Source organism: Blastococcus sp. SYSU D00868 (genome assembly GCF_054050575.1).
Genome location: NZ_JBJGZO010000015.1, coordinates 1 through 56859, shown reverse-complemented (window position 1 = coordinate 56859; position 56859 = coordinate 1). Strand labels below are relative to the sequence as shown.

The following is a 56859-nucleotide window of genomic DNA, read 5'->3' as shown; positions in this document are numbered from 1 at the left end:
ACCGCGGTCGACGTCCGCGACCCGGCGGACGTCGAGCGGGTCGCCGACGAGGCGGTCGCCCGGTTCGGCGGCCTGCACGTCGCGGTGAACAACGCCGGGATCGTCAACCGCGGCCGCTCGTGGGAGCTGCCGCTGGAGGAGTGGCACCGGGTGCTCGACGTGGACCTGTGGGGCGCCGTCCACGGGGTGCGGGCGTTCGTGCCGCGGATCCTCGCCACCGGCGAGGAGGGGCACGTCGTGTTCACCGGCTCGATGGCGACCGTCGCGCCGCTGGCGAAGCTCGGCCCCTACTCGGTGGCCAAGCACGGGCTGCTGGGGCTGGCCGACGTCCTGCGCGCGGAGCTGGAGGGGATCGGCGCGCCGGTGGGCGTCAGCCTGGTGATGCCCGGCGCCATCAGGACGGGGATGAACCCCCACGGCACGGTGACCGCCGAGCAGGTGGCGGCCAACGTGGTCGACGGCATCCGGCGCCGCCGCGCCTACGTCTTCACCGACGACCACTCGACCGACGAGGTGGCCGCCCGGCTGGGGGCGATCGTCGCCGCCCGCGACGACGTCCTCGCCTGACCCGGCCGGCGACGATCGGGGGAACCCCCGGCCGGTCGCTCGACGGCCGCGGAGCCCGGCCACGACGGTCGCTGACCGGCGGCGGACGCGGGTCAGCACGGGAAGGAGCACCGCAGGCGTCCACCGCGATCGACCTGAGCATGCTGCTGATCCGGCTGGCCCTGGGGCCCATGCTGATCGTGCACGGCTGGAACGAGGTGTTCGGGGCCATCCTCGGGCTGGCCGCCGCCGGCCTGCTGCTGCGACGTCCTACCGGCCCGCCACGGAGCCCGCCGACGTCGCGCCCTGAGGCGGCAGGCGTCAGCCCGGGGTGTTGGCCGGGTCGCCGGCGGGGTCCCGCTCGGCGCCGCCCGCCGGCTCCAGCAGCGGGCCCGGGGCGCCCTCGCCGCGGCCGAGCGCGGCGACGAACTGGCGCAGCACGTCGTCGCCGGCGTGCTCTGGCGTCCAGTCCAGCAGGGTGCGGGCGCGGGTGGTGTCCAGCGCCGGCGCGCCCAGGCCGAGGTCCAGCCAGCCGGGCTCGGTGGGCACGAGGTAGGCGGCGTGCGCGGCGGTGAGCGCCGCGCGCAGCACGAAGGCGGGCACCGGGATGCGCCGGGTGCCGAGCGCCGCGGCCAGGCCGTCGGCGTCCAGGGTCGGCTCGGCGGCCAGGTTGAACGGCCCGGACGCCCGCCGGTCGAGCATCCGCACCAGGGCGTCGGCGACGTCGTCGGCGTGCACGAAGCCGACCCGCAGCGCGGGCAGCGGCAGCGGCAGCACCTGCGCCACCGCGCTGGGCAGTGCCCGCGCGGCGCCGTAGAGCAGCGGGCCGAGGAAGTAGCGGCCGATCTCGCTGGCGGCCTGGGGCTGCATCACCAAGGTCGGGCGGACGACGGTCAGCGTGGTGTCGCCGCGGTGGCCGAGCATCTGGCGCACGACCCGCTCGGCGGAGCTCTTGTCCCGGCTGTACTGCGAGCTGGGGATGCCGGTGGTCGGCCAGTCCTCGCTGACCTGCTGGTCGCGGGCGCCGGCGGCGTAGGCGCCGAGCGAGGACATGTGCACGAACTGGGCGACCCCCGCCCGGGCCGCGGCCCGGGCCACCCGGTAGGTGCCGTCGACGTTGACCGCGTGCAGCCGGTCGGGGTGCCGGCCGGGCTGCAGCGCCCACGCCAGGTGCACCACCGCGTCCACGCCCTCGAGCGCCGCGGGCAGGTCGTCCTCGCTGGCCTGCTCGCCGAGGTCGGTCAGGTGCCAGGTGACCCCGGTGTAGGGCGCGACGTCCGGCGGCCGGCGGCGGGCCAGGCCGCGCACCTCGGCGACGCCCGACGCGGGGTCGGCCAGGCGCCGCAGCAGCGCCGTCCCGACGTTGCCGCTGGCGCCGGTGACGGCGACCCGCAGGCCCTGCAGGTGTCCGGGGGAGAGGTCGGCCATGCTCTCGCCGCTACCCGGCCCGGCCGCGGGCCACCCCTACGCTCGACCGGTGATCCTCGGCACGCACGTGATCCTGTACAGCAGCGACGCCGAGGCCGACCGCGCGTTCCTGCGGAACGTGCTCGGGCTCTCCGGCGTGGACGCCGGCGGGGGCTGGCTGGTCTTCCGGCTGCCGCCCGCCGAGGTCGCCGTCCACCCGGCCGAGGCCTCCGGCGCGGCCGAGCTCTACCTGGTGTGCGACGACGTCGAGGCGACGCTCGCCGACCTCACCGGGCGGGGCGTCGCCGTGGAGGGCGGCATCAGCGACCAGGGCTGGGGCCGGCTGATCACCGTGCGGCTGCCCGGCGGCGGCACGGTCGGGGTCTACGAGGCCCGCCACGCCACCGCCTTCGACGCCTGACCCCGCGACGTCAGCTCAGCTCGAGCCCGCGCTCGGCGAGCGCCTCCCGGAGCAGCCGGACGGCCTTGGGCCCCACCCCGTGCAGCGCGAGCAGGTCCCGCTCCGGCAGCCCGGCCAGCTGGTCGAGCCGGGTGTAGCCGGCGTGCAGCAGCGCCCCGGTGGCCGGGCGGCCGATGCCGCGCGGGAGGTCGGTCTCGGTTCCGTCGGGATCGGTCACGCCGGGCACGCTAGGCCGCGGCGCCGGCCACGGGTACCGCCTCGCCGGCGCCGTCGGGGACGTCCGCCGGCCGGGGCAGCCGGAGGGAGAGCACCGCGACGGCGAGCAGCGGGACGGCGGTCAGCGCCAGGCACCACGGCAGGCCGACCACCCCGGCGAGCCGGGGCACCACGAGGTTCCCGGCGATCCCGCCGACCATGAGCGCGACCGACATCGCCGAGACCGTCGTCGACCGGTGCCCCGCGTCGACCCGGGCGTGCAGCAGCCGCTGGCGCAGCGGCCACCCGGCGGCGTTGGCCAGGTAGAAGGCGGCGCAGGCCAGGCCCGCGACGACGACCGTGCTCCCGGCGCCGACGCCGGCCACGGCGGCGGCGCAGACGAGCGCCAGCATCGTGCTCGCCGCCGCCACCGAGCCGCGCGCCAGCCGGCCGACGGCCGGGGCGAGCGCCGCCCCGGCCGCCGCCGCGGCGAAGGACACCGCCATGACCGTGCCGAAGACCGCCGTGCCCGCCTCCGCGTCGCCGGCGAGCGCGCCGAAGTGCAGCGGCCCGATCGACTCCAGCGTCGCGAGGACCACCCCGGTGAGCAGCGTGATGCCGGCCAGCCGCCGCAGGGCGGCGTCCCGCAGTGTGCCGGCCACGGTGTCCCGGACGAGCGCGGGCACCGACCGCACGCCGCCGCTCGGGGAGGCGCCGGTGCCGGCCGGGCGGGGGAGCGGCGCGACGAGCAGCAGGACCGCGACCAGGTAGACGGCGACCAGCCCCGCGGCCAGCACGAAGGGGAGGGCGAGCACGTCGCCGTCGCGCCCCCACCGCTCGGCGGCCGCCGGGGTCAGCCCGCCCAGGACGGCGCCGACGGTCAGGCCGATCGCGTTGGCCGACGACGCCCGCGCCAGGCCCGGCGTCGGGTCGGCCGCGGGATCGGCGCGGGCCACCGTGTCGACGTACCAGGACTCCAGCGGGCCGGAGTCCAGCGCCCGGCCGGCGCCGAGCAGCCCCATGGCGAGCGCGAACCCGGCCACCGACCCGGCCACGGCGAACCCCAGCGCGCCGGCGCCCTGCAGCACCGCCGCGGCGACGAGCACGGGGCGGGTGCCGAGCGCGTCGGCGAGCCCGCCGGTGGGCAGCTCGAGCACCAGCGCGACCACCGAGTAGGCGGCGAAGACCAGGCCGACGTCGGCCGGGGACAGCCCGCGGGAGGCTGCCAGCAGCGCCATCCCCGGCAGCGAGATGCCGGTGGGCAGCCACCGCAGCGCCGTGAGCAGCACGTAGCGGCGGGCGGCCGACGCGGGGGAGGGGGCGGCGGTCACAGCGGGTACTCGTGCAGCGGGAAGACGTCGAGCAGCACGTGCACCACCGGCTCCTCCGGGTCCTCCTCCTCGGCGCGCCACCGGGCGAGGACGCCGTTGAGCTCCTCGGTCAGCTCGCGGGCCCGGGCGGGGGAGAGCCGCAGCGCCCAGTCGTTGAGCGAGACGGTGGCCCGCTCCTCCTCGGAGAGGTCGTCGTGCTCGCCGGCGAGGGCGGCCAGCACGCGGGTCTGCTGGCGCAGGAGGTGCTGGGTCAGCTCGCCGACGACCTCCGCGCCACCGGCGTCGGCCAGCCCCTCCGACGACCAGCGTGTGCTGCGGTGCACCGCGCGCCACCAGCGCTCCCGCCCGTCACCGCCGAGGACCTCCTCGACGAGGCCGAACGCGGCCAGCTGGCGCAGGTGGTAGCTGGTGGCCCCGCTGCTCTCCCCGAGCCGCCGGCCCAGCCGGGTCGCCGTGGACGGCCCCTCGAGGCGCAGCAGCGACAGCAGCCCGGAACGCAGCGGGTGGGACAGCGCCCGCAGCACCCGGGGATCGGAGACGTCGACGGCCGGCTCGGGGGTGGGCACGTCGGGACGGTCGTCGGCCATGCCGCCGACCGTAGACCGCAAAGGCGACTTTGCAAAGATCCCTTTGCAGAGGAGTCTTTGCGGTCAGGCGGTCTCCTCCAGCGTCCGGCCGCGCTGCTCGGGCAGGCCCAGCGCGCCGACCGCGGCGAGCAGGAAGAAGCCGGCGAACACGCCGAACACCAGGCCCTCCCCGCCGGCGCCCAGCAGGGGCGGCACGCACAGCGGCGCCGCGATCGAGGCGATCCGGCCGAAGCCCGCCGCCGCGCCCGCCCCGGTGCCGCGCAGCGCGGTCGGGTAGACCTCCGGCGTCACGGCGTAGACCGCGCCCCAGGCGCCCAGGTTGCAGAACGACAGCGCCATCCCCGAGGCCAGCACGGTGGCGGGCGTGTCCGCGACGGCGAACAGCCCGGCGCTCGCGGCCGAGCCGGCGAGGAACAGCGCCAGCGTGGGCCGGCGTCCCCACACCTCGACGAGCACCGCCGCGACCGCGTACCCCGGCAGCTGCGCCAGGGTGATGACCAGCGTGTAGCCGAAGGACTGCACCAGCGACAGCCCCGAGGCCACGAGCAGGGTCGGCAGCCAGATGAAGGCGCCGTAGTAGGCGAAGTTGATGCCGAACCACACGGTCCACAGGGCGGCGGTGTGGCCGCGGTGGGCGCGGTCCCACAGCCGCGGCCGGCCGGCGGTCCCGGCCGGCGGCGCCGCCGCGGGGGCGGGCTCGGGGGCGGACGCCGTCCCCGGCTCCACCCCGGCCGCCCGCTCGAACCGCCGGACGGCGGCCTCGGCCTCGGCCGTGCGGCCGCGCAGCTCGAGGAACCGCACCGACTCGGGCAGCCCGCGGCGGACCACCACCGCGTAGAGCGCCGGCACCGCGCCGAGCAGCAGCGCCCAGCGCCAGCCGTCGTCCCCGCGCGGGACGACGACGTAGCCGATGACCGCCGCGAGCAGCCAGCCGACCGCCCAGAACGCCTCGAGCGCGACGACGACGCGCCCCCGCAGCCGGGCCGGGGCGTACTCGCTGACCAGGGTCGACGCCACCGGCAGCTCGGCGCCCAGGCCCAGACCGATGAGGAACCGGAAGACCAGCAGTGCCCCCACCGACCAGGACAGCGCGGCCGCGCCGGTGGCCACGCCGAAGACGAGCAGGGTCAGCGCGAACACCTGCCGCCGGCCGAAGCGGTCGGCGAGCAGGCCGCCGAGCGTGGCGCCCAGCGCCATCCCGACGAAGCCGATCGAGCCGATCCAGGACAGCTCGGTGGAGCTCAGCGACCACTGCTCGCGCAGCGCGGCCATCACGAAGGAGATGAGCCCCACGTCCATGGCGTCCAGGGCCCAGCCGATCCCCGAGCCGCCGACGAGCCGGCCGTGCTCCCGGGTGAACGGGAGCCGGTCCAGCCGCTGCGACCGGGTCGGCGTCGTGCTCGGCGCGTGCGTGGTCACGGCGCCCCCCGCACCCCCGTGTCCTGCCGGGGGGTCAGCCGTCCCCGTCCTCGCCGTCCGTGGCGTCCTCGACACCCTGCTCGACGTCGTCGACGCCCTCCTCGACGTCCTGCTGGACGTCGTCGTCGACGACGTCCTCGCCGCACGCGGCGACGGTGAACGCGGAGGCGGCGATGGCGAGGCCGGCCGCGGCGGTGCGCCAGCGGCGGGAGGCGGTATGGGTGCGGGTCACGGAGGTCCTCCGGGGATCGGGCGACGGGACACGACGGACATGCCCGGACACGGCCCGGGGCATGCGCGCGCCACGTCTGGCGCGTGCGGGCTTGTTGACCGGATGTAACGGTCCGGTAACCTCCGGGAGGGCCATTGGTCCCTAGCGTGTGCCCCACGCCGTCCCGCTTCCAGCCCCGGAGCCCCCATGTCACACCGCGTCCCCCCGGTCGCCTCCCCGGCAGCCGCACCGCGCGACGTGGTCGCCATCGACCCGTCCGCCCGCGCGATCGCGATGCTCGGCTTCGGCCCCACCGGGATGCGGGTGGTCCGGCGCTGGATCGAGCAGGTGCCCGCGGGCACGCCCGTGACCTGGGCGGCGGCGCAGCGCGCCGACGCGGTCAGCCTGGCCGAGCTGGAGCGCCTGGTGACGGGCGCGCGGCCGGGCTGGCGGCTGATGCTGGCCGGCCCCGAGGCCGACGTCCGCGCCGCCCGCGAGGTCGCCCTGCGGCTGGGCCTGCTCGGCGACGAGGTCCGGACCGCGCTCACCGGCCGGGAGCCGCGCCGGGTGTGGTGCCCGCACTGCACGGCCACGACGGAGACCGAGGCGCTGCCCGGCGAGTCGGTGCACTGCTGCGGCTGCACCGTGCCGCTCCGGGTCACCGCGGCCGTCTCCCGGTCGCACGGCGCGTCGGTCGGCATCGTCGAGGGGCCGGCCGCCGCCCACCACGTGGCCTGACCCCCCGGGCACCCCGGGGTCGCGCTCAGCGCCGCCAGTCGGTCACGTGCGCCGGGACGTCGATGCCGGCGGCCAGGTCGGGGGCCGGCTGCGGCGCCCCGGGCACCGTGCGCAGCGGCAGCACGCCCGACCAGTGCGGCAGGCCGAGGTCCTCGTCGTCGTCCACCGGCGGACCGGTGCGGACCTTGACCGACACCTCCTCCAGCGGCAGGACCAGCACGGTCGTGGCCGCCAGCTCCCGCCGGTCGGGCGCCCGGCTGCCCGCGGTGCGGCCGGGCACGATGCCGTCGACCAGCGCCGCCAGGGCCGCGGACTTCTCCGCCGGGTCGGTCACGACCGTCGCCGTCCCCAGGGCGACGACCGAGCGGTAGTTGACCGAGTGGTGGAACGCCGACCGGGCGAGCACCAGCCCGTCCACCAGCGTGACGGTCACGCAGACGTCGAGGCCGCCGTCGGCGGCCCGGCGCAGGGCCCGGGCGCCGGTGGACCCGTGCAGGTACAGCCGGTCGCCGACCCGGGCGTGCAGCTGCGGCAGGACGACCGGCCGGTCGTCGACGACGAACCCGACGTGGCACACGACCGCCTCGTCGAGCACGGCGTGGACGGTGGCCCGGTCGTAGCCGACGCGCTCGCGGATGCGGGTGGGCACGGTGCGGGGGCTGGCCGGATAGGTCACGGCGCCGATTCTGTCGGAGTGGCCCAAGCGCGATTCCCGCGCTCGGGCGACTCCGCTCAGCGCTGGGTGCGGACGTGCGCGACGACCAGCTCGCCGGTGCGCTCGGCGGCGAGCTCGGGGATCCAGTGCGTCACGCCCTCGAGGACCTCCAGCCGGTAGGGGCCGGTCACGTACTGCCCGGTGGCCTCGGTGGCCGCGCGCCCCAGGAAGGCGTCCCCGGTGCTCCAGACGTGCAGCGTCGGCACGCCGATCCGGCCGACCGCGTCCCGGACGCCGAACGGCAGCGCCCGGTACCAGTTCAGCGCCGCCGTCAGCGCGCCGGGCTCGCGCATCCGCTGCACGTAGCGGTCGACGGCGTCGCGGGGCAGGCCGCCGTGCCGCAGCATCCGGCGCAGGGCGGCCCCGCCGCCGGAGAGGATGATCCGCTCCGGGACGACGGGCAGCTGGAACAGCGCCACGTAGTACGACCGCAGCGCCTGGTCGCTGACCACCAGCGCCCGGGCCATCGCCGCCGGGTGCGGCACCGACAGGGCGGTCAGCGTCCGGACCCGCTCGGGGTGCCAGCCGGCCATCGCCCAGCCGACGATCCCGCCCCAGTCGTGCCCGACCACGTGCGCCGACCCCAGGCCCGCCGCGTCGAGCAGCGCGAGCACGTCCTGCACCGTCTCCCGCAGCCGGTAGGCGGCGCGCCCCGCGGGGCGGGCGCCGGGGGAGTAGCCGCGCTGGTCGGGGGCGAGCGTGCGCAGCCCGGCGCCGTGCAGCACCGGCGCCAGCCGGTCGAAGGCGGTGCGGTCCTGCGGGAAGCCGTGCAGCAGCACGACCGGCTCGCCGTCCGCCGGGCCGGCGTCCCGGACGTCGAACTCCATGCCCTCGCGACGGAAGCTGTCCATGCCCGAACAGTGCCCGACCGCGGGGGCCCCGGCACGCCGGGCCGTCCTCGGGGATCATGGGCGGCGTGAGCGAGGAGCTGATCGTCCTGGTCGACGACGACGGGGAGGCGATCGGCACGCTGCCCAAGCCGCTGGTGCACCACGGCGAGACGCCGCTGCACCGCGCCTTCTCCGCCTACCTGTTCGCCGACGACGGCCGGCTGCTGGTCACCCGGCGCGCCGCGGACAAGCAGACCTTCCCCGGCATGTGGACCAACACCGTGTGCGGGCACCCGGGCCCGGGGGAGGACGACGCCGCCGCGATCAGTCGGCGCGCCGCCTTCGAGCTCGGGCTGGGGGTGGCCGACCTGCGCCCGGCGGTGCCCGGCTACCGCTACCGCGCGGAGTTCCGCGGCGTCGTCGAGAACGAGGTGTGCCCGGTGTACCTCGGCCGGTTCACCGGCAGCCCGGCACCCGACCCGACCGAGGTCGGCGACTGGGAGCTGCTGGACTGGGCGGCCTTCCGGCGCCGGCAGGAGACCGAGGGCGACGCCTGGTCGCCGTGGTGCCGGGAGCAGGCGCGGCTGATCGAGGCCGCGGGGCTGGCGCCCGCCGCCTGACCCCGACGTCCGGGGCAGAAGGGCACTTCTAGCCGGGGCGAAAGGGCACTCCTGCCCGGGCGGGAGCCCGGGACGGCGGGGCGCCTGGGGCGGGGCGCGTAGCCGTGGGACGACGGCGCGTGGCGGGCACGCGGGCGCCGGGGTGTCGCTGTCCGGGACGCGCGGACACGCCCTCCTAGCGTCCGGCCGCGTGGACCGCCGCCGCTTCGTCGTCCTCCTCGCCGCCGGTGTGCTCGGAGCCGCGGTCGGCCGCGGCACCGCTTCCTTCGTCGAGGAACCCACCGGGCCGACCACGGCCGCCAAGCCCGCGGTGCGGCCGGCCGCCCAGCGGGCCGGCACCCTGCCGCCACCGACCGGCGTGGTCGACCGGCTGCCCGGCGAGAGCAACCGGATCGCGCTCACCATCGACGACGGCACCAGCTCCGACGTCGTGGGCGCGTTCACCGAGCTGGCCGCCGAGACCGGCCTGCGGCTGACGTTCTTCCCCAACGGGTGCTACCGCTCCTGGACCGACCACGCCCGGGCGCTGCGGCCGATGGTGGAGTCCGGGCAGGTGGCGCTCGGCAACCACACCTGGGACCACCCGGACCTGATGACGCTGAGCGACGCCGCGGTCGCCGAGGCGATCACCCGCAACCGGCGCTTCCTCGCCGACACGTTCGGCGCCGGCGAGACGCCGTTCTTCCGGCCGCCCTACGGCAGCCACGACGAGCGGGTCGACCGGATCGCCGCCGACTGCGGGCATCCGACGGTCGCGATGTGGGAGGGGACGCTCGCCGACCACCGGCTGCTGACCGCCGACGAGCTCATGGCCGCCGCCCGGCAGTGGTTCGCCGCCCAGTCGATCGTGATCGGCCACGCCAACCACGACACCGTCACCACCGTCTTCGACGAGCTCGTCGAGCTGATCGAGGAGCGGGAGCTGGAGACGGTGACCCTCGCCGACGTCTGGGCCCACCCCGCCTGACTCGACCTGCGGCCCGGCCCGTCATCGGCGAGGCTGGCGGGGGCGCCGAGATCATCGCGGCGCGCTCGACGAGACGGAGGCGTGGATGGCCGGCAGTGGGTCGTTGGACGGGCGGGTCGCGCTCGTCACCGGGGGAGCCAGCGGGCTGGGGCGGGCCACCTGCCTCGCGCTGGCCGAGGCCGGTGCGCACGTGGCCGTCGCCGACATCGACGCCGCGGGCAGCGAGCGGACGGCGGAGCTGGTCGGCGAGGCCGGCGGCAAGGCCGACGTCGTCGCCCTGGACGTGACCGACGACGCCAGCCGCAGGGCGGTGGTCGCGCAGCTGTTCGAGCAGCACGGCGACGCCTTCGACGTCCTGGCCAACGTCGCCGGCATCGACCGCCCGGGGTACGTCACCGACATCGACCTGGCCGACTACCAGCGGGTGCAGGCGGTCAACTGCGAGGGGCCGATCTTCCTCACCAGCGAGTTCATGAAGCGGGTGCAGCACCTGCCGGAGGGGCGCACGGCCGACGTCGTCCACGTCGTCAGCCTCTCGGCGATCACCTCCGGCAGCGGCGCGATCGCCTACAACGGCTCGAAGGCCGGCTTCCTCAACGCCACCCGGTGCATCCAGCGCGAGCTGCGGGAGAAGGCGACGCGGGCCGAGGACGGCACCGAGCGGCCGTTCCCGTGCCGGGTGCAGGCCGTGATCCCGGCGGCGATGGACACCCCGATGATGGAGCAGTGGGGCATCCCGTCCCACCTGATGATGCCGCCGTCCGCGGTCGCCGAGATGGTCCGCTACCTGGTGACCCTGCACCCGTCGGCGTTCGTGCCGGAGATGCAGATCGTCCCGCGGCTCGAGCCGAACTTCCCCCGCTGAGGAGGCCGTCGTGACCGGACCAGAGACGACGGGGCCCGACCTGCCCGACTCCGGCATGGCCAGCGGGTCCGACGCCGGCGAGCCCGGCGAGCGCCTCGGCGGCGGGGACCTGCGCCCCGACGAGGAGCGGCTGCTCGCCGAGCTGCGGCGCGGCGTCGACGACACCGACCCGCCGGACACCGAGGCCCAGCTGCGCGCCGCCGAGGACGAGGTGCCGCTGCCCGCCGAGGGCGGCGCGCAGCAGGACGGCCTGGAGGCGGAGTTCAGCGAGGGGCAGTGACGGCCGCCAGCCGGACGGCGACCAGCGCGACGTCGTCCTCCGCGCCGTCGGGCACCAGCCGGGCGAGGACGCCGTCGCAGACGGTCTCGACCGGGTGCTCGCGCAGCTCGGCCAGCGCCGCGGTCAGCCGCGTCACGCCGGTGTCGAAGACCTGGTCGCGGCGCTCCACCAGGCCGTCGGTGTAGAGCAGCAGCGTCGACCCGTCGTCGAGCACGACCGTGGCGTCGGTGCGGGGCGTCCCGGGGTGCACGCCGAGCAGCAGCTCGGGCCGGCCGCCGTCCAGCGCCCGGGCGGCGGAGTCGCGGCCGACGACCACCGGCGGCAGGTGGCCGGCGCTGGACCAGCGCACCTCGACCCGCCCGTCGCCGGTGGGGGTCAGCCGGGCCACCAGCACCGTGGCCAGCGCCCCCAGCCCGAGGCCCTCGACGGCGGCGTCCAGCCGGGTCAGCACGGCGGCCGGGCCGTCGGCGTTGTCGTAGGCGATGCCGCGCAGCAGCCCGCGCAGCTGCGCCATGGTCGCGGCGGCGTCGATGTCGTGGCCGGCGACGTCCCCGATCACCAGCACCGTGGAGCCGTCGGGCTGGGTGAAGACGTCGTACCAGTCGCCGCCCACCTGGGCCTCGCGCGTGGCGGGCACGTAGCGGACCGCCACCTGCAGGTCGGGCAGCCGCGGCGGAGCGGTCAGGTGGCTGCGCTGCAGGATCTCGGCGGCGCGCACGATGCTGCGCTGCCGCGCGTAGAGCGCCTCCAGCAGGTGCGTGCGCAGCTCGGTGACCTCGGCGACCTGCTGCGGCGTCCAGGCCTCGGACCGGTCGCGGACGGTCTCCCGCCACCGCTCGAACGACTTGCGCGGGCTCAGCCGCACCTCGTCGCCCTCGCGCTCGGCGATCGCCTTGTTGTGCGGGTCGCCGCCCCAGTCGATGTGCCGGACGGTCTCCGCCCGGTGCCACAGGAGGTACTGGCTCTCCGGCAGCGGGACGACGAGGACGCCGACCACGTCGTCCGGCAGGTCGAGCTCCGGGGCCAGCCGGCGGAGGTTGTCGGTGGCGACGACGTCCTCGCCGCGCTCGGCGGCCCAGGCGGCGATGCGGGCGGCCAGGCCGTCGGGCAGGTCCGCGCCCCGCGTGCCGGCGGTGCGCTGCAGGCACACGCTGACCCCGTCGGCGGGGAGCAGGTCCAGCAGGTCCGGCGCGCCGAGCAGGGTGTCGGTCAGCGCCCGGTCCTCGTCGAGGGTGGCCGCGGTCAGCCAGGCCAGCGTGGAGCGCACCTGCAGGGCGCGGTGCACCTCCTCCTCCGACGCCCGGTCCACCAGGCGCAGCGACAGCGTCGACCCGAGGAACTCCGCGGCCGCGCGGGTGGCGAACGGCGGTGCGTGCGGCCCGCTGTAGTGGTGGCAGGCGATGAGCCCCCACAGCCGGTCGTCGCGCAGCAGCGAGATCGACATGGACGCGCGCACGCCCATGTTCTGCAGGTACTCGACGTGGATGGGGGAGACGCTGCGCAGCGTGGAGTAGGTGAGGTCCAGCGGCTCGCCGGTCTCGGGGTGCGCGACCGGCTCGATCGGCGCCGGCACGTAGCCGACGTCGGAGATCAGCCGGATCCAGTTCTTCTCGTACAGCGCCCGGGCCTGCGCCGGGATGTCCGAGGCCGGGTAGTGCAGCCCCACGAAGGAGTTGGGCACGAGTTCCGATCGCGCCTCGGCCACGACCTCGCCGTTGTAGTCGGCGTCGTAGCGGTAGACCATCACCCGGTCGAAGCCGGTCAGCGAGCGCACCGCCCGGGCGGTGATGTCGTAGAGCTCCTGCAGCGTCGAGGCCCGGTTCAGCTCGCCGACCGTGCCGCGCACGGCCTGGTAGGTGTTGGGGAACGAGAACGGGCGCGGCCCGCGGGCCGGCTCCAGCTCGACGACGAGGGCGGTCGCCGCCGGCAGGTCCCGGCCGGACTCGTCCTCCGCCCGCCGCAGCAGGGCCCGGTGCAGGATCGCGTCGACCGGCACGGGGGCGCCGGCGACGTCCAGGGTCAGCTCCACCGGGTTGCGCTCGCGCAGGTCGCCGAAGGCGCTCGCCGAGCGGGCGACGGCCTCGGCGGCGGGCACGCCGATCACCTCGGACAGCGGCCGGCCCAGGGCGGCGTCCCAGGCGACGCCGATGAGGTCGGCGAGGTTGCGCGAGGCCTGCCGCACGACCTGCCCGGGCTCGTCGACGGTGAGCAGGACGCCGCGGGGCTGGATGCTGCCGGGCACGTGGATGGGCTCGCGCTCGCAGTTGCTCAGGTCGATGGGCGTCCCGGGCGGGAGGAGCTCCACCTCCCCGTTCACGCGCCCACCCGCACCGGCTCGCACCAGTCGGCCAGCACGGTGAACGTCGTCCGCGCGGCGCAGACCACCCGGCCGGCGTCGCCGCCGGCGCCCACGTGGTCGCGGGCCGCCCGCCGGAAGTCCCGCCACATGCGGCCGGTGCCCTCCCCGTAGGGGCTGAAGGCGCGCAGCCGGACCCCGCCGGACAGCTCCGGCAGCGTGGCCAGGTGCCGGTCGATGAAGGTGCCGCCCAGCGTGGAGCCCTCCAGCACGTACAGCCGGCCCAGCGCCTCCCCGGTGCCGCCGACCTCGGGCAGCTCCGGGCGGGCCGGCGCGTCCGCGCGGGAGCCGAGGGTGGCCAGGTCGGCGGCGAACAGGCCGGCGCGGCGGCGCCGGTCCCAGGCGAGCGTGGTCGCGTCGGCCGGCTCGCGGCCGGCCCAGGCGTCCAGGCCCTCCTCGGCGGCCAGCCAGAACCCGTGCATCAGGGTGAGGACGTCGGCCAGCCGCTCCCGCGTCAGTCCCGGGTCCATCAGGCCGAGGGTCTGCTCGACCCGCTCGTGCTCGGCGGCCGTGGCTGACCGCAGCACCGTGAGGACGTCGGCGTCGCCCCCCGTGTCTCGAGGCAACGCCTCTCCTCCCGGACTTCTCGTGCCCCGAGGGTAGGTCACCGGGGGCCGGGGGGCGCGACGGTGGTTGCAGAACCCCACCGGATGCCCGCGCCGGGCCCGGTTGCCCCCCGTGCGCCGGCGGTATTGCATCGAGGCCCGCGTCCCGCCCGCCGGAGGTGCCGTGCTCAGCTCGAGGGCCGTGCTGCTGGCCGCCTCGCGCCGGCCGGCGTTGCGCCGGGCGCTGGTCGGCGTGCCGGCCACCCGCCGCGTGGTCGACCGCTTCGTCGCCGGCGAGACCCTCGACGACGCGCTGGCCGCCGTCCGGCGGCTCACCGGGCAGGGCATCGCGGTCACCCTCGACCACCTCGGCGAGGCCGTCACCGACCCGGGCCTGGCCCGCCGCTCGCAGGAGGCCTACCTGGCCGCGCTGGACGGGCTCGCCCCGCTGGGCCTGGGCCCGGCCGCGGAGGTGTCGGTGAAGCTGTCCGCGTTCGGCGCGGGGCTGCCCGGCGGCGAGGACCTGGCGCTGGAGCTCGTCGCGCCGGTGGCCGCGGCGGCGACGGCGATCGGCACGACCGTCACCCTCGACATGGAGGAGTCGGCGACCGTCGACGCCACCCTGCGGGTCCTCGCCGAGCTGCGCCGCGACCACCCGGACACGGGCGCGGTGCTGCAGGCGGCGCTGTTCCGCACCGCGGACGACGTCGCCGCGCTCGCGGTGCCCGGCTCGCGGGTGCGCCTGGTCAAGGGCGCCTACGACGAGCCGCCGACCGTCGCGCACGTCGACCGGGCCGACGTCGACGCCGCCTACGCCCGCTGCCTCGGCGTCCTCATGCGCGGCGGGGGCTACCCGATGGTCGGCAGCCACGACCCGCGGATGGTGGCCCTGGCCTGCCGGCTGGCCGGCGAGTACGGGCGCGCGCCGGACTCCTGGGAGGTGCAGATGCTCTACGGCATCCGCGGCGCCGAGCAGGCCCGGCTGGCCGCCGGCGGGGTCCGCGTGCGCGCCTACGTCCCCTACGGCGCCGACTGGTACGGCTACCTCGTCCGCCGGCTGGCCGAGCGGCCGGCCAACCTCCGCTTCTTCTTGCGCTCGCTGGTCACCACCCGCTGAAGGAGGCCGCCATGGACGGCACCACCCGCGTTCCCCCACCGCGCAACGAGCCGGTGCTGACCTACGCGCCCGGGTCGGCCGAGCGCGCGGAGCTGGAGAAGCGGCTGGCCGAGCTCGCCGCCGACCCGCTGGAGCTGACCAGCACCCTCGGCGGCGAGCAGCGGATGGCCGGCGGCGAGCGCTTCGACGTCGTCCAGCCGCACCGCCACGCCGCCGTCCTCGGGACGTCGGCGCACGCCACGCACGCCGACGCAGCCGAGGCCGTCCGCTGCGCGACGGAGGCGGCGCCGGCCTGGCGGGAGCTGTCGGCCGACGACCGCGCCGCCGTCTTCCTCAAGGCCGCCGACCTGCTGGCCGGCCCGTGGCGGCAGACGCTCAACGCCGCGACGATGCTCGGCCAGAGCAAGACCGTGCAGCAGGCCGAGATCGACAGCGCGTGCGAGCTGATCGACTTCTGGCGCTACAACGTGCACTTCGCCCGGCAGCTGCTGGCCGAGCAGCCGGAGTCGGCGCCGGGGGCCTGGAACCGGATCGACCACCGGCCGCTGGAGGGGTTCGTCTACGCGGTCACCCCGTTCAACTTCACCGCGATCGCCGGCAACCTGCCGACCGCGCCGGCGCTGATGGGCAACACGGTGGTGTGGAAGCCGGCGCCCACCCAGCAGTTCGCCGCCCACTACGTGATGCGGCTGCTCGAGGCGGCCGGCCTGCCGCCGGGCGTGATCAACCTGGTGACCGGCGACGGGACCGCCGTCTCCGAGGTCGTGCTGGCCGACCCCGGCCTGGCGGGCATCCACTTCACCGGGTCGACGCGGGTGTTCCAGCACCTGTGGCGCACGGTCGGGGAGAACATCGCCGGCTACCGCGGCTACCCGCGGGTGGTGGGGGAGACCGGCGGCAAGGACTTCGTCGTCGCCCACCCCTCGGCCGACCTCGACGTGCTGCGCACGGCGCTGATCCGCGGCGCCTTCGAGTACCAGGGCCAGAAGTGCTCCGCGGCCTCGCGGGCCTACGTGCCGCGCAGCGTCTGGGCGCGGCTGCGCGACGACCTGGTCGGCACCACCGAGGCGCTGCCGATGGGCGACGTCACCGACCTGTCGAACTTCCTCGGCGCCGTCATCGACCGCCGATCGTTCGACCGGCTGGCCGGGGTGCTGGAGCGGGCCCGGTCCGACGACGCGCTCACCGTCGTGGCGGGCGGCACCGTCGACGACGAGGAGGGCTTCTTCGTGCGGCCGACGATCGTCGAGGGCACCGACCCGGCCCACGAGGTGTTCACCACCGAGTACTTCGGGCCGGTGCTCGCCGTCCACGTCTACGACGACGCGGACTACGACACGGTGCTCGCGCAGATGGAGTGCGTGGCGCCGTACGCGCTGACCGGGGCGGTGATCGCGCAGGACCGGGCGGCGATCGCGCACGCCGAGCGGTTCCTGCGGTTCGCCGCCGGCAACTTCTACGTCAACGACAAGCCGACCGGCGCCGTCGTCGGGCAGCAGCCGTTCGGCGGCGGCCGGGCGTCGGGCACCAACGACAAGGCCGGCGCCGCTCAGAACCTGCTCCGCTGGACCAGCACCCGCGTGGTCAAGGAGACGTTCGTGCCGCCCACCGACCACCGGTACCCGCACATGGGTTAGTGGGGTGCGGGAGAGCAGGTCTCCTGCACTCCCGCACCCCTCGGGGCCGGCGGACCTGTCCGCCGGGGCCCACCCCGCCGACGGCGCCGCCGACGCGCCGGTCATGCTGCTCGCCGGGCGACGGCGCCCGTGGGGGAGGGACGGACGATGCGCGGCGGGACGACGACGGGCGGGGGCTCGCTGCTGCGGCGGCCGGCCATGCAGGCGCTGCTCGCGGTGACCGCCCTCGGCTTCGCCAGCTACTGCCTGACCCTGGCGTCGCTGCCGACCTACGCCGTCGGCGGCGGGGCGAGCGAGAGCACCGCCGGCGTGGTGACCGCGGTCTTCCTCGTCGTGACCATCGTCTCCCAGGCCGCGGTGCCGGCGCTGACGTCCCGCTTCGGCGCCGGGCCGGTGCTCGCCGCCGGGCTGGTCGCGATCGGGCTGCCCAGCCCGCTGTACGCGCTGGGCGACGGGCTGGTCTGGCTCTCCTGGCTGTCGGCGGTCCGCGGGATCGGGTTCGGGATCATCACCGTGCTCGGTGCGCTGCTGGCCGCCGCGGTGGCCCCGCCGGAGCGCCGCGGCGAGTCGATCGGCCTGTACGGGCTGGCGATCGCGGTGCCCAACCTGGTCGCCGTCCCCGCCGGGGTGGCGCTGGTGCTGGCCGGGCACGCCGGCTGGCTGGCGTGGCTGGCGGCCGCCCCGCTGCTCGGGCTGCCGTTCCTGCCGGCGCTGATGCGCACCGCGGCGCCGATCGCCCCCTCGGCGGGCGGCGGGGCGGGCCGGCGGGCGGTCGCGGCGTCGCTGGCGCCGGCGGCGGTGCTGCTGGTGGTCACGCTCGCCGGCGGCGGCGTCGTCACGTTCCTGCCGATCGAGCGGCCCGACGGCTCGCTGGCCACGGTGGCGCTGCTCGTCATGGGGGTCACCACCGCGCTGGCCCGCTGGCGGGTCGGGGTGCTGGCCGACCGGCTGGGCACCCGGCTGCTGCTGCCCGCCGGGCTGGCGGTCGGCACCGTGGGCATGGCGCTTCTCGGCGCCGGGCTGGACCTCGGCGACGGCTGGATCATCGCCGCCGTCGCGCTGTTCGGCGTCTGCTACGGGTCGGTGCAGAACCTGACGCTGCTCACCGCGTTCGCCCGGGCCGGCGCCGGCGGCGCCCCCGCGGCCAGCGCGATGTGGAACGCCTCGTTCGACGCGGGGACGGCGATCGGCGCGCTCGCGCTGGGCTGGGTCGCCGCCGGGCTCGGCCTGTCCTGGACCTACGTGCTGGTCGCCGCGGTGGTCGCCGCGACCGGGCCGCTCGCCGTCGCGGCCACCCGCCCCTACGCCGCGTCGCCGTCCCAGGCATAGGAAGCAAGACGCACGTCCCGGCGCGCAGGACGTGCGTATTGCTTCCCATGCCTCAGAGGTGGGCCGGCGGCGGGGGTCAGCCGGCGACGCGGTCGGCCGCCGCGCCCAGCCGGCGCAGCAGCAGCACCTCCTCGGCCGCGCTGCGCAGCCACGTCCGCAGCCCGGCCGGGTCGGTGCGGTTGCGGTCGCGGAGCACGCCGAGGTGCACCTGCCGGGTGGCGGCCTGCGCGCGCTGGGCGGGGGGCAGGCGGCGGCCCTCGGCGCGGGCGAGGACGGTCAGCCCGGCGCCGAGGAAGGCCAGGTCGCGGACCTCGGTGAGCTCCTCGAGCAGGGCCTCAGCGGCGTCCTCGTCGGCGGCCAGCAGGCGGAGCAGTTCGTCGGCGCGGGCCCGGCCGGCGGTGAGGTCATCGGGGGCGGTCACCCGCCCACTGTCCCACCGCCGGCCGGCCGGCACCTCAGGCGTCCCGGCGGCGGAAGGCCACGGCGGCCACGAGAAGCAGCACCGCGACCTCGGCGGCGAACACGGCGAACCCCGTCCACGGCCCGAGCGCGTCGGGGTTGAACGACACCGGGGTCGTGACCGCGGAGCCGGCGTTGCCCGGCAGCAGCTTCGCCACCCACTCGCCCCAGGTCCCGGGGAGCAGGAAGGCCATGTTGCCCAGCACGAACACGACCGCGAGCACCGTCGACAGCGCCGCGGCGGTGTGCCGCACCAGCAGTCCGACCGCCATCGACAGCAACCCCAGCCCAGCCAGGTACAGGCCGCTGCCGAGCAGCGCGCGCAGCACCCCGTCGTCGTCCAGGGACAGGCCGATGCCCTCGGCCGACAGGAAGGCGTTGCCGCCCAGGTAGCCGACCAGCGCGGTGGCGGTGCCGGCGACCAGCAGGGTGCCGGTGAGCACGATCGCCTTGGCGGCCAGCACCGACCCGCGCCGGGGGACGGCGGCCAGCGTCGCGCGGATCATCCCGGTGCCGTACTCGCTGGTGGCGACCAGCGTGCCCAGGACGACGGCGGTGACCTGGGCGATCATCAGCCCCCAGGTGACGAAGGACGCCGGCGACTCGTCGGCCTCCGAGCTGGCCAGCCACTCTGCGCTCGTCGCGCACACCAGCACGGTCAGGCCGGCGCCGAGGACGAACAGCGCCGCGACCGACCAGCCGGTGGAGCGCACCGACCAGAACTTGACCCACTCGGCCCGCAGCGCCGACCCGAACCCGGGGCGGGCGGCGCGGGGCAGGGCGCGGGTCGCCACGGCGGCGGTCACCGGGCCACCGCCGCGGGGACCGCGCCGTACTCGACGCTGTCGGCGGTCAGGGTCATGAAGGCGTCCTCCAGGGACGACGTGACGAGGGTGAGCTCGTGCAGCACGAGGCCGTGCGCGCCGGCGAGGTCGCCCACCCCGGCGGCGTCGACGCCCTGCACCCGCAGCGCGCCGCCGTCGGCGGTCACGTCGGCGCCGGACCGGCGGAGCACCCCGGCCAGCTCGCCGGCCTGCGGACTGCGGACCCGCACGTGCGAGGCGGCGTGGCGGGCGATGAAGTCCGTCGTCGGGCAGTCGGCCAGCACCCGGCCGCGGCCGATGACCACGAGGTGGTCGGCGGTCAGCGCCATCTCGGCCATGAGGTGGCTGGAGACGAAGACGGTGCGGCCCTCGCCGGCCAGCTGCCGGGCCAGCGTGCGCACCCAGCGGATGCCCTCGGGGTCCAGGCCGTTGACCGGCTCGTCGAGGACGACGACGGCCGGGTCGCCGAGCAGCGCCACGGCGATGCCCAGTCGCTGGCCCATGCCCAGGGAGAACCGGCCGACGCGCTGGTCGGCGACGGCCTCCAGCCCGACCAGGGCCAGCACCTCGTCGACCCGGGCGGCGGGCAGCGCGTTGCTGGCGGCCAGCCACCGCAGGTGGTTGCGGGCGGTCCGGCCCGGGTGCACGGCGCGGGCCTCCAGCAGCGCGCCGACCTCCCGCAGCGGGGCGGGGGAGTCGGCGTAGCGGCGCCCGTTGACCGTGATGCTGCCGCTGGTGGGCCGGTCCAGCCCGAGCAGCATCCGCATGGTCGTGGACTTGCCGGCGCCGTTGGGGCCGAGGAAGCCGGTCACCCGGCCGGGCTCGACGGTGAACGAGACGCCGTCGACGGCGGTCCGCGGGCCGTAGGTCTTGGTGAGGTCCCGGGCGACGATCACGACGTCCCCCGGAGCGCAGCAGCGGTCATGGCGTCGAGGCTGTCGGCCGGCGCCGTCCGAGGACATCCGGGAGCGCCCTGACCGGACCCCCATCCGTCCCCCAGGGGAGAGCCCGGGTCAGCCGCGCAGGGGCAGGCCCAGCGCCTCGGCGATGCGGCGCGCCGAGGCCGGCGGCGGGCTGTCGTCGGTGTCGACGACGAGCTCGGCCGGCGGCTCGGCGACCGGCTGCCCGCGCAGCGAGCGGAGGACGGCGACGTCGGTGAGCTTTCCGTACGCCGAGCGATCGGCGCCGGTGAGCCGGGCCTCCTGGACGGCGGGGGAGACGCGCAGCCCGACGAAGCGGACCCGGCCGCCGGCGGCCTCCACCGCCGCGCGGGTGCGGTCGGGGAACCCGGCCGGGACGGTCGGCTCGGGCGCGAAGGTGAACACCAGCGACCGGCCCGCCCCGGCGGCCGCGGCGAAGGTGCTCAGCCAGAACTCCTCGCGCAGGCGCACGAACTCGGGGCTGCCGAACGGGAAGACGGCCAGCAGCGCGTCCACGACCAGGTGGTTGTGGAACAGCGGCAGGCCGGTCAGCGCGGCCAGGGCGCGGCCGGTCGTCAGCTTGCCGGAGGCGATGCCCCCGTGCAGGAACACCAGCTGGGCGGTCACGTCGTCCTCTCCGGGGCGGCATCCAGGGCGGGCGGGGCGGGTTCGCGCCGGGACGGGGTCAGGCGGCGGCGCGGCGCGGCCGCAGCCGGGCGGCCAGGTCGACCGCCGCGGCGCGGCCGCCCCGGTTGGCGCCGATCGTGCTGGCGGTGGGGCCGTAGCCGACCAGGTGCAGCAGCGGCTCGCCGACCACGCGGGTGCCCTCCACCGGGATGGCGCCGCCCGGCGCGCGCAGGTGCAGCGGGGCCAGGTGCGCGACGGCGGCGCGGAAGCCGGTGGCCCACAGGATCGCGTCGGCGCGGACGGACCGGCCGTCGTCCCAGGCCACCCCGTCGGGCGTGATCCGGTCGAACACCGGCAGCCGCTCGAGGACGCCGCGCTCCCGCGCCGCCCGGATCCACGGCGTGACCACCAGCCCGGTGCTGCCCACGACGCTGCCGGGGGCGCGGCCCTCCCGCACCGCCGCGGCGACCCGGGCCACCGCCTCGCGGCCGGCGGCGTCGTCGAACGGCTCCTCCCGCCAGACCGGCGGCCGGCGGGTGACCCAGGTGGCGTCGGCGACCTCGCTGATCTCGCCGAGCAGCTGCACGGCCGACGCCCCGCCGCCGACCACGACCACCGACTGCCCGGCGAACTCCGCGGCCGAGCGGTAGTCGACGGTGTGCAGCTGCCGGCCGCGGAAGGACTCCTGGCCGGGGTAGCGGGGCACGAACGGGCGGGTCCAGGTGCCGGTGGCGTTGACCACCGCCCGAGCCGACCAGTCGCCGGCCGAGCTCTCGACGAGGAAGCCCTCCCCGGCCCGGCGCACGGCGGTCACCCGCACCGGGCGGTGCACCGGCAGGGCGAACCGCCGCTCGTGGTCGGCGAAGTACGCCGGCACCGCCTCGGCCGCCGGCTGCTCGCCGCGCCCCGGGAAGGGCAGGCCGGGCAGGTCGTGCACCCGGTGGGTGGTGCCCACGGTCAGCGACGGCCAGCGGTGCCGCCAGGCGCCGCCGGGCCCGTCGTCGCCGTCGAGGACGACGAACCCGTCCCCGCGGGCGAAGCCGAGCCGGGCCAGGTGGTAGGCGGTGCTCAGCCCGCCCTGGCCGGCGCCGACCACGACGACGTCGACGTCCCGGGTGCTGGTCACGCAGGCAGAACGCCGGGGCGGGCGCACCGCTTCCTCACCCCCGGCGGGGTGCGGGCCAGGGCCGCCAGGCCGGCGCCGGAGGCCGTCACCAGCGGCGTGGCGGGGTCGGGGCCGGGGCCGGGGCCGGGAGGCCACCGCGTCCGGCCGCGCCTCGACGAGGGTCACCGGCTGCCACCCGTCCGCCGGGGAGGACCGGTGCAGGGGTGCGCTCACGCAGGCGACGGTAGGGGCGCCGGCAAGCCGTCTCCGCAGGTCGGCGCTTCTTGCGGTGACCTTGCGGTTGCCGGGCGGGTGCCCTGCGGATGGCCCTCCAGAGTCTGTCCTGTCGCCGGGAACACCCGCCGACACCGAGACCCGAGGGAGACCAGCAGTGAGCAGCCAGACCGCGTCGACCGCCCGCCGGCGCCGGAACCGGGCCCGCGTGGTGGCGTCGGTCGCCGTCCTGGGCGTCTCCGGCGCCGTGGCCGGCCTCGCCACCTACGGCACCTTCACCGACAGCACCAGCCCGGTGGTCACCACCACCGCGACCGGCGTGCTGTCCATCGACCTGGCGAAGGCCTCCGGCGCCGCGACGCTCTCGCTGTTCCCGCACGGCGGCTTCCTGGCCGGCGACTCGGAGAGCAGCCCGATCGACCTGGTGAACGACGGCACGACGCCGCTGTCGCGGATCTCGCTGGCCTCGGCGGCGACGACCTCCAGCGCGCTGGACGCCGACCCGGTCGACGGCCTGCAGCTCACGGTGCGCGACTGCTCGGTGGACTGGGCCCAGGTCGGCGGGGCGTGGAGCTGCCCGGGCACCGAGGCGACGCTCTACTCCGGCCGGATCCTGCTCGACGAGTCGCTGCCGGGCCTGGGCAGCCTCGCGCCCGGTGGGGTGGACCACCTGCTGCTCACCGCGGCGCTGCCGGCCACGGCCGAGGACGAGTCGGTGGCCGGCGCCTCCAGCGCCCTGGACTTCACCTTCACGGCGGTCCAGCGGGACGGCGCCGCGCGATAGACGACCGGCCCCTCACGGGGCCCGGGTCGACCAGCGTCTCCGCGGCACGGGGGGACGGAGCCGCTGGTCGGGGGGAACCGGGCGCCGCGGGGGGCGGGGAGCACGGCCGGGACTGCGACGCACGGGGGGACGCAGCTCCGGTCGGGCGGGCACTGCGCTGCACGGGGGGACGCAGCGCCCGTCGACGGGGGAACGAGAGGGGCCGGTGCGGAGAACTCCGCACCGGCCCCTCGTCGTCGTGTCCCGGGTCAGGCGGTCACGGGCTCCCCGGTGGGGGCGGTGACCCGGATGAGGTGGTCGAAGGCGCTGAGCGCGGCGGTGGAGCCCGCGCCCATCGCCGTCACGATCTGCTTGTACGGCTCGGTCGTGCAGTCCCCGGCGGCGAAGACGCCGGGCACCGAGGTGGCGCCGCGCTCGTCGACGACGATCTCGCCGCGCGCGGTGAGCTCGATGCTCCCCTCCAGCCACTCGGTGTTGGGCAGCAGCCCGATCTGCACGAACACGCCGGACAGCTCCAGCCGCCGGGTCTCGCCGGAGGGCCGGTCGGTGTAGGTCAGCCCGGTCACCCGGCTGCCGTCGCCGAGCACCTCGGTGGTGGCGGCGGAGCGGACGACGTCGACGTTGGGCAGGCTGTGCAGCTTGCGCTGCAGCACCTCGTCGGCCCGCAGCCGGTCGTCGAACTCGACGAGCGTCACGTGCGCGACGACGCCGGCCAGGTCGATGGCGGCCTCGACGCCGGAGTTGCCGCCGCCGACGACCGCCACGCGCTTGCCCTTGAACAGCGGGCCGTCGCAGTGCGGGCAGTAGGTGACGCCCTTGTTGCGGTACTCCTGCTCGCCCGGGACGCCGATGTGCCGCCAGCGGGCGCCGGTGGCCAGCACCACCGACCGGCCCTGCACGTGGGCGCCGCTGGCCAGCTCCACCGTGTGCAGCCCGTCCTCGGTGTCGGCCGGCACGAGCTTGGCCGCCCGCTGCAGGCCCATGACGTCGATCTCGTACTCGGCGGCGTGCTGCTCCAGCGCGGCGGCGAGCTTCGGGCCCTCGGTGTAGGGGACGGAGATCAGGTTCTCGATGGCCATGGTGTCGAGCACCTGGCCGCCGAGCCGCTCGCCGATCACCCCGGTGCGGATGCCCTTGCGGGCGGCGTAGATGCCGGCGGAGAAGCCGGCCGGGCCGGCGCCGACGACGAGGACGTCGAAGGGCTCCTTGCCCTCGATGGCCTCGGCGGCGCGCTCGGTGGCGCTGGTGTCCAGCTTGGCGAGGATCTGCTCGAGGGTCATCCGGCCCTGGTCGAACACCTCGCCGTCGACGAAGACGGTCGGGACGGCGAGCACGCCGCGCTCCTCGACCTCCTCGCGGAACACGCCGCCGTCGATCGCGGTGTGCCGGATCCGCGGGTTCAGCACGCTCATCACGTTGAGCGCCTGCACCACGTCGGGGCAGTTCTGGCAGGTCAGCGAGAAGACGGTCTCGAAGGTGTACTCGCCCTCCAGCGACTGGATCTGCTCGACCAGCTCCGGGGAGATGTTGGGGGTGTGGCCGCCGACGTGCAGCAGCGCGAGCACGAACGAGGTGAACTCGTGGCCCAGCGGCAGGCCGGCGAAGCGGACCGAGACGTCGGTGCCGCTGCGCTCGATCGCGAAGGAGGGGCGGCGCTCGTCGTCGTCCCGCCGGACGTAGGTGACCTGGTCGGACAGGGCCGCGACCTCGGTGAGCAGCTCCTCCGTCTGGGCGGACTTCGCGCCGTCGTCGAGGGAGGCGACCAGCTCGATCGGCCGCTTGAGCAGGGTCAGGTGCTGGGCGAGCTGCTTCGCGAGGGCGGGGTCGAGCACGGGCACGTCGGGGCCTCCGGGGTGCGAGAGGGGTGGTGAGACGGGACCGGCGCGGGGCGGGCGGGAGCCCGCCCCGCGCCGGGTGCGACGGAGGACCGTCAGATCTTGCCGACGAGGTCCAGGCTCGGGGCGAGGGTGGTGTCGCCCTCCTCCCACTTGGCCGGGCAGACCTCGTTGGGGTGCTCGCGGACGTACTGCGCGGCCTTGACCTTGCGCAGCAGCTCGGCGGCGTTGCGGCCGACGCCCTCGGAGGAGATCTCCAGGAACTGGATGACGCCGTCCGGGTCGATCAGGAAGGTGGCGCGGTCGGCCAGGCCCTGGCCGGGCCGCATGACCTCGAAGTTGTTCGTGATGGTCCCGGTCGGGTCGCCGACCATCGGGTACTGGACCTTGGCGATCGTGTCCGAGGTCTCGTGCCAGGCCTTGTGCGTGAAGTGGGTGTCCGTGGACACCGAGTAGATCTCGACGCCGAGGGCCTTGAAGTCCTCGTACAGGTCGGCCAGGTCACCGAGCTCCGTCGGGCAGACGAAGGTGAAGTCGGCCGGGTAGAAGAAGACGACGGACCAGCGACCGCGCAGGTCGGCGTCCGAGACGTCGACGAACGCACCGTTGTGGAACGCGGTGGCCGAGAACGGCTTGATCTCGGTGTTGATGAGGGCCACTGGGAACTGCCTCCGCTCGTTGGGGTGGACAACCTGCTTTTCTTGAACCATACAAGAAAGGCAGGAGCTGCCACGAGCGCCGACACGGGGAGGTACGTCACGTCGCGTTCCCGTGGCGGGAACGCCCCGGTTGTGGCAAAGAGCAGGTCAGGCGGGCGTCCGCGCCAGGTCGTCGATCAGCCGGGCGACCGTGACCGGGTCCTCGAGGACCAGGTGGTGGTGCAGGCCGGGCACCCGCACGGCGCGGACGCCGGGCAGCATCCGGGCGACCTCGGCGGCCTTCGCCTCGTCGACCACGGGGCTCTCCCCGCCGGAGACGTACGCGACCGGCACGGTGAGCGTGGTCGCGGCGTGCATCACGTGCTCGTCGTAGAGGGTCGGGAACTGCTGGCTCCCGTGCTTCCACGTCCAGCCGCCCTCCACCGGGCGCACGGAGTACTCCGCCACCGGGTCGAACAGCTCGGCGGGCGGGGGAGGCTGTGGCGGCGCGAGGCGGAAGGCGGCGACCGCGGCCTCGCGGGTCGGGTGGACCCGTGGCGGCCGCGGCGGGGGCAGCGTGCGCCCGCGCAGCGTGTCCGGCAGCAGGATCCCGCAGTCCAGCAGTACAAGGCCGGCGACCCGGTCGGGGTGCAGGCCGCCGGCGAGCAGTGCCACCCGGCCGCCCAGGCTGTGCCCGACGACGACGGGCCGCCGTGCACCGGCGGCCTCGGCGACCGCGAGCACCTCGCGCGCCCACTGCTGCCCGGAGTACCCGGTGCGGTGGCCGCTGTCCCCGTGCCCGCTGAGGTCGAGCACGACCACCCGCCAGCGGTCGGCCAGCAGCGGGACGACGCCGTGCCACCACACGTGGTGGGCGGCGTGCCCGTGCACGAGCACGAGGTCGCCGGCGCGGGCGTCGTCGTCCCGGCCGGTGACGCCGTACCGGATCGGCGTCCCCTCCACGACGACCTCGTGCGGCAGGGCGGCTGGGGTGTCGGGCACGGCTGGCATGGTGCACCACCGGCCCGGGGCCGGCTCAGGCGTCGATGCCGTCCGGTATCCGGTCGGGCACCGCGGGCAGCTCCGGCGCCGGCTGACGGGTGTCCTGCATGCGGACCAGCACCAGTGTGGCGGCCAGCGCGCAGGCCGCGGTCAGCAGGAACACCACGGCGAACGGGCCGGGCGTCGTCGCGTCGCCGGCGAGCGCGGTGAACAGGCCGATGCCGATGACCGCGCCGACCTGGAAGCCGGTCTGCTGCAGCGAGGCGGCCAGCCCGACGTCGCGGGCGTCGACCGCGGCGCCCTGCGCGGCGAGCATCCCGGGCGCCGCGTGGCCGTGGGCGTAGCCGCTGAGCGGGATGGCGATCGCGAGGGCGACCAGCGACTGCGCCCACGCCCCGGCCGCCATCGACGCGAGGACGACGGTGAACGCGACGCAGGCGACCAGGACCACCCGCCGCTCGCCGAAGCGCGTGCCCCACCGCCCGGCCGTGGGCGACGCGATGAGGATCGACAGCGCCCGCGGGACGGTGAGCAGCGAGGTCACCGCCGCGGTCAGCCCGAGCACGCCCTGCAGGAACAGCGGGGTCACCACGAAGTTGCCCATGTACCCGGCGCCGAGCAGCAGGCTGGCGCCGGTGATGACCCGGACGTTCCGCGAGGCCAGTACCCGGACCGGAAGCAGCGGCGACGCGGCCCGCCGCTCGACCCGGACCAGCAGCCACACGCCGAGCGGGACGAGGGCGAGGCAGACGACGGGCAGCGGCGACCAGCCCCAGACGGCCAGCCGGTTGACGCCGAAGGTCAGCGCGAGCGTCGTCCCGGCCAGCGCGAGGGCGCCGGGCACGTCCAGCGAGCCGGGGGTCCGCTCGTCGTCGGCCGGCACGACCAGCAGCGACAGCACCAGCGCGAGCACGCAGAACACGACCTGGCCGAGGAAGATCGCCCGCCAGCCGACGAGGTCCACCAGCGGCCCGCCGACGACCACGCCGATGACCGCCGCGGCCGAGGTGACCGCGCCGACCCGGGCGCTGGCGCGCATCCGCTCGCCGGGCGGGGCCACCCGGAACAGCAGCGCGACCGCGGTCGGCACCGTGGCCGCGGCGCCGGCCTGGGACAGGGTGCGCGCGGCGATCAGGCTGGTCGCGTCCCAGGCCAGGGCGCTGGCCGCGGCGAACAGGGTGGCCGCGACCACGCCCGCCAGGTAGACCCGGCGGTGGCCGTGGAGGTCGCCGAGCCGGCCGAACAGCGGCGTGGTGACCGCCGCGGCCAGCAGCGGCGCCGTGGTCACCCACACGACCGTGGAGGGCAGCGCGTCGAGGTCCTCGGCGATCGGCTGCACCGCGATCGTCAGGATCGTCGACGGGAACGCCGTGGTGAACAGCCCCAGCAGGAGCGCGGCCGGGACCCACCGGCGCGCGGGGGACCCGGACTCGGAAGCGTGCACCCGGCCCTCTCCCTCGTGCAGCCGGCGGAGCCGGCCGTCGCGTACGACGACCGATGGTCGCACGATCCGCGCACCGTCCGTGATGGACGCCGAAAGCCTTCCCGTGTGAGGGTCGACACGCTGTCGCGCCAGGCGAGGGGGTGTCGTGGGGACCGACGAGGGGATCCCGTACGGCCGCAGGCTGACCGAGCTGGCCCGCGCGCGCGGCGACGCCACGGCGCTGATCGCCGCCGCGGCCGACGGGACGGAGCAGCGGCACGGCTGGGCCGACCTCGAGCGGCGGGCCAACCAGGTCGCGCACAGGCTGGCGCGGGCGGGCGTGGGGGAGGGTGACCTGGTCGCCCTGGGCCTGCCGAGCACCGCCGAGCACGTGGTCGCGACCTTCGCGGCGTGGAAGCTCGGCGCCGTCGTCCTCCCGCTGCGCCCGGAGCTGCCCGGCTGGGAGCGTGACCGGCTGCTCGCCCTGGCCGGCCCGCGGCTGCTGATCGGGGACTGGCCCGACGCCCCGGCCGGCACGCTGACCACCGCCGACGTCCGCGCGACGGCCGGCGAGGACGACACCCCGCCGCCGGGCGACCCCGTGCCGCCCTACGCGCGGCTGATCGCCACCTCGGGCTCCACCGGGACGCCGAAGGTCATCGTGGCGCCCTCGCCCGGCCGGTACGTGCCCGCGCCGACGGTGATCGACGCCGGCCAGTCGGTGCTCGCGGTGTGCCCGCTGTACCACACCAACGGGTTCGCCTCGTGCTTCCCGACGCTGCTCGGCGGCGACCCGGTGGTGCTGGTCGAGAGGTTCGACGCGGCCCGGGTGGTCGACCTGATCGAGCGGCATCGGGTCTCCGCCGCGATCATGGTCCCGACGATGCTGCAGCGGATCGCCCGGCTCGAGGGCGTGCGGGAGCGGGACCTCTCCAGCCTGCAGCGGGTGGTCTACGGCGCCGCGGTGCTGCCCGAGTGGGTCACCCGGATCTGGCTGGAGCTCGTGCCGCCCGAGCGGTTCATGTTCACCTACGGCGGCAGCGAGGCGCTGGGCATCGTGGCGTGCACCGGCGTCGAGTGGCTCGCCCACCCGGGGACGACCGGCCGCGGCACGGACTGCGAGGTCGCGATCCTGGGCGCCGCCGGCCGCCGCCTGCCGGCCGGCGAGGTCGGCGAGATCTGGCTGCGACCGCTGTCGGGCGCCACCGAGGCGCCGTTCCGCTACGTCGGCGCCGAGACGCCGGCCCCGCTGGAGGGCGGGTGGCGCACCTTCGGCGACATGGGGCGGCTGGACGACGAGGGCTTCCTCTACATCGCCGACCGGCGCCAGGACATGATCGTCACCGGCGGGGTGAACGTCTTCCCCGCCGAGGTCGAGGCCGCCCTGTCCGAACACCCGGAGGTCGCCGACGTCGCGGTGATCGGCGTCCCCGACCCGGAGTGGCAGCGGGCGGTGCACGCCGTCGTCCAGCCCCGTGTGTGGCCCGACCCGCCGGCGGCGGAGGACCTGCGGGCCTGGTGCAAGGAGCGGCTCTCCGGGCCGAAGGTGCCCAAGTCGTTCGAGTTCGTCGAGGAGCTGCCGCGCACCAGCGCCGGGAAGATCAACCGGACCCGGCTGGCGGCCGAGCGCGCGCCGGCCGGCGCGGACACGGCCGGGTGACCCGCGGGCGGTCGCCGGGGGACCGGCGCCGTCCGCGAACTACTGTCGCGCCGGTGGCCGACGCGCAGGGGACCGGTGGCGGTCCGCGGCCGCGCCCGCGGGCCCGGATGGAGCGCGGCGACGCCTCCCGGCAGCTGATCCTCGCCACGGCCGAGCGGCTCTTCGCCGAGCGCGGCGTGGCCGCGGTGTCCAGCCGGCACATCGGCGAGGCGGCCGGGCAGCGCAACAGCGCCGCGGTCGGCTACCACTTCGGCACCCGGGCCGACCTGGTCCGCGCGATCCTGCGCCGCCACTCCGAGCCGATCGAGCGGCGGCGCGAGGAGATGGTCGGCGCCCTGGGGGCAGAGCCCGGGCTGCGCGACTGGGTCGCCTGCCTGGTGCGCCCGTCCACCGACCACCTCGCGGAGCTCGGCGACCCGACGTGGTTCGCCCGGTTCCGCGCGCAGGTGGTCACCGACCCGGCGCTGCGCGAGCTGGCGCTCGAGGACAGTGCCCGGTCCGCGGCGCTGCGCCGGGTGGTCGAGGGACTGCGGGAGTGCGTCGCCGACCTGCCCGACGCCGTCTACCGCGAGCGCCGCGAGATGGAGGTCCAGCTGCTCGTGCACGGCTGCGCCGACCGGGAGCGCGCGCTGGCCGACGGCCGCCCCACGGCGCGGGCCAGCTGGCACGACGCGGCGACCGGCATCGTCGACGCGCTCGTCGGGCTCTGGCGTGCGCCGGTGTCGCCGCCCGGGCCCTGAGGTGGGCCGCGGCGGCATGCGGCGCGGTTTAAATCAACTGTTGTAATCCAAGCCCGGCGTCCGTAGCGTCGGCCCCACGGCGGGCGGGGCCCCGCCGGCACGCCCGCCCCCGACGGTGGAGGCGTGCTCATCCCGGAACGGACGAGCAGCCGGTGCCGCGGCGCCCGGCGGACGAGGAGGCAGCGGTGACCGCACTGGTCGAGGGCCTGCGGGTGGTCGACGCCGACGCCCACATGACCGAACGCCACGACCTGTTCACCCGGCGGGCCCCGCGGGGCTACGAGGACCGCGTGCCGCACGTCGAGCGCATCGACGGCGTGGACATGTGGGTGATCGAGGGCAGGACGTTCGGCCGGGCCGGCTCGGGCGGGACCATCGACCTCGAGGGGAAGAAGCACCCCTGGCGGGACTCCCAGGGCGGCTCGTGGGGCATCCAGGACGTGCACGTGGCCGCCTGGGACCCGAAGGCGCGGATCGAGCTCATGGACGAGCTCGGCATCCACGCGCAGGTCGTCTACCCGAACGCGATCGGCCTCGGCGGCCAGAACTTCGCCAACTCCGGCTCCGACCCGGCGCTGCTGCGGCTGGTCGTCGAGATCTACAACGACCACATGGCCGAGGTGCAGGCCGAGTCGGGCAACCGGCTGCTGCCCATGCCGATCATGCCGGCGTGGGACATCGACGCCTGCGTGCGCGAGGCGCAGCGCTGCGCGGGGCTGGGCATGCGCGGCGTGAACATGACCGCGCACCCGCAGGACGCCGGCTCGGCCGACCTCGGCGACCCCGCCTGGGACCCGTTCTGGGAGGTCTGCGCCGGGATGAAGCTGCCGGTGCACTTCCACATCGGCGCCAGCCAGACCTCGCTGTCCTACTTCGGCACCACCTACTGGCCGAGCCAGGACGACTACGTCAAGCCCGCGATCGGCGGCGCCTCGCTGTTCCTGAACAACTCCCAGGTGCTGCTCAACAGCGCCTACTCGGGCATGTTCGACCGGCACCCCGAGCTGAAGATGGTCTCCGTCGAGAGCGGCATCGGCTGGGTGCCGTTCATGCTCGAGGCGATGGACTACGAGCTCGAGGAGAACGCCCCCGAGTGGTTCGACACGTTGCAGAAGCTGCCCTCGGAGTACTTCCGCGACAACTGGTACGCCACCTTCTGGTTCGAGAAGGGTCGCGGCGACCTGCAGCACCTGATCGACACGGTCGGCCAGGGCAACGTCATGTTCGAGACCGACTTCCCGCACCCGACGTCGCTGCACCCCAACCCGCTGGACATGGTCAAGGAGCAGGTCGGCAGGCTCCGCCCGGACACCCAGGTCGCGGTGATGGGCGGCAACGCGGCGGAGCTCTACCGCCTCTGGTAGCCGTGGCGCGGTCGGGCGGGCCGTCCCGCCCGACGGCCGTCCCGCCCGACCGCCGGGGCGGCGAGAGGGGTCCCGGGCGGGCGGGGACCCCGCTAGCATCCGGCTCTCCAGCGTCCTCGAACCCCCTCCGCCGGATCCCCTCGCCACCGGGCGGCGACCTCGAGCACCACGGCCGGCCGCTCACCTCCGAGCCCAGGAGACGCAGCCGTGAAGACCCGTAGCGCAGTCCTCCACACGCAGCCCGGCCGGTACGAGGTGACCGAGGTCGACCTCGACGAACCCCGCGAGGGCGAGCTGCTCGTCCGGATGGCCGCCGTCGGGCTCTGCCACACCGACGACCACGACGTCCCGCCCGGGTCCGCCCCGCCGCTGCGCCTCCCGCTGGCCGGCGGACACGAGGGCGCGGGCGTCGTCGTCGGCGTCGGCCCGCACACCCCCGGGTGGGCCGAGGGCGACCACGTGGTGCTGAGCTTCGTCGCCGTCTGCGGCCGGTGCCGGATGTGCTCGACCGGCCGGCAGAACCTCTGCGACCTCGGCGCCCGCATCTTCACCGGCGCCCGGCTGGACGACCCCAGCAGCTTCCGGATGTCCTACGAGGGCCGGCCGGTGGCGCAGGCCTACGGCGTCTCGGCGTTCAGCGAGCACACCGTCGTCGACGCCCGGTCGGCGGTCCGGATCGACCGCGACCTGCCGCTGGACAAGGCGGCGCTGGTCGCGTGCGGCGTCCCCACCGGGTGGGGGTCGGTGACCAACATGTCCGACGCCCGGGCCGGTGACGTGGTCGTCGTCATGGGCGTCGGCGGGGTCGGGATGAACAGCGTGCAGGCCGCGCGGGCCATCGGCGCCCGGGCCGTGATCGCCGTCGACCCGGTCGAGTTCAAGCGGGAGAGCGCGAAGCAGTTCGGCGCCACGCACGCCGTGGCCACCATGGCCGAGGGCACCGAGATCGCCCGGTCCCTGACCGGCGGGCAGGGTGCCGACGCCGCGGTGGTCGCTGCGGGCGTCGTTACCGGCGACCTCGTCGCCGAGGCGGTGGACGCGGTCCGCAAGGCCGGCACGGTCGTCGTCACCGGCACCGGCAGCATGCGCCAGCGCGGCATCCCCGTCAGCAACACGCTGCTGACGGTCTTCCAGAAGCGGATCCAGGGCGCGCTGTTCGGCGGCTGCAACCCGCAGTGGGACGTGCCCAGCCTGCTGGCCCAGTACGTGGCCGGGACGCTCAAGCTGGACGAGCTCGTCACGCGGACCTACACCCTGGAGCAGGTGGCCGAGGGCTTCGACGACATGAAGGCCGGCCGCAACATCCGGGGCGTCGTCCTCTTCGAGTGACGAGCCGCCGGACGCGAGGCGGGCACGGCCTCCGCGCCGGCGGCGTGAGTCGCCGCTACGGCCTGCGCCGGCCCACGTCCCGTTGCCGGGCGTCGGCCGACGCCGACGGGCGCCGGCGGCGGGACGGGTGGAGGACGACGGACCGGCCGACGACGACCATGCCCCGGCTGGAGGGTTCGGTCGTGGTCACCGTCGGGCTCGCCGAGAACGCCTCGGGATCGGCCGCCAGACGCGTCTCGACCAGCTGCATCACCGCGTCCCGCACGCGGGCGACGACCGCCACCTCGGCGCTGGCGTCGGGCAGCACGTTCACCCACCTCTCCAGGCCGGCCTCATAGGCCTCGTGCAGGAAGACCGGCGCCGGGTCCTCGGGGTCCATGGTCCGCCACAGCTCCTCGTGCAGGAGCCCGTACCGCCCGGGCGGCCCAGGGAAGCCCGTGCCGGGGCTCGGCTCGATCGCCCGCTGCGCGACGACGCTCTCGGGGACCTCGGCCACGACCCCCGCGAGGTCCTGCGGTGGCTCCACCCAGACCAGCCGGACAGTCAGCACCCTGCGCTCCTCCGCTCGGACCGGCCCCGGACACCGGTCGTCACGGCACGAGTCAAGCACCGGGACGTCCACGGCTCCCGTAAGCGAACGGCCTATGCCGCGCAGCCCGCGGCGCCGCGGTGCGGTTCTGCGCCTTGACGCGACGCCCGCGCCGACCCCTCGGTCCGGGAGGCTGCGCGGGACCGCACGGAGGCTCCTCGTGTGCCGGGAGGAGCCTCCGCCGTGCGGGCGACACCTGTCAGGACGACGTCCCTCGACAACCGGGGTGACGCACCGCACACTGCGTCCCTGCCCCGGCACCTCCCGTGGGGCCGCCCCCGAGGACCCTGTGAGCTCACACGTCGACGTCAGCACGCCGCGCACGGTCGTGCTCGCGGACGGCCGCGGGACGTCCGGCCGCGAGGACGGGACCACGCGCCGCGTGCTGGTCCGGATGTCCGTCGGGACGGTGGTCATCCTCGTCGTGATCGCCGTCGGCGGGTACTTCGCGAGCGCCCGCCTGGCCCGGCACGAGGTCCTCGAGAACATCCGCACGCTGAACGAGGCGATCACCCACGCCCTCGTCGAGCCGACCAGTGACGAACTGCGGGCCGGGGACCCGGCGGCGCTGGCGGCCCTCGACGACGCGGTCCGTGAGCACCTGCTGCCGGAGACGCCGATCGAGCGGGTCAAGCTGTGGACGGACGACGGGCGGATCGTCTACAGCGACGAGGCCGAGCTGATCGGCGACACGTTCCCGCTGGCCGAGGAGCTGCTCGACGTGCTCCGGTCGGAGGGGTCGAGCACGACGGTCAAGGACCTGAGCGCCGAGGAGAACCGGCTCGAGCGGACCGGCGGCGACACCAGGCTGCTGGAGGTGTACACGGCGGTCCACACCGACAGCGGGGAGAACCTGCTGTTCGAGGCCTACGTCCGCTACGACGTCCTGGAGCAGCGCCAGCGGGACGTCCTGGCCTCGTTCGCGGGCATCGGGCTGGTGGCTCTCGGGCTCCTCGCGGTGCTCCAGTTCTGGCTGGCCTCGGCCACCCTGCGGCGGCTGCAGCGCGAGCGCAGCCGCATGGCCAGGCGGACCGCGGAGGCGGTGGAGGAGCAGCGCCGTCAGATGGCCCGGGACCTGCACGACGGCGTCGTCCAGGACCTGATCGGCGCCACCCTCCTGGTCAGTGCCGGCACGGGACCGCTCCGGGCCGCGGGCCGGCCCGACGCCGCCGAGGACCTGCGCGCGGCCGAGGCGAGCATCCGCACGAGCGTGCGCAGCCTGCGGTCCCTGCTCATCGACCTCTACCCGGCGAACCTGCGCAGCTCCGGGCTGCGCGCCGCGCTGCTCGACCTGATCGACCCCGTCCGGGCCCGCGGCGTGCGGGTCCACCTCGACCTGCCGGACGACCCGGAGCTGCCCGACCACCTGGAGGCGGCGCTGTACCGGACCGCCCGCGAGGCGGTGCGCAACGCGGTCCGCGACGGCCACGCGGGCGAGATCTGGGTGACCGTCCGCCTCGCCGACGAGGAGGTGTCCCTGGCCGTCCGCGACGACGGGGACGGCTTCGATCCCGCCGCGCCCGTGGCGGAGGGGCACCTGGGCCTGCGGGGACTCGCCGACGAGGCCGAGGTGCTCGGCGGCGTGCTGGAGGTGACCTCGGCGATCGGCCGGGGGACGGAGCTGCGGCTGGTGCTGCCCCGGTGATCCGGGTGCTGGTCGTGGACGACCACCGGGTCGTCCTCGCCGGGCTGGCCCGGGTGATCGACGCCGCCGAGGACATGCAGGTCGTCGGGGTGGCCTCGGACGGGGACCTCGCCGCGGACCTGGTCGCGCGCACGCGGCCGGACGTCGTCCTGATGGACCTGTCCATGCCCCGGGTCGACGGCGTCGTGGCGACCCGGCGGGTCCGCGAGCTGAGCCCGGAGTCCCACGTCCTCGTGCTCACGTCCTTCTCGGACCGCGAACGCATCGTCGACGCCTTCCAGGCCGGTGCCGTCGGCTACATGCTCAAGGACAGCGAACCCGAGGACCTGCTCAAGGGGCTGCGGGCCGCGGCCCGCGGGGAGTCCCCGCTCGACCCCCGTGTCGCCCGGGAGGTCCTCCGCGGCGGTCCGGCACTCACCACCCGGCCCGAGCTCACCGACCGGGAGCGGGCGGTCCTGCGCCTGGTCGCCCAGGGGCTGGCGAACAAGCAGATCGCGACCCGCCTCGGCATCCGCGAGGGCACGGTCAAGGCGCACCTCAGCCACGCCTTCCAGCGCATCGGGGTCTCCGACCGGACCTCGGCGGCCCTCTGGGCCCGGACGCACCTGCCGAGCCACCCGACGTAGTCAGGAGCGGGGGGCGCCGGCGCGCCCGTCGTGCGCCGCCGGCGGGGGAGGGGGTGGGTGCGCCATCAGGGACTCGAACCCCGAACCCGCTGATTAAGAGTCAGCTGCTCTGCCAATTGAGCTAATGGCGCGTGTCGACCGGAGCACCGGGCAACGAGGGGAAACGATACCAGCGCCGGAACGACCCCCGCCGGGTGCCCCCGGAGCCGCGGCCGACGGACGCCGCCGTATCGCCTTCGCGTGGGACTCTGGATCGGCGGTCCCCGGGGAACCGGGGCCGCGGGGGACGGAAGGGGTGTCGGACCGAGTGCGACGGACAACCGCTGTGGCCGTGGCGGGGGCGCTGCTCCTGCTCGCGGGGTGCCAGGACGACGGAGGCTCCGGGAGCTCCTCCGCCGCGTCCTCCTCGCCGCCGGAGGAGACCGCGCCCGCCGAGGTGGCGCTGAGCGTGGCCGACGGCAGCGCCGACGTCTCGCCCGTCGTCCCGCTGGAGATCACCGTCACCGACGGCGAGCTCGGCGAGGTCACGGTGACCGACGCGGCCGGGACGCCGGTGGCCGGCACCGTCGCCGACTCGCCGCGCGACCCCGCCGTCGACGTCTGGACGCCGGACGCCGACCTCGCCTACGGCACGACGTACACCCTCACCGCCAGCGCCGAGGGCGCCGACGAGGAGACGGTCGAGGCGTCGTCCACGTTCACCACGGTCACCCCCGCCGGCGTCTCGACGCCCGACATCGGCCCGCTCGACGGGCAGACCGTCGGCGTCGGCATGCCGATCCGGGTGTACTTCGACGAGCCGGTCACCGACCAGGCCGCCGTGGAGAGCCACCTGCTCGTGACCAGCTCCACCCCGACCGACGGGGTCTGGAGCTGGCTGAGCGACACCGAGGTGCACTTCCGCCCCTCCACCTACTGGCCGGCCAACACCGACGTCACGCTGCACGCCGACCTGTACGGCGTCCCCTTCGGCGACGGCGTCTGGGGCGAGAAGGACCGCACGATCTCCTTCCGCGTCGGCGACAAGCACGTGTCGATCGCCGACGCCGGCTCGCACGTGATGGAGGTCTGGGAGAACGACCAGCTGGTGCAGACCTACCCGATCAGCGCCGGCAGCGACGACAACCCCAGCCACAACGGCGTCCACGTGGTCACCGAGCTCAACCGCAACCGGGTCATGGACTCCAGCACCTACGGGGTCCCCGTCGACAGCCCCGGCGGCTACCGGACGCCGGTCGAGTACGCCGTGCGGATCTCCAACAACGGCGAGTTCGTGCACGCGGCGCCGTGGTCGGTCGCCCAGCAGGGCAACAGCAACGTCTCGCACGGCTGCATCAACATGTCGACCGAGCGGGCGGCGTGGTTCTACGACTTCTCCGTGCCCGGCGACGTCGTGGAGATCAAGAACTCCGTCGGCCCGCCGCTGGGCCCGGCCGACGGCGACATCTACGACTGGACGCTGTCCTGGGAGGAGTGGAAGGCCGGCAGCGCGCTGCAGTAGCGCCCTGGTTTTCCGCGGTCCGGCGCGGGCACTCCTCGGGGGACGCTGCCCCCCGAGGAGGACCCCGTGGACACCTGGTTGATCGTGCTGATCGTCGTGGTCGCCGTCGTGCTGCTGGTGGCACTCGCCCTGGCGATGGCCAAGCGCAACCGCATCGGAGCCGCCCGGAAGCGGGAGCAGGCGCGCGAGCACCTGCAGGAGGCGCAGCTGCGCGGCGTGCAGGCGGAGAAGGAGCAGGCGCTGGCCGAGGAGCAGGCCGCCCGCGCCCGGCGCGAGCGCGCCGAGGTGGAGGAGCGGACCCGGCTGGCCGAGCAGGAGGCCGCCCAGCGCGCCGCCGCCGCGCACGAGCACGCCACCGCCGCCGAGGAGCTGCGGGCGCGGGCCGAGAAGCTCGCTCCCGACCTGACCACCGACCGGCCCACGCACCCCGACGGGGGCGCCACCCGCCGCTGAGCCCGGCGCTCGGTTCCGCGCTCAGTTCCGCGCTCGGTTCCGCGCTCAGTTCCGCGCCCCTCGCCGGTCTGTCCTGGCGAGGGGCGCGGCCGCGCCCCCGACCCCGGGAGGCGCCATGACCGACCTGCTCGCCATCGGCACGCGCAAGGGCCTGTGGCTCGCACGCAGCGACGACGACCGACGCAGCTGGACCCTCGACGGGCCGTACCTGCTGGCCCAGGAGGTCGCCGCGGTGTCGGTCGACACCCGCGGCCCGGCGCCCCGCGTCCTCGCCGGCATCCAGTACGGACACTGGGGCCCGACCGTGATGCGCTCGGACGACCTCGGCCGGAGCTGGCAGGAGACCGGGTCCGGCGCCATCCGCTTCCCCGAGGACACCGGAGCGGCGCTGGCCCGGGTGTGGCAGCTGCGCCCGGACTCCGCCGACCGGCCCGGCGTCGTGTGGGCCGGCTGCGAGCCGCACTCGCTGTGGCGCAGCGAGGACGGCGGCTGCACCTTCGACCTGGTCCGCGGCCTGTGGGAGCACCCGCACCGGCCCACGTGGGAGCCCGGCGGCGGCGGGGGAGCGGTGCACACCGTGCTGCCCGACCCCGCGTCCGAGCGGGTGCTCGTGGCGATGAGCACCGGCGGGGTCTACGTCAGCGAGGACGGCGGCGGCTCGTGGGAGCCCCGCAACAAGGGCATCACCGCGGTGTTCCTCCCCGACGAGCTGCCCGAGTACGGCCAGTGCGTGCACAAGGTCGCCGTCGACGCCGCCGGCCCCGACCGGCTGTACGCGCAGAACCACTTCGGCGTCTTCGCCAGCGACGACGCCGGGATCTCCTGGCGCTCGATCGCGGCGGGGCTGCCGGCGGACTTCGGCTTCCCGGTCGCCTCCTCGCCGCGCACCCCCGGCACGGCGTGGGTGGTGCCGCTGGTCGCCGACATGGAGCGGCTGCCGCCCGGTGGCCGGCTGCGCGTGCACCGCACCCGGGACGGCGGCGGCTCCTGGACCGAGCTCGGCGGGGGGCTGCCCGACGCCAGCTGGGCCGCGGTCATGCGCGACGCCCTGTGCGTCGACGACGGCGACCCGACCGGCGTGTACGTGGGCACCCGCGACGGCTGCGTCTACGCCTCGGCCGACGAGGGCGACTCCTTCACCCTCGTCGCCGCGCACCTGCCGGACGTGCTGGTCGTCCGCGCGGCCCGGCTGCCATGAGCGCGGAGGTGGTGCTGCCCGGGGTGCTGGCCGACCTGGCCGGCGGCGCCAAGCACCTGACCGTGGACGGCGGCGGCACGCTGGCCGACCTGCTGGACCGGCTGGCCGCCCGGCACCCGCTGCTCGGGCAGCGGATCCGCGACGAGACCGGAGCGGTGCGCCGGTTCGTCAACGTCTACGTCGACGGGGACGACGTCCGCTTCGGGCAGGGCCTGGCCACGCCGGTCGCGGACGGCGCCGTCGTCCAGGTGCTGCCGTCGGTGGCCGGCGGCTGACCGCTCAGAGGGTGGCCAGCTCCGCGCACTCCGGGCACAGCTGCTCGTCGGTGTAGCCCTCCGGCGGCCACGGCGTCTGCTCGTCCACCGCGACGTAGGCGCCGCACAGCGACTTGCGGCTGCGGCCGTGCACCTTGCCGATCGTGGCGTGCGCCGGGCCGATCTGCCGGGGCTGCAGGCCGTCGGCGGTGCCGACCGCGCCGACCATCACGACCGCGTGGGCGGTCCCGTAGGCGTAGGCCGTCGTCATGTCGCCAGGGTCCGAGCCCTCGGGGAGCCGGGCCAGCACCCGCGGGGGCGTGTCGGTTGCACCCGCCCCACGCGTCCCAGCCGGCACGGCGGCCCGCCGCCGGCGGCCGCGGCCCGGGCGGGCGCCTGGCAGCTCTCCCCACCGATCGCCGCGACTTTCGGCAGGTCAGGGCCGCGGGACGCCCGGCCGGTCGGCCTAGCGTCGCTCCCATGCAGACCAGCGCCGATCTCCGTCCCGTCCTCGAGGCCCTCAGCGCCGAGGACCAGCCGGCGACGATGTTCGCGCTCCTGGAGCGGCTCAACCCCCGCCCGGCCGCGGGCGACGCCGCGGCGTGGCGGCAGCGCCAGGTCGAGCTGCTGTCCTGCTTCACCCGGGCCCACGAGGCCGGCTACCTCGAGTCGCTACCCCGCGAGCCCGGGCAGGTCACCGAGACCTTCGCGCTCAGCGCGCGCGGCCGCGACCTGCTCGCCACCGAGGCCACCCGCCCGTTCTCCCGGGTGACCGGCCTCGGCCTGCCCTCGGACACGCCGCCGCCGGCCGTCGAGCGCCGCGGCGGGCGCTGGGTGCTGCGCGGCCGGACGTCGGTGCGGATCGGCTGACGGCCGGCACCGGTCGGCCGCGCCGACTCAGCCCAGCTGCGCCGCGACGAGCGGCTCGAGGGTGACGCCGTCCTTCTGCCGGACCATGCCCATCACCCACTTGGTGGTGAACAGGGCGAGCAGCTCCCCGTCGGCCCGCTGCATCACCTCGGTGCCGCTGCTGGCGGTGATGGCGGGCACCGAGGCCTCGTCGGTGCGCATGGCCAGCGAGTAGGGCAGCGACTCGAGGGTGACCCGGGCGCCGAACTCGTGCTCCATCCGGTGGCCGGCGACCTCGAACTGCATCGGCCCGACGACGGCGAACACCGGTGCGCCGTCCCCCCGGCGCTCGGAGGTGAGCACCTGCACCACGCCCTCCCCGGCGAGGGTCTCGATGCCCTTGCGGAACTGCTTGTACTTGCTCGTGTCGGCCACCCGCGCCACCGCGAAGTGCTCGGGCGCGAAGGTGGTGACCGGGGGGTAGCGCACCGGCCGGTCGACGTACAGCGTGTCGCCGACGCCGAGCGCCGCGGCGTTGACCAGGCCGACGACGTCGCCGGGCCAGGCGGTCTCGATGGTCTCCCGGTCGCGGCCGAAGACCTGTTGGGCGTACTTGGTCGCGAACGGCCGGCCGGTCGAGGCGTTGGTGACCACCATGCCGCGCTCGAAGACCCCCGAGCAGACCCGGATGTAGGCCAGCCGGTCGCGGTGCCCGGCGTCCATCCCGGCCTGCACCTTGAACACGAACGCGCTGAACGGCGCGTCCAGCGGGTGCGGCCGGCCCTCGGCGTCGGGCCGGTCGACGGGCGCCGGGGCGAGGTCGACCAGCACGTCCAGCAGTTGGCCGACACCGAAGTTGGAGACCGCCGAGGCGAACAGCACCGGCGTGGTCGCGCCGGCCAGGAAGAGCTCCTGGTCGTGCTGGGCGCCGGTCTCGGCCAGCAGCTCCGACTCCTCGACCGCCTGCACCCACGCGTCGCCCTCCTGGGCGAGCGCCCGGTCGGCGTCCAGCACCTGCTCGGGGGCGATGGTGGCGCCGCCGGCGGTGCGGGTGAAGTGCCGGTAGGTGCCGTCGCGGCGGTCGAGCACGCCGCGGAAGTCCCCGGCGATGCCCACCGGCCAGGTCAGCGGCGTCGGGGTGAGGCCGGTGCGCTCGGTGATCTCGTCCATCAGCGCGAGCGCGTCCATGCCCGGCCGGTCCCACTTGTTGACCACGGTGATGATCGGGATGCCGCGGTGCTTGCAGACGGCGAACAGCTTCATCGTCTGGGTCTCGAGGCCCTTGGCGGCGTCGATGAGCATCACGGCGGCGTCCACCGCGGTGAGCACCCGGTAGGTGTCCTCGGAGAAGTCGGCGTGGCCGGGGGTGTCCAGCAGGTTCACCACGGCGTCGCGGTAGGCGAACTGCAGGGCCGCGGAGGTGATGGAGATGCCGCGGTCGCGCTCCATGTCCATCCAGTCGCTCACCGTGCCGCGGCGGCCGGCCTTGCCGTGCACCGCGCCCGCGGAGCCGATCACCCGGGCGTGCAGGGCCAGGGCCTCGGTGAGCGTCGACTTGCCCGCGTCGGGGTGGCTGATGACGGCGAAGGTGCGCCGCCGGGCGGCCTCGGCGGCGACGTCGGTGGGGGAGGGGGCGCGGGTGCCGTCGGTGGTCGCGGTGGTGCTCACCGGTCGATGGTCCCTGACGTCGGGACCGTGCCGCCGCGGCGGGGGAGCCCGGCCGCGGCGCGCGGGTCAGGACGCCACCGCCTCCCGCCGGCGTCGGCGCAGGCCGAGCATGTAGGGCAGGCCGGCACCCGCCGCGTACGCCGTCCTGCCCAGCCGCCCCCGCCAGCTCGGGGCGACGGCGGGGGCAGCCGATCCGCCGAGGTCGGCGACGTCGACGTAGAAGGCTCGCACCGGGCCGATCCCCTCGAGGTCGGTGGTGATCTCCTGCGCCTCGTCGCCCAGCGCGGACGGACCGCTGCCGTACAGCTCCTCGGTGAGCAGCACGTACTCGGGGACGGTCACCGGGTTCTTCAGCAGCCGGTGGACGAGGATGACGTCGATCCCGACCAGCTTGAGCCGCTTGCGGATGGTCTGGGTGGCGATGTCACCGACGTGCGCCACGAACTTGAGCGTGAGGGCCGCGGCCTCCTTGCAGCCGGCGCAGGGGCACAGGTTCCGGGCGATGTGCTCACGCTCGACGTGGAAGGCGCGGTGCATCGCGACGGCCAGCCGCGTCACCTCCTCGGCGAGCGCGTCCGGGGTACCGGGATCGACCCGGCGGTAGAGGAAGGCCGCGTCGCCCTCGATCTCGACGAGCTCCAGGCCGGGCGCGGCGTCGATCACGCGCTCGAGCAGCCGGCCGGTGTTCACCTCGGCGTGCGCGAGGCTCATCCGGTGGGTCCGCATGTAGTCGGTGTAGCCGCCCATGTCCGCGATGAGCAGCAGGCCCCGGCTGGTCGGCATGGACCACCGTGGCAGGCGGGCGCGGGGGCATCAAGGGCCCGGCGCAGCGTCCGGGGGCCGTTCGCGGACCGGGATCCCCGGGGTGAACCGGTCCAGCAGGCGGTCGACGCCGGTCGCGGCCTCGCGCGCGCTCGGCGTGAAGCCGAGGACGACGGGCAGGAACCGGTCCGGGCGCAGCGCGCGCAGCCGGAGGTCGGTGCGGGCCACCACCGTGGCCGTCCGGGGGCCGCTGCGCAGCAGGGCGATCTCCCCGAACCCCTCGCCGGGCCCGAGCGTCGTGACCAGGCGGCCGTCCCCGACCACCTCGGCCTCGCCGGACTCGATCACGTAGTACCGGTCGCCGGGGTCGCCCTGCTCGAACACGACCGCGCCCACCGGGACGGCGACCGGCTCCAGCCCCCGGGCGAGCTGCTCGAGCGACGGCAGCGGCAGCGTGCGCAGCATCGGCACCCCGCGGAGCAGGTCGACGTCGGCGTCGTGGGCACCCACGGTGCGGTCCAGCCGGCGCAGCCGCCACCAGGAGGCTCCCGCCAGGACCGGGCACACCAGCCCGATGACGACCAGGGCGGTCCGCGGCGAGGACGCGGCGACCGCCCACGACGCGGCGACCGCCCCGATCCCGATGGACACCGCGACCAGGCTCTCCAACAACCCGAAGACCCGGGCCAGCACCTCGTCGGGGGCCAGCCGGCCGAGCAGGGTGAACCCCGCGACGTCGATGAGCGCGTTGCCCACGCCGACGAAGGCGACCAGCGCGAGCGCCGGGACCTCCGCGGGGACCACGCCGACCAGCGCGATCGGCAGCCCCCACAGCGCGACCCCGACGGCGAACCACCCCCCGAGCCGGGCGGTGCCCACGAGCAGCGACGCCGCGAGGGAGCCGAGCACGGCGCCGACCCCGACGGCGGTCATGAGGGCGCCCACCCCGGGCTCGCCGGTGCCGAGCACCTCGATCGCGACCACCACCGAGAACACGGTCAGCGCGCCCCGGGTGAACGACTGCGCGGCGGCCAGCCCGAGGATCAGCGCCAGGTCGCGGTCGCGGACGACGGCGCGGACCCCCTCGGCCGCCTCCCGGACCAGCCGCGGCCGCGCGGGGGCGGCGGGCCGGGGCGGCGCCTCGTAGCGCAGCCTCAGCAGGAGCGCGGCCGCCCAGAGGGAGGCCCCGGCCGCGACGGCGAACACGACCGCCACGTCGGTGACCCCGAGCAGCACCGCCGCCAGCAGCGGCCCCACCAGCGTGGCGGCGGAGTCGAGCAGCCCGCGGACGACGTTGGCGCTGGCCAGCTCGTGCCCGGTGGAGCACAGCGAGGGCAGGAGCGCGGAGTGCGCCGGCCGGTACAGGGTGGCTGCGATCGTCGACACGACGGCCAGGGCGTAGACGGCGGCGGCCGGCCCGTCCACGGCGGCGACGCCGGCGGCCGCGGCGGTCGCGATCCCGCGGAGGGTGGAGACGACGACCAGGACGCGCTCGCGCCGCCCGCGGTCGGCCAGCGGCGAGAGCAGCGGGGCCAGCAGGGCGGACGGGACCATGCGGAGCAGCCCCACCAGCCCGAGCGCCGTCGCGCCGCCGTCCCGGTAGGCGACGATCCCGAGGGCCACGGTGAACGCCCACTCGGCGGTCCACGCGCCCAGGAAGCTGAGCTGGGCGCGGCGCAGGTCGGGGTTGCGGACGTTGCTCGTGAAGGCCGCCGCGGCGTCGGCCAGCCGGGTGCGGCGGGGCGGCTGCGGCATGGCGGGACTGTAGGGCCGCAGGGGTGGGCCGTGGGAAGGGGAAGGCCCTGGTCGGCGCACCGACCAGGGCCTCCTCCGTGGGGTGAGTGACGGGGCTCGAACCCGCGACACCCAGGATCACAACCTGGTGCTCTACCAGCTGAGCTACACCCACCGCGCGCTCCCGCGACGCGGACGTCCCGGGAACCGGGGCAACGATACCCGAGAGGGTCAGCCCTCCGACGCGGCCGGGGGTGCCGACGCGTCGGCGGCGGCCAGGACGGCGGCGAACGTCTCGGTGACCCGCCGGGAGGCGGCCTGGGCCTGGGACGAGGACGGGCCGGAGCTGTCGACGAACAGCGTCTGGCGGTAGTAGGCCAGCTCCCGCACCGACTCGACGATGTCGGCCAGCGCGCGGTGGGCCAGGCCCTTGGGCGGCTGGGCGAAGTAGACCCGCGGGAACCAGCGGCGGGCCAGCTCCTTGACCGAGGAGACGTCGACCATCCGGTAGTGCAGGTGGTCGTCGAGCTCGGGCATGTCGCGGGCGAGGAAGCCGCGGTCGGTGCCGATCGAGTTGCCGCACAGCGGTGCGGTGCGGCGCTCCGGCACGAACTGCTTCACGTAGGCCAGCACCTGCTGCTCCGCCTCGGCCACCGTCAGCGTCGAGGCGCGGACCGCCTCGGTCAGACCCGACTTGGCGTGCATCTCGGTGACGACGTCGGCCATCCCCTCCAGGGCCTCGTCGTCGGCGTGGATGACCAGGTCCAGCCCGGGGTGCAGCACGTTGAGCTCGGAGTCGGTGACCAGGACGGCGACCTCGATGAGCTTGTCCCTGCCGAGGTCCAGCCCGGTCATCTCGCAGTCGATCCAGACCAGGTGTCCCGCGCTCTCCGCCACGGAGGAGGACCCTACGCACCGTCCGTCCCGCCCGCCTCGCCTGCCCGCCCCTACCGCAGGCGCCGCTCCCGGTCCACTCCGAGGCTCGGATCCGGGCGCCGCCGCGGTTAGGCTCTGCGCGCCCCCACCCCGATCTGCAGGGAGCACCCCCGTGCCCAGCCCGACCACCGACCGCGCCGTCCCCGCGGCCCCCGGCTCGCTGCCCGCGGCGATGCGCCACCCGATCGCGACCCTGCGGTGGCTGTGGCTGGCCTACATGACCCCCGGGCGCCCGGGCCGCCCGACCACCGAGCAGGAGCTGCGGTGGATCTACACCGCCTGGCTCGGTGCGTTCCTGCTGAAGATGCTCGGCTCGTCGTGGGACGTGTCGTGGCACTTCAAGTGGCTGCGCGACGACCTGGCGCCGCCGCACCTGCTGAACTCCGCGGGCACCGCCGTGGTCATCGCGCTGGTGGTGTTCCACAGCTACAGCGGCTACGGCGTCGACCGGCGGGCGCTGCGGCTCATGCAGGTGGGCATCGCGACCTTCCTGGTCGCGATCCCGATCGACATCCTCAACCACCGCATCAACGGCCTGGACATCACCAGCTGGAGCCCCAGCCACGCGCTGCTCTACATCGGGACGGCGATCATGCTGGCCGGCGCGATCCGCGGCTGGTGGCTGTACGCCGCGCCCGGGCGGGTGCGCGACCTGGTGTCGCTGGGCCTGTGGCTGTTCTTCGTGGAGAACGTCGTCTTCCCCAACCAGCACCAGGAGTACGGCGTCCTGTCGCTGCGGGCCTACGAGGCGGGCGAGACGACGGCGGAGCAGCAGCTGCTCGACTTCGCCGCCTCGCAGGGGCAGACGCCGACGATGTTCATGCTGCCGGTGCCCTCCTGGGTGCACCCGGCGTGGATCATCTGCGCCGGCCTGCTCTCCCTCGTCGTCGCCCGCAAGGTGGTCGGCCTGCGGTTCACGGCGACCGCGGTCGTGGGCGTCTACCTGGCCTACCGCGCCGTGATGTGGCTGGCGCTGGTGGGCATGGGCTTCCCGGCGTCGGTGCTGCCGCTGGTCATGCTCGTCGGGGCGGTCTGCATCGACCTGGCGGTCACCCGCGGGCTGCCCGGCTGGAGCGCCGCGCCGGTCACGGCCGCGGCGGTCTACGGCGCCGGCTGGCTGCAGGACGCGGCCGACCTGCTGCCGCCGTGGAACTGGTCCTGGTGGTCCATCGCGCTGGTGATCGCCTGCTTCACCGCGCTGTGGACGGCGGTCGACTGGGTCGCCCGCAGCGCCTGGTTCGCCGCCTGGCGCCAGCCGGCCGAGCCCGGCGGCGCCGCCGTCGAGGTCCCCGCTGCGGTCGGCGGCGCGTCGCTGCGCTGAGGGGCGGACCGAACCGTCACATGACGTAGCGTCGGACGGACGACGCCCGGCCGGGCACCGGCCCGGCCCCCTGCTGCTGCGCCGCGCGCACCCCCACACTCGAGACCCGCCGGAGGACGACGACGTGCTGGCCCTCACCCCCGAGCCGCTGCAGACGGCGGGGGAGCGTGCCGTGTTCGCCGAGCTGGCCCGGTGGGACACCGGCGGGGCGGTCCGCGCGGCCGTCGTCGCCTCTCTCCCGATGGTCGACGGGCCGATGGGCCGCCGCATCTCCGACGCGGTGCTGTTCGTGCCGGAGGGCCTGGCGGTCGTCCGGATCGCGGAGGTCCCCAAGCAGACCGGTGTGGTGACCGCGGTGCCCGAGGGCGCCTGGAGCATCGCCCCCGACGCCCGCCCAGGCGAGGTGCTGCAGATCGCCGGCGGCGGTTCCTCGCCGCTGGACGGCCTGATGCGCTCGGGCATGGAGGCCGCCGTCCGGCTGCGGCAGGCCGGGCTCGAGCCCGGCCGGATCGCCCGGCTGACCGTGCTCGTCGGGGACCTGACCGGGCTGGTCCCGGCCGACGGCGACCTCGGCGAGGGCGACCAGGTCGCCCTGCTGGAGTCCCGGTCGCTGCTGCTCGGCATCGCCCGCTCGGCCCGCTACGCCGGCATCGACAACCCCCGGCTGTGGACGACGGCCGACGTCCGGTCGGCGCTGGAGGTGCTCGGGCTGCCCGGCCGCGGCCCCTCGGTGGAGGAGCTGAACGGGGAGGGCTTCCCCTACTCGCCCTACGTGCTGCGCCGGCGGGAGCTGCTCGCGCCGGCCGCGATGCACGCCTCGGCGGCGATGGCGCCGCCTCCCGCCGCGGCGCCGGCGGCCGCGCCGCACGTCCCGCCGGTGACCGGCGGGTTCGTCGCGCCCACCCCGGGCGGCCCGCGGGTCGACCCGGCCGCCGCGGCCGCGGTCGCCGCCGCCGCGATCCGGGCCGACGAGGCGGCCGCCGCGCACCGGGCGTCGGTCGCCGCCGCCGCGCAGCAGGCCGCGGTGCCCGCCGCGCCGCAGGCCCTCGCCCCGGCGCCGCAGCCCGTCACCCCGGCGCCGCAGGCGGTGGCCTCGGCCTGGGAAGCGCCGCAGCCTCTCGCCCCCGCGGCCCCGCCGCAGCCGGTCTCCGCGCGCGGGGCGACCGCCGCGTCGGCGTGGGGCCAGCAGGCCTGGGCCGCGCCGGCCCCCACCTGGGACGCGCCGCAGCCCGCGCCGGCCCCGGCGGAGCCCGCGGCCGACGAGACCGACGGCATCGGCGGGCTGTTCGGCCGGCCGGAGACCACCGACCCCGGTTCCCGGGCGCTGCCCGCGACGCTGGTCGCGCCCGCCGTCTCGGCTCCCGCCGTCTCGGCTCCCGCCGTCCCCGCCCCCGAGCCGGGGCGGCCGCTGCTGGAGCGGCCGCAGAGCGAGTGGCCGCAGAGCGAGTGGCGCTCGGCCGAGCGCCCGGCGGGCACGCCGCTGGTGGTGGCCCGCCGGCGCCCGGACCGGACCCGGCGGCTCCTCCTGCTGGCCGGCGCGCTGGTCCTGGTGATCGCCGTCGTCGTGGTCGGCCTGGTGGCCGTCCTCGGCGGCGGGGACGACGACGCCGACCGCGGCACCACCGCCGGCCCGGCGCCGACGACGTCCGCCCCGACGCAGGAGCAGGGGCTGCAGACCGGCGACACCGCGCAGCGCGACGGGCTGACCTTCACCCTGCAGCGCCTCGAGGAGGACGGCAGCTGCGCCGCGCACGCCTACGGCGCGGTGGCGGACTTCTTCGCCGACACCGACTGCGCGGGCCTCGCCCGGGCGCTGTACTCCACCGAGGTCGACGGCAACGCGGTCGTCGTCGCGATCTCGACCGTGGACATGGGCGACGAGGCCGGCGCCGACGCGCTGCGGGTCCTGGCCGACACCAATGGCAGCGGCAACGTCAGCGACCTGCTGCGCGAGGGCGTGCGCTACCCGGGTGGCCCGGCGGAGCTGTCGCGCGCCGAGTACGCCAGCGCCGTGGACGGCACCGTCGTCACGATCGTGGAGACGGCGTGGGCGGGGCCGGGGCGCGGGTCGACGTCCGACCTCGACGTGGTGGCCGGCACCGCGCTGTCCCTCCCGATGCCCGACCCCGCGGCCTGACCTATGCCTCGGGGGGCGGGGACGTCGCGGCGGCCTCGGCCATCGCGGTGAGCAGCGCGGCCATCCGCGCCCGCGGCAGCCGCCCCCCGCTGTGCGGCGTGGAGTTGACCAGCCCGAAGACCGCGTGCGCCCGCGCCCGGCAGGCCTGCACGCCCGCGGCCGGGTGCAGCGCGGTCAGCACCGCCACCCACACCTCCACGTAGCGCCGCTGCAGCCGCCGCACCTCGTGCGCGTCGGCCTCGGCGAGGTTGGGCAGGTCGCGGTCCTGCACGGTGATCAGCGCCGGGTTGTCCAGCGCGAAGTCGACCTGGAAGGCGATGAGCGCCCGCAGCTGCGCCCGCGGGTCGGGCCCGGCCGCGGCGACCTCGGCGGTGCCGCCGGCCAGCAGCCGCTCGCTGATCCGCAGCAGCATCTCGGCCAGCATCGCGTCCTTGCTCGCGAAGTGCCGGTAGATGGCCGGGCCGGTCACGCCCACCGCGGCGCCCACGTCGTCCACCCCCACGGCTCGGGAGCCGCGCTCGGCGAACAGCTGCGCCGCCGCCCGCAGGATCTGCTCCCGGCGGGACGGCCGGGCGGCGTCGTCGTGCAGCGCGGTGTCGGCCTCGGGCACGGCGCAGATGTTAACCGCCGTTGACCCTCCGCGTGAACCGTCGTTAACATCCCGGGTCGTGGACGCCCCCGTGCTGAGCCGCACCGCACCGCCCGACCCCGACGCCGCGGGCCGCAACGCCGCGGCGCACGCCGCACTCGTCGCCGACCTGCGGGCGCAGCTGGCCCGGGTCGCCGAGGGCGGCGGCGAGCGGGCGCGGCAGCGGCACGTCGAGCGGGGCAAGCTGCTGCCGCGGGAGCGGGTCGACGCCCTGCTCGACCGCGGCAGCCGGTTCCTCGAGCTCTCCCCGCTGGCCGCGCACGACCTCTACGACGGCGACGCCCCCGGCGCGGGGATCGTCACCGGCGTCGGCCGGGTCGCCGGCCGCGAGTGCGTCGTCGTCGCCAACGACGCCACCGTCAAGGGCGGCACCTACTACCCGATGACGGTCAAGAAGCACCTGCGCGCCCAGGAGGTGGCGCTGCACAACCGGCTGCCCTGCCTGTACCTGGTCGACTCCGGCGGGGCGTTCCTGCCGCTGCAGGACGAGGTGTTCCCCGACCGCGAGCACTTCGGCCGGATCTTCTACAACCAGGCGACCATGTCGAAGGCCGGCATCCCGCAGCTGGCCGCCGTCCTCGGGTCGTGCACCGCCGGCGGCGCCTACGTGCCGGCGATGAGCGACGAGGCGGTGATCGTCCGCGAGCAGGGCACGATCTTCCTCGGCGGGCCGCCGCTGGTGCGGGCCGCGACCGGCGAGGTCGTGACCGCCGAGGAGCTCGGCGGCGGGGACCTGCACAGCCGGGTCTCCGGCGTCACCGACCACCTGGCCGAGGACGACGCCCACGCGCTGCAGCTGCTGCGCCAGATCGTCGGCACGCTGGGCCCGCGCGCGCCGCGGCCGTGGGACGTCGAGCCGGTCGAGGAGCCGCTGCACCCGCCGGAGTCGCTGTACGAGGTGGTGCCGGTCGACCCGCGCACGCCCTACGACGTGCGTGAGGTCATCGCCCGGCTGGTCGACGGCAGCCGGTTCGCCGAGTTCAAGCCGCTCTACGGGGCGACGCTGGTCACCGGCTTCGCCCGGCTGCACGGCCACCCGGTCGGGATCGTGGCCAACAACGGCGTCCTGTTCGGGGAGTCGGCGCTCAAGGGCGCGCACTTCATCGAGCTGTGCGACCGCCGGTCGATCCCGCTGCTGTTCCTGCAGAACATCACCGGCTTCATGGTCGGCCGCGACTACGAGGCGGCCGGCATCGCCAAGCACGGCGCCAAGATGGTCACCGCCGTCGCCTGCGCGCGGGTGCCGAAGCTGACCGTGGTCATCGGCGGCTCGTTCGGCGCCGGCAACTACTCGATGTGCGGCCGGGCGTACTCGCCCCGCTTCCTGTTCACCTGGCCCAACGCCCGCATCTCGGTGATGGGCGGGGAGCAGGCGGCCTCGGTGCTGGCGACCGTGCGGCGCGAGGGGTTCGAGGCCCGCGGCGAGGAGTGGCCGGCCGAGGCCGAGGAGGCCTTCAAGGCCCCGATCCGTGACCAGTACGAGCGCGAGGGCCACCCGTACCACGCCACCGCCCGCCTCTGGGACGACGGCGTGATCGACCCCGCCCAGACCCGCACCCTGCTCGGGCTGGCCCTGTCGGCGTGCGCCAACGCGCCGCTGGGCGAGCTCGGCTACGGCGTATTCCGGATGTGAGCCGCATGTTCGAGACCGTCCTCGTCGCCAACCGGGGCGAGATCGCCGTCCGCGTGATCCGGACGCTGCGGGCGATGGGCGTCCGCTCGGTCGCCGTGTACAGCGACGCCGACGCCGGCGCGCTGCACACCCGGGTCGCCGACGTCGCCGTCCGGCTGGGGCCCGCGCCGGCCGCCGAGAGCTACCTGTCGATCGAGCGGGTCGTCGAGGCCGCGCTGCGCACCGGCGCCCGGGCGGTCCACCCCGGCTACGGCTTCCTGTCGGAGAACGTCGAGTTCGCGAAGGCCTGCGCGGCGGCCGGCCTCGTCTTCGTCGGCCCGCCGGTCGGCGCGGTCGAGGCGATGGCCGACAAGATCCGCGCCAAGCAGACCGTCATGGCCGCCGGCGTCCCGGTGGTGCCCGGCCGCACCGAGCCCGGCATGGACGACGCCGCGGTCGCCGCCGCCGCGGTCGAGATCGGCTTCCCCGTGCTGCTCAAGCCCTCGGCCGGCGGCGGCGGCAAGGGCATGCGGGTGGTCCGGGCCGAGGCCGAGCTCGCCGAGCAGATCGCCGCCGCCCGGCGCGAGGCCCGCGGCTCCTTCGGCGACGACACCCTGCTCGTCGAGCGGTACGTGGGCGCGGCCCGGCACGTCGAGGTGCAGGTGCTCGGCGACACCCACGGCACCGTCGTCCACCTCGGCGAGCGCGAGTGCAGCCTGCAGCGTCGGCACCAGAAGGTGGTCGAGGAGGCGCCGTCCCCGCTGCTGGACGAGGCGATGCGGGCCCGGATGGGCTCCGCCGCGGTGGAGGCCGCCCGCGCGGTCGGCTACACCGGGGCGGGCACGGTCGAGTTCATCGTGGACGCCAACCGCCCGGAGGACTTCTTCTTCCTGGAGATGAACACCCGGTTGCAGGTCGAGCACCCGGTCACCGAGGCCGTCACCGGCCTGGACCTCGTCGAGCTGCAGCTGCGGGTCGCCGCGGGGGAGCCGCTGCCGTTCGGCCAGGACGACGTCCGGCTGGCCGGGCACGCGATTGAGGCGCGGGTCTACGCCGAGGACCCGGCCCGCGGGTTCCTCCCGCAGAGCGGCACCGTGCTCGGCCTGCGCGAGCCCGCCGGCCCCGGCGTCCGGGTGGACAGCTCGCTGGCGCCCGGCTCCGTCGTCGGCACCGACTACGACCCGATGCTGGCCAAGGTCGTCGCCTGGGCGCCGGACCGGGACACCGCCCGCACCCGGCTGCTCGCCGCGCTGGGCGGCACGCAGGTGCTCGGCGTGCCCACCAACACCGCGTTCCTGCGGGCGCTGCTCACCGACCCCGACGTCGCGGCCGGCCGGCTGGACACCGGGCTGATCGAGCGCCGCGGCGAGGCGCTGACCGCGGCCGGCGAGCTGCCGCCCGAGGTGTACGCCGCCGCCGGGCTCGCACTGCTGCTGGAGACCGAGCCGGCCGGCGCCGTCGTCGACCCCTGGGACGTGCCCGACGGCTGGCGCCTCGGCGACCCCGCCTGGACGCTGCGCCGGCTGCAGGCCGCCGGCGGCGAGCCGGTCGAGGTGCGGGTCCGCGGCCGGGCGGCCGACGCGCAGGTGCGGGTGGGCGGCGCCGACCCGATGCCGGCCCGGGCCGCCCGCGAGGGGGACGAGCTGACCGTGTCCCTGGACGGGAGGACGACCCGCTGGCTGGTCGCCCACGACGGCGGCACGGTCTGGCTGGCCGGCGGCGGGCACACCGTGGCGCTGCGCGAGCACGAGCGGCTGCACGCCGCGGCCGAGGGCGGCGGCGGGGGCGGCGAGGTGACCGCCCCGATGCCCGGCACGGTCACCGTCGTCCGCGCCGCGGTGGGCGACGTGGTCGAGGCCGGCGCCCCGCTGCTGGTCGTGGAGGCGATGAAGATGGAGCACGTGCTGACCGCCCCGGTCGCGGGGACGGTCACCGAGCTCGCGGTGACGGCGGGCCGACCGGTCCGGCTGGACGAGCGGGTGGCCGTGGTGACGCCGGAGACCCCGGCCACCCCGGCGCCCGGCGAGGGGGAGTGAGAACGGTGCTGGACTACCGGCTCGACGAGGAGACGGAAGCGCTGCGGACGACGGTCCGCGAGTTCGCCCGCGAGGTCGTGGCGCCCCAGATCGGGGAGTTCTACGAGCGCGACGAGTTCCCCACCGCGATCGTGCGGCAGATGGGCGAGCTCGGGCTGTTCGGGCTGCCCTTCCCCGAGGAGTACGGCGGGGGCGGCGGCACCTACTTCGACCTGTGCGTCGCCCTGGAGGAGCTCGCCCGCGTCGACAGCTCGGTGGCCATCACCCTGGAGGCCGGCGTCTCGCTCGGCGCGATGCCCATCCACCGGTTCGGCACCGAGGAGCAGAAGCAGCGCTGGCTGCCGCGGCTGTGCTCCGGTCAGGCGCTGGCCGCCTTCGGGCTGACCGAGCCCGGCGGCGGGTCCGACGCCGGCGCCACCCGCACCACCGCCCGGCTCGACGGCGACGAGTGGGTGCTCAACGGCAGCAAGGCGTTCATCACCAACGCCGGCACGGAGCTCACCGAGGTCGTCACCGTGACGGCGGTGACCGGCACCCGCGCCGACGGGAGCAAGGAGATCTCCGCGATCGCCGTCCCCGCCGGCACGCCCGGCTTCGCGGTGGGGAAGCGGTACTCCAAGGTCGGCTGGAACGCCTCCGACACCCGGGAGCTGTCGTTCAGCGACGTCCACGTGCCCGCGGCGAACCTGGTGGGGGAGCGCGGCCGCGGCTACGCGCAGTTCCTGTCCATCCTCGACGAGGGCCGGGTGGCGATCGCCGCGCTGTCGGTCGGGCTGGCGCAGGGCTGCGTCGACGAGTCGGTGCGCTACGCGCGGGAGCGGGAGGCCTTCGGGCAGCCGATCGGCCGCAACCAGGCCATCCAGTTCATGATCGCCGACATGGAGGTGCGGGCCTCCACCGCGCGGCTGGCCTACTACCGCGCCGCCGAGCGGATGCTGCGCGGCGAGCCGTTCAAGCGCGAGGCCTCGATCGCCAAGCTGTACAGCTCCGAGGTGGCGATGGAGAACGCCCGCTACGCCGCCCAGGTGCACGGCGGCTACGGGTTCATGAACGAGTTCCCGGTCGGCCGCTTCTACCGCGACGCCAAGATCCTGGAGATCGGCGAGGGCACCAGCGAGGTGCAGCGGATGCTCATCGCCCGCGATCTCGGCGTCGGCGTCTGAGCGGAGTCGCCGGGGAACGGGGACCGTCACCCGGCGACTCCGCCGTACCGGACGGTCACGTCCGACCACTGTGACGGCCGGGGACGGCGGGGCGTCGGCCCAGGTGGGCCCGGCGTGTCCGGTGCCGGTGCGGGGTCCGGGTGGGCGGACGCCGACAGGCTCCGCGCGGCTCCCGACGACGGTCGGCGGGAGACCGTCCGAGGAGTCCCGATGTCGGCGCCCACGCGCACCGCACCCCGCCTGCGCCACCGCTCCCGCCGGAGGCTGGCCGGCGGCTCCGTCCTCGGCCTGGGCCTGCTGGTCGCCTCCGGTGCCGCGGCCCCCGCCGCCCTCGCCGACGACGACCCGGCGACCGGCGACGCGACGCTGCTGGCCGGGGACGAGACCGGCGTGACCCCGGCCGCCGAGGCGCTGGAGGACTGGACGCCCGCCGACCTCTCGCAGGCCGACCTCACGCCCGACTTCGGCGTGGGCAAGTCGATCGACGGCGCCCCGCTGACCGTCGGGCTGGCTCCCGAGGGCGTCGTGCCGGCCGACCTGGACATGAGCGGGGCCGTCCTCGCCTTCCGGCAGGTCGACGCGCCGGCGGGTGAGGGCGACGAGGGCGCGGCGGAGGCGGAGGCCGCGGCCGCGGAGCGCGCCGGGGACGGCGCGGCGGGCGACCTCGCGGCCTGGTGCGTCACCGACGTCTGGGGTGCCTGCGAGGTGGACCACCCCGGCAACGCCGACGCCGCGGACGGCACGCCGCTGGTCTCGCTGGCCGCCGGCACCTACGTCGTCGAGCAGGTCAGCGGCGTGCCGGGGCTGGCCCCGGCCGAGGGCCCCGTGGCGGTCTTCGAGATGGACGACTGCGTCTACCCGCGCGACTTCCCCGGCTGCCTGGTGGGGCAGTACCAGGGCATCGCCAACCCCTCCCTCTTCCACACCGCCGTCGTGACCTCCGTGGTCGACGCGGCCACCGGCGCACCGCTGGCCGGCGCCGGGTACACCCTCACCGGTCCCGGCTACCGGCACGCCCCCGGCGCCGAGTACGCCGACGACTGCCAGGTCGAGGAGCCGCCGTTCGAGGAGGAGCCGCCGTTCGAGGAGGAGCCGTCCTCCGACGGGCCGCCCGTCGGTGGGCCCCTGCTGCCCGTCCCGGACGGCGACCTCCCGCTCCCGGCCGAGCGCGGGCCGGAGGCGGGCCCGACCACCGGCACCGGCGCGAGCACCGGCACCGGCACCGACGAGGCCGACCCGGCCGCCGGCGAGACCCCGCCGGCGGCGGCCGAGCCGGCCGGCTCCGCGGACCCGGCGGTCGCCGTCACCGACGACACCGGCGTCGTCGTGCACACCGGCTGCCTGCTGGCCGGCACGTGGTCGCTCGAGGCGACCGGCGCCCCGGCGGGCTACGAGCCGCAGTCGCTGACCCTCCAGCTCGGCGCCCCCGCGTGGGACGCGGAGCTCGCCGCCTGGGACCAGGTCGCCGAGGTCAGGGTGCAGCTCGGCCCGGCCGGCGGCACCGGCAGCCCGACGCCCCCGACGACGACGGTCCCGCAGCCCCCGACCGGCACCGCCCCGGCGCCGCCGGCGGGCACCGGCGGCACGGGCACCGGCGGCTCCGGCGGCACCGTCACCGCCGGCTCGGGCGGCACCCGGGGCACCACCTCCGGCCCGCGGCCGGCCGGCGCGCCCGCGGCCGTCCCCTCAGCGGCGGCACCGAGCACGGCGCCCACCCCGGCGGCGACCCCGAGCGCGGCGCCGGGCACCACGCGGGCGACGGCCACCGTCCGGCCGTCCACGCCGGCCGACGGCGCGGCTCCGACGCCGGCCCTGCGGACGGAGAGCAGCACGAACTACCTACAGGTGGGCCTGGTCGGCTTCGGCGTCCTCTTCGTGGGCCTGGTGTTCTTCCTGGTGCTGATCCTGCGCCGCCGGGCCCGGGACGAGCGTGGCTGACACCTCCCCGGTGGGCTGGTGGGCCCGGTTCCCCGTGGAGGAGGAGCCGGGCCCGCGGCCGCAGCGGTCCTGGGTGGCGGTGCTGGGCGGGGAGTTCCCGGCCGGCAGCGTCGTCGACCACCCCGCCGGGCGCCGTCCGGCGGGCTGGCTGGTCGCCGTCCGCGCCGACGCCGAGGGCGGCCGGGTGCACGCCGTCGAGGTGGCGCTGGCCGACGTCCCGCTGCTCTGGTACGTCGAGCTGCCCGAGCCCGGCGCCGGCCCGGCCGCGACCACCCTGCTCGCCTTCTCCGACCGCCGGTTCGCCGAGGGCACCGTGCTCACCGAGGCCGAGGCCCGGGCGGCCGGCGTCGGCGGCGACCAGCAGGTCGCCGCGCTGCGCTGGTGGACCGCGACGGGGCTCGCCCACCAGGTCTACGTGGCGCCGCGGCACCGGCGGCGGGGGCTGGCGCTCAAGCTGGCCGCGGCGGCCTACGGGCTGCAGCGGGTGCGCGGCCTGCCCGCGCTGCACGGCGACGGCCGGCGCACCGACGACGGCGAGGCGTGGGCCGGCGCCCTGCCGGCCTGGGCGGCGTGGCGGGTCGCCCCCCGCGCCCACGCGCTGCCCTCGATGACCCCCGCCTGAGCGGAGGGGGGGGGGGGGGGGGGGGGGGGGGGGGGGGGGGGGGGGGGGGGCGGGGCGGGGGGGGGGGGGGGGGGGGTCGGCGGCGCGCGCGGCGCCGCGGCGGGGG

55 protein-coding genes and 2 tRNA genes (1 of these 57 only partly in view) are annotated in these 56859 nt (G+C 76.2%); 29 read left to right on the top strand and 28 right to left on the bottom strand.

Annotation, left to right across the window (positions count from 1 at the left end; all coding sequences use genetic code 11):
* Nucleotides 1-567: the 3' portion of an SDR family NAD(P)-dependent oxidoreductase gene (locus ACI79F_RS14195; RefSeq protein WP_456546575.1), read on the top strand. The gene continues 177 nt to the left of window position 1, outside the view; 567 of the gene's 744 nt are visible here — the last part of the coding sequence; its start codon lies beyond the left edge, outside the window; the stop codon is at nt 565-567.
* Nucleotides 568-867: 300 nt separating this feature from the next.
* Here ACI79F_RS14195 and ACI79F_RS14190 read toward each other — a convergent pair whose 3' ends face one another.
* Nucleotides 868-1974, bottom strand: coding sequence for an NAD-dependent epimerase/dehydratase family protein (locus tag ACI79F_RS14190; protein WP_456546576.1), 1107 nt, complete (start codon nt 1972-1974; stop codon nt 868-870).
* A gap of 49 nt (nt 1975-2023) precedes the next feature.
* On the opposite strand from ACI79F_RS14190, the gene ACI79F_RS14185 reads away from it, so the two are divergent.
* A complete protein-coding gene (locus ACI79F_RS14185; protein WP_456546577.1) occupies nt 2024-2374 on the top strand; it encodes a VOC family protein in 351 nt (116 codons plus the stop codon).
* Between the two features lie 10 nt (nt 2375-2384).
* On the opposite strand, the gene ACI79F_RS14180 is transcribed toward ACI79F_RS14185, so the two are convergent.
* The 5 genes from ACI79F_RS14180 to ACI79F_RS14160 all read right to left on the bottom strand — a co-directional run bounded on the left by ACI79F_RS14180 (nt 2385) and on the right by ACI79F_RS14160 (nt 6138).
* Nucleotides 2385-2591: a DNA-binding protein gene (locus ACI79F_RS14180; RefSeq protein WP_456546578.1), complete on the bottom strand. Its 207-nt coding sequence runs from the start codon at nt 2589-2591 to the stop codon at nt 2385-2387.
* 10 nt (nt 2592-2601) lie between these two features.
* Nucleotides 2602-3900, bottom strand: coding sequence for an MFS transporter (locus ACI79F_RS14175; RefSeq protein WP_456546579.1), 1299 nt, complete (start codon nt 3898-3900; stop codon nt 2602-2604).
* Complete coding sequence (locus tag ACI79F_RS14170) at nt 3897-4487, bottom strand: helix-turn-helix domain-containing protein (RefSeq protein ID WP_456546580.1); 591 nt, start codon at nt 4485-4487, stop codon at nt 3897-3899. The genes ACI79F_RS14175 and ACI79F_RS14170 overlap by 4 nt, the downstream gene beginning before the upstream one ends.
* Nucleotides 4488-4550: 63 nt before the next feature.
* Complete coding sequence (locus tag ACI79F_RS14165) at nt 4551-5906, bottom strand: MFS transporter (RefSeq protein WP_456546581.1); 1356 nt, start codon at nt 5904-5906, stop codon at nt 4551-4553.
* Between the two features lie 34 nt (nt 5907-5940).
* On the bottom strand, nt 5941-6138 hold the full coding sequence (locus tag ACI79F_RS14160; protein WP_456546582.1) for a hypothetical protein: 198 nt from the start codon (nt 6136-6138) through the stop codon (nt 5941-5943).
* A gap of 186 nt (nt 6139-6324) precedes the next feature.
* Here ACI79F_RS14160 and ACI79F_RS14155 point away from each other — a divergent pair, with 186 nt between their 5' ends.
* Nucleotides 6325-6855, top strand: coding sequence for a dimethylamine monooxygenase subunit DmmA family protein (locus ACI79F_RS14155; RefSeq protein WP_456546583.1), 531 nt, complete (start codon nt 6325-6327; stop codon nt 6853-6855).
* Between the two features lie 25 nt (nt 6856-6880).
* On the opposite strand, the gene ACI79F_RS14150 is transcribed toward ACI79F_RS14155, so the two are convergent.
* Together ACI79F_RS14150 and ACI79F_RS14145 are read right to left on the bottom strand one after the other, a co-directional pair.
* Entirely contained in the window at nt 6881-7531 is a 651-nt protein-coding gene (locus ACI79F_RS14150) for a pyridoxamine 5'-phosphate oxidase family protein (protein WP_456546584.1), read from the bottom strand.
* A 56-nt stretch (nt 7532-7587) separates the two neighbouring features.
* Entirely contained in the window at nt 7588-8421 is an 834-nt protein-coding gene (locus ACI79F_RS14145) for an alpha/beta fold hydrolase (protein WP_456546585.1), read from the bottom strand.
* Nucleotides 8422-8486: 65 nt separating this feature from the next.
* On the opposite strand from ACI79F_RS14145, the gene idi reads away from it, so the two are divergent.
* The 4 genes from idi to ACI79F_RS14125 all read left to right on the top strand — a co-directional run bounded on the left by idi (nt 8487) and on the right by ACI79F_RS14125 (nt 11132).
* Nucleotides 8487-9020 (top strand): isopentenyl-diphosphate Delta-isomerase, encoded by a 534-nt coding sequence (gene idi / locus ACI79F_RS14140; protein ID WP_456546586.1) that lies wholly within the window; start codon nt 8487-8489, stop codon nt 9018-9020.
* Between the two features lie 190 nt (nt 9021-9210).
* Nucleotides 9211-9987, top strand: coding sequence for a polysaccharide deacetylase family protein (locus ACI79F_RS14135; RefSeq protein ID WP_456546587.1), 777 nt, complete (start codon nt 9211-9213; stop codon nt 9985-9987).
* A gap of 85 nt (nt 9988-10072) precedes the next feature.
* Nucleotides 10073-10852 carry an SDR family NAD(P)-dependent oxidoreductase gene (locus tag ACI79F_RS14130; protein WP_456546588.1) on the top strand — a complete coding sequence of 260 codons (780 nt, stop codon included), beginning with the start codon at nt 10073-10075 and terminating at the stop codon, nt 10850-10852.
* A gap of 10 nt (nt 10853-10862) precedes the next feature.
* Nucleotides 10863-11132 (top strand): hypothetical protein, encoded by a 270-nt coding sequence (locus ACI79F_RS14125; RefSeq protein ID WP_456546589.1) that lies wholly within the window; start codon nt 10863-10865, stop codon nt 11130-11132.
* On the opposite strand, the gene ACI79F_RS14120 is transcribed toward ACI79F_RS14125, so the two are convergent.
* Both ACI79F_RS14120 and ACI79F_RS14115 read right to left on the bottom strand, forming a co-directional pair.
* The gene (locus ACI79F_RS14120; RefSeq protein WP_456546590.1) at nt 11116-13449 is read right to left on the bottom strand and encodes a SpoIIE family protein phosphatase; all 2334 of its coding nucleotides are present in this window, start codon (nt 13447-13449) and stop codon (nt 11116-11118) included. The two genes, ACI79F_RS14125 and ACI79F_RS14120, sit on opposite strands and share 17 nt — an antisense overlap.
* A complete protein-coding gene (locus ACI79F_RS14115; protein ID WP_456546591.1) occupies nt 13446-14054 on the bottom strand; it encodes a biliverdin-producing heme oxygenase in 609 nt (202 codons plus the stop codon). Before ACI79F_RS14115 ends, ACI79F_RS14120 begins: the two co-directional genes overlap by 4 nt.
* 163 nt (nt 14055-14217) lie before the next feature.
* On the opposite strand from ACI79F_RS14115, the gene ACI79F_RS14110 reads away from it, so the two are divergent.
* The 3 genes from ACI79F_RS14110 to ACI79F_RS14100 all read left to right on the top strand — a co-directional run bounded on the left by ACI79F_RS14110 (nt 14218) and on the right by ACI79F_RS14100 (nt 18116).
* Nucleotides 14218-15150, top strand: a complete 933-nt coding sequence (locus tag ACI79F_RS14110) for a proline dehydrogenase family protein (RefSeq protein WP_456546592.1) — start codon at nt 14218-14220, stop codon at nt 15148-15150.
* Between the two features lie 11 nt (nt 15151-15161).
* Nucleotides 15162-16787, top strand: coding sequence for an L-glutamate gamma-semialdehyde dehydrogenase (gene pruA, locus ACI79F_RS14105; protein ID WP_456546593.1), 1626 nt, complete (start codon nt 15162-15164; stop codon nt 16785-16787).
* Nucleotides 16788-16934: 147 nt separating this feature from the next.
* The gene (locus ACI79F_RS14100; protein WP_456546594.1) at nt 16935-18116 is read left to right on the top strand and encodes an MFS transporter; all 1182 of its coding nucleotides are present in this window, start codon (nt 16935-16937) and stop codon (nt 18114-18116) included.
* Between the two features lie 76 nt (nt 18117-18192).
* Here ACI79F_RS14100 and ACI79F_RS14095 read toward each other — a convergent pair whose 3' ends face one another.
* The 5 genes from ACI79F_RS14095 to ACI79F_RS14075 form a co-directional block, all read right to left on the bottom strand.
* Nucleotides 18193-18537: a hypothetical protein gene (locus tag ACI79F_RS14095; protein ID WP_456546595.1), complete on the bottom strand. Its 345-nt coding sequence runs from the start codon at nt 18535-18537 to the stop codon at nt 18193-18195.
* A 34-nt stretch (nt 18538-18571) separates the two neighbouring features.
* Complete coding sequence (locus ACI79F_RS14090) at nt 18572-19381, bottom strand: ABC transporter permease (RefSeq protein WP_456546596.1); 810 nt, start codon at nt 19379-19381, stop codon at nt 18572-18574.
* Nucleotides 19378-20295: an ABC transporter ATP-binding protein gene (locus ACI79F_RS14085; RefSeq protein WP_456546597.1), complete on the bottom strand. Its 918-nt coding sequence runs from the start codon at nt 20293-20295 to the stop codon at nt 19378-19380. The genes ACI79F_RS14090 and ACI79F_RS14085 overlap by 4 nt, the downstream gene beginning before the upstream one ends.
* 117 nt (nt 20296-20412) lie before the next feature.
* Nucleotides 20413-20946, bottom strand: a complete 534-nt coding sequence (locus ACI79F_RS14080) for a hypothetical protein (protein WP_456546598.1) — start codon at nt 20944-20946, stop codon at nt 20413-20415.
* Nucleotides 20947-21004: 58 nt separating this feature from the next.
* Nucleotides 21005-22072 carry an NAD(P)-binding domain-containing protein gene (locus ACI79F_RS14075; protein WP_456546599.1) on the bottom strand — a complete coding sequence of 356 codons (1068 nt, stop codon included), beginning with the start codon at nt 22070-22072 and terminating at the stop codon, nt 21005-21007.
* 370 nt (nt 22073-22442) lie between these two features.
* On the opposite strand from ACI79F_RS14075, the gene ACI79F_RS14070 reads away from it, so the two are divergent.
* The gene (locus tag ACI79F_RS14070) at nt 22443-23069 is read left to right on the top strand and encodes a hypothetical protein (protein ID WP_456546600.1); all 627 of its coding nucleotides are present in this window, start codon (nt 22443-22445) and stop codon (nt 23067-23069) included.
* 248 nt (nt 23070-23317) lie between these two features.
* Here ACI79F_RS14070 and ahpF read toward each other — a convergent pair whose 3' ends face one another.
* From ahpF to ACI79F_RS14050, 4 genes are all read right to left on the bottom strand, one after another.
* The gene (gene ahpF, locus ACI79F_RS14065) at nt 23318-24907 is read right to left on the bottom strand and encodes an alkyl hydroperoxide reductase subunit F (protein WP_456544057.1); all 1590 of its coding nucleotides are present in this window, start codon (nt 24905-24907) and stop codon (nt 23318-23320) included.
* Between the two features lie 92 nt (nt 24908-24999).
* Nucleotides 25000-25563, bottom strand: coding sequence for an alkyl hydroperoxide reductase subunit C (gene ahpC, locus ACI79F_RS14060; protein WP_456544056.1), 564 nt, complete (start codon nt 25561-25563; stop codon nt 25000-25002).
* Between the two features lie 147 nt (nt 25564-25710).
* Nucleotides 25711-26544, bottom strand: a complete 834-nt coding sequence (locus ACI79F_RS14055) for an alpha/beta fold hydrolase (RefSeq protein WP_456544055.1) — start codon at nt 26542-26544, stop codon at nt 25711-25713.
* Nucleotides 26545-26578: 34 nt separating this feature from the next.
* Nucleotides 26579-27988: an MFS transporter gene (locus tag ACI79F_RS14050; RefSeq protein ID WP_456544054.1), complete on the bottom strand. Its 1410-nt coding sequence runs from the start codon at nt 27986-27988 to the stop codon at nt 26579-26581.
* 145 nt (nt 27989-28133) lie between these two features.
* Here ACI79F_RS14050 and ACI79F_RS14045 point away from each other — a divergent pair, with 145 nt between their 5' ends.
* From ACI79F_RS14045 to ACI79F_RS14030, 4 genes are all read left to right on the top strand, one after another.
* Complete coding sequence (locus ACI79F_RS14045) at nt 28134-29627, top strand: class I adenylate-forming enzyme family protein (RefSeq protein WP_456544053.1); 1494 nt, start codon at nt 28134-28136, stop codon at nt 29625-29627.
* Between the two features lie 53 nt (nt 29628-29680).
* On the top strand, nt 29681-30367 hold the full coding sequence (locus tag ACI79F_RS14040; RefSeq protein ID WP_456544052.1) for a TetR/AcrR family transcriptional regulator: 687 nt from the start codon (nt 29681-29683) through the stop codon (nt 30365-30367).
* A 185-nt stretch (nt 30368-30552) separates the two neighbouring features.
* Nucleotides 30553-31731: an amidohydrolase family protein gene (locus ACI79F_RS14035; RefSeq protein WP_456544051.1), complete on the top strand. Its 1179-nt coding sequence runs from the start codon at nt 30553-30555 to the stop codon at nt 31729-31731.
* Between the two features lie 207 nt (nt 31732-31938).
* Nucleotides 31939-33060, top strand: coding sequence for an NDMA-dependent alcohol dehydrogenase (locus ACI79F_RS14030; RefSeq protein ID WP_456544050.1), 1122 nt, complete (start codon nt 31939-31941; stop codon nt 33058-33060).
* Between the two features lie 55 nt (nt 33061-33115).
* Here the strand turns inward: ACI79F_RS14030 and ACI79F_RS14025 are convergent, their stop codons facing one another.
* Complete coding sequence (locus ACI79F_RS14025) at nt 33116-33610, bottom strand: hypothetical protein (RefSeq protein ID WP_456544049.1); 495 nt, start codon at nt 33608-33610, stop codon at nt 33116-33118.
* Between the two features lie 328 nt (nt 33611-33938).
* On the opposite strand from ACI79F_RS14025, the gene ACI79F_RS14020 reads away from it, so the two are divergent.
* Together ACI79F_RS14020 and ACI79F_RS14015 are read left to right on the top strand one after the other, a co-directional pair.
* Nucleotides 33939-35294, top strand: a complete 1356-nt coding sequence (locus ACI79F_RS14020; protein ID WP_456544048.1) for a sensor histidine kinase — start codon at nt 33939-33941, stop codon at nt 35292-35294.
* Nucleotides 35291-35920 (top strand): response regulator, encoded by a 630-nt coding sequence (locus tag ACI79F_RS14015; RefSeq protein ID WP_456544047.1) that lies wholly within the window; start codon nt 35291-35293, stop codon nt 35918-35920. The genes ACI79F_RS14020 and ACI79F_RS14015 overlap by 4 nt, the downstream gene beginning before the upstream one ends.
* Before the next feature lie 58 nt (nt 35921-35978).
* Here ACI79F_RS14015 and ACI79F_RS14010 read toward each other — a convergent pair.
* Nucleotides 35979-36051 (bottom strand) — tRNA-Lys (locus ACI79F_RS14010).
* A gap of 194 nt (nt 36052-36245) precedes the next feature.
* On the opposite strand from ACI79F_RS14010, the gene ACI79F_RS14005 reads away from it, so the two are divergent.
* The 4 genes from ACI79F_RS14005 (at nt 36246) to ACI79F_RS13990 (ending at nt 39347) form a co-directional block, all read left to right on the top strand.
* Nucleotides 36246-37421, top strand: a complete 1176-nt coding sequence (locus tag ACI79F_RS14005) for a L,D-transpeptidase (protein ID WP_456544046.1) — start codon at nt 36246-36248, stop codon at nt 37419-37421.
* 66 nt (nt 37422-37487) lie between these two features.
* Nucleotides 37488-37874, top strand: coding sequence for a hypothetical protein (locus ACI79F_RS14000; protein ID WP_456544045.1), 387 nt, complete (start codon nt 37488-37490; stop codon nt 37872-37874).
* A gap of 115 nt (nt 37875-37989) precedes the next feature.
* Nucleotides 37990-39072, top strand: a complete 1083-nt coding sequence (locus ACI79F_RS13995; protein ID WP_456544044.1) for a WD40/YVTN/BNR-like repeat-containing protein — start codon at nt 37990-37992, stop codon at nt 39070-39072.
* Nucleotides 39069-39347 (top strand): ubiquitin-like small modifier protein 1, encoded by a 279-nt coding sequence (locus ACI79F_RS13990; protein ID WP_456544043.1) that lies wholly within the window; start codon nt 39069-39071, stop codon nt 39345-39347. The genes ACI79F_RS13995 and ACI79F_RS13990 overlap by 4 nt, the downstream gene beginning before the upstream one ends.
* Before the next feature lie 4 nt (nt 39348-39351).
* On the opposite strand, the gene ACI79F_RS13985 is transcribed toward ACI79F_RS13990, so the two are convergent.
* On the bottom strand, nt 39352-39597 hold the full coding sequence (locus tag ACI79F_RS13985) for a hypothetical protein (protein ID WP_456544042.1): 246 nt from the start codon (nt 39595-39597) through the stop codon (nt 39352-39354).
* A gap of 209 nt (nt 39598-39806) precedes the next feature.
* Between ACI79F_RS13985 and ACI79F_RS13980 the strand changes: the two genes are divergently transcribed.
* Nucleotides 39807-40196 carry a hypothetical protein gene (locus ACI79F_RS13980; RefSeq protein ID WP_456544041.1) on the top strand — a complete coding sequence of 130 codons (390 nt, stop codon included), beginning with the start codon at nt 39807-39809 and terminating at the stop codon, nt 40194-40196.
* 27 nt (nt 40197-40223) lie between these two features.
* Here ACI79F_RS13980 and ACI79F_RS13975 read toward each other — a convergent pair whose 3' ends face one another.
* The 5 genes from ACI79F_RS13975 to orn form a co-directional block, all read right to left on the bottom strand.
* Complete coding sequence (locus tag ACI79F_RS13975; protein WP_456544040.1) at nt 40224-41843, bottom strand: peptide chain release factor 3; 1620 nt, start codon at nt 41841-41843, stop codon at nt 40224-40226.
* A gap of 66 nt (nt 41844-41909) precedes the next feature.
* Entirely contained in the window at nt 41910-42626 is a 717-nt protein-coding gene (locus ACI79F_RS13970; protein WP_456544039.1) for a DUF2652 domain-containing protein, read from the bottom strand.
* A gap of 30 nt (nt 42627-42656) precedes the next feature.
* The gene (locus ACI79F_RS13965) at nt 42657-44360 is read right to left on the bottom strand and encodes an MFS transporter (RefSeq protein WP_456544038.1); all 1704 of its coding nucleotides are present in this window, start codon (nt 44358-44360) and stop codon (nt 42657-42659) included.
* Between the two features lie 78 nt (nt 44361-44438).
* Nucleotides 44439-44514: transfer RNA gene (locus ACI79F_RS13960), tRNA-His, on the bottom strand.
* Between the two features lie 56 nt (nt 44515-44570).
* The gene (orn, locus tag ACI79F_RS13955) at nt 44571-45236 is read right to left on the bottom strand and encodes an oligoribonuclease (RefSeq protein WP_456544037.1); all 666 of its coding nucleotides are present in this window, start codon (nt 45234-45236) and stop codon (nt 44571-44573) included.
* Between the two features lie 151 nt (nt 45237-45387).
* Between orn and ACI79F_RS13950 the strand changes: the two genes are divergently transcribed.
* Together ACI79F_RS13950 and ACI79F_RS13945 are read left to right on the top strand one after the other, a co-directional pair.
* Nucleotides 45388-46596 carry a hypothetical protein gene (locus ACI79F_RS13950; RefSeq protein ID WP_456544036.1) on the top strand — a complete coding sequence of 403 codons (1209 nt, stop codon included), beginning with the start codon at nt 45388-45390 and terminating at the stop codon, nt 46594-46596.
* A gap of 124 nt (nt 46597-46720) precedes the next feature.
* Nucleotides 46721-48733 carry a hypothetical protein gene (locus ACI79F_RS13945; RefSeq protein WP_456544035.1) on the top strand — a complete coding sequence of 671 codons (2013 nt, stop codon included), beginning with the start codon at nt 46721-46723 and terminating at the stop codon, nt 48731-48733.
* Between the two features lies 1 nt (nt 48734).
* On the opposite strand, the gene ACI79F_RS13940 is transcribed toward ACI79F_RS13945, so the two are convergent.
* Nucleotides 48735-49343 carry an SACE_7040 family transcriptional regulator gene (locus tag ACI79F_RS13940; protein WP_456544034.1) on the bottom strand — a complete coding sequence of 203 codons (609 nt, stop codon included), beginning with the start codon at nt 49341-49343 and terminating at the stop codon, nt 48735-48737.
* Between the two features lie 58 nt (nt 49344-49401).
* Here ACI79F_RS13940 and ACI79F_RS13935 point away from each other — a divergent pair, with 58 nt between their 5' ends.
* The 5 genes from ACI79F_RS13935 to ACI79F_RS13915 all read left to right on the top strand — a co-directional run bounded on the left by ACI79F_RS13935 (nt 49402) and on the right by ACI79F_RS13915 (nt 56753).
* Nucleotides 49402-51015, top strand: coding sequence for a carboxyl transferase domain-containing protein (locus ACI79F_RS13935; protein ID WP_456544033.1), 1614 nt, complete (start codon nt 49402-49404; stop codon nt 51013-51015).
* Nucleotides 51016-51020: 5 nt separating this feature from the next.
* Nucleotides 51021-53030, top strand: a complete 2010-nt coding sequence (locus tag ACI79F_RS13930; protein WP_456544032.1) for an ATP-binding protein — start codon at nt 51021-51023, stop codon at nt 53028-53030.
* A 5-nt stretch (nt 53031-53035) separates the two neighbouring features.
* Nucleotides 53036-54193 carry an acyl-CoA dehydrogenase family protein gene (locus tag ACI79F_RS13925; RefSeq protein ID WP_456544031.1) on the top strand — a complete coding sequence of 386 codons (1158 nt, stop codon included), beginning with the start codon at nt 53036-53038 and terminating at the stop codon, nt 54191-54193.
* A 210-nt stretch (nt 54194-54403) separates the two neighbouring features.
* Entirely contained in the window at nt 54404-56131 is a 1728-nt protein-coding gene (locus ACI79F_RS13920; protein ID WP_456544030.1) for a hypothetical protein, read from the top strand.
* Nucleotides 56124-56753, top strand: a complete 630-nt coding sequence (locus ACI79F_RS13915; RefSeq protein WP_456544029.1) for a hypothetical protein — start codon at nt 56124-56126, stop codon at nt 56751-56753. The genes ACI79F_RS13920 and ACI79F_RS13915 overlap by 8 nt, the downstream gene beginning before the upstream one ends.
* The last annotated feature ends 106 nt before the right edge of the window (nt 56754-56859 follow it).

Excerpts from the sequence above, each read along its gene's own strand:
- ACI79F_RS14170 (WP_456546580.1), bottom strand. The coding sequence starts at position 4,487 with ATGGCCGACGACCGTCCCGACGTGCCCACCCCCGAGCCGGCCGTCGAC.
- pruA (WP_456546593.1), top strand. The coding sequence starts at position 15,162 with ATGGACGGCACCACCCGCGTTCCCCCACCGCGCAACGAGCCGGTGCTG.
- ACI79F_RS13995 (WP_456544044.1), top strand. The coding sequence starts at position 37,990 with ATGACCGACCTGCTCGCCATCGGCACGCGCAAGGGCCTGTGGCTCGCA.
- ACI79F_RS13985 (WP_456544042.1), bottom strand. The coding sequence starts at position 39,597 with ATGACGACGGCCTACGCCTACGGGACCGCCCACGCGGTCGTGATGGTC.
- ACI79F_RS14145 (WP_456546585.1), bottom strand. The coding sequence starts at position 8,421 with ATGGACAGCTTCCGTCGCGAGGGCATGGAGTTCGACGTCCGGGACGCC.
- ACI79F_RS14190 (WP_456546576.1), bottom strand. The coding sequence starts at position 1,974 with ATGGCCGACCTCTCCCCCGGACACCTGCAGGGCCTGCGGGTCGCCGTC.
- ACI79F_RS13965 (WP_456544038.1), bottom strand. The coding sequence starts at position 44,360 with ATGCCGCAGCCGCCCCGCCGCACCCGGCTGGCCGACGCCGCGGCGGCC.
- ACI79F_RS13990 (WP_456544043.1), top strand. The coding sequence starts at position 39,069 with ATGAGCGCGGAGGTGGTGCTGCCCGGGGTGCTGGCCGACCTGGCCGGC.
- ACI79F_RS13930 (WP_456544032.1), top strand. The coding sequence starts at position 51,021 with ATGTTCGAGACCGTCCTCGTCGCCAACCGGGGCGAGATCGCCGTCCGC.
- ACI79F_RS14155 (WP_456546583.1), top strand. The coding sequence starts at position 6,325 with ATGTCACACCGCGTCCCCCCGGTCGCCTCCCCGGCAGCCGCACCGCGC.
- ACI79F_RS13980 (WP_456544041.1), top strand. The coding sequence starts at position 39,807 with ATGCAGACCAGCGCCGATCTCCGTCCCGTCCTCGAGGCCCTCAGCGCC.
- ACI79F_RS13920 (WP_456544030.1), top strand. The coding sequence starts at position 54,404 with ATGTCGGCGCCCACGCGCACCGCACCCCGCCTGCGCCACCGCTCCCGC.
- ACI79F_RS14130 (WP_456546588.1), top strand. The coding sequence starts at position 10,073 with ATGGCCGGCAGTGGGTCGTTGGACGGGCGGGTCGCGCTCGTCACCGGG.
- ACI79F_RS13970 (WP_456544039.1), bottom strand. The coding sequence starts at position 42,626 with ATGCCGACCAGCCGGGGCCTGCTGCTCATCGCGGACATGGGCGGCTAC.
- ACI79F_RS14100 (WP_456546594.1), top strand. The coding sequence starts at position 16,935 with ATGCGCGGCGGGACGACGACGGGCGGGGGCTCGCTGCTGCGGCGGCCG.